Source organism: Streptomyces sp. NC-S4, assembly GCF_054353315.1.
Genome location: NZ_CM135937.1, coordinates 5,659,023 through 5,712,877 on the forward strand (window position 1 = coordinate 5,659,023; position 53,855 = coordinate 5,712,877).

General features: G+C 71.4%; 57 protein-coding genes, 1 tRNA gene and 1 riboswitch (2 of these 59 cut by a window edge). Of the genes, 31 read left to right on the plus strand and 27 right to left on the minus strand.

From position 1 onward, the window contains the following. A protein-coding gene (locus ACXNSR_RS25625; protein WP_458637790.1) for an FAD-dependent monooxygenase crosses the window boundary here: on the minus strand, positions 1–289 show its start. 788 nt of this gene lie to the left of the window's left edge; only the first 289 of its 1,077 coding nucleotides appear in the window; its start codon is at positions 287–289; the stop codon falls past the left edge of the window. An 89-nt stretch (positions 290–378) separates the two neighbouring features. On the opposite strand from ACXNSR_RS25625, the gene ACXNSR_RS25630 reads away from it, so the two are divergent. Next, complete coding sequence (locus ACXNSR_RS25630; RefSeq protein WP_458637791.1) at positions 379–993, plus strand: TetR/AcrR family transcriptional regulator; 615 nt, start codon at positions 379–381, stop codon at positions 991–993. A gap of 47 nt (positions 994–1,040) precedes the next feature. After that, positions 1,041–1,114, plus strand: a tRNA-Met gene (locus ACXNSR_RS25635). Positions 1,115–1,243: 129 nt separating this feature from the next. Here the strand turns inward: ACXNSR_RS25635 and ACXNSR_RS25640 are convergent. After that, positions 1,244–1,660: a Fur family transcriptional regulator gene (locus tag ACXNSR_RS25640; RefSeq protein WP_458637792.1), complete on the minus strand. Its 417-nt coding sequence runs from the start codon at positions 1,658–1,660 to the stop codon at positions 1,244–1,246. A gap of 130 nt (positions 1,661–1,790) precedes the next feature. Between ACXNSR_RS25640 and ACXNSR_RS25645 the strand changes: the two genes are divergently transcribed. Then, a complete protein-coding gene (locus tag ACXNSR_RS25645) occupies positions 1,791–3,260 on the plus strand; it encodes a catalase (protein ID WP_458637793.1) in 1,470 nt (489 codons plus the stop codon). Between the two features lie 69 nt (positions 3,261–3,329). Here ACXNSR_RS25645 and ACXNSR_RS25650 read toward each other — a convergent pair whose 3' ends face one another. Both ACXNSR_RS25650 and hisN read right to left on the minus strand, forming a co-directional pair. Then, positions 3,330–3,722, minus strand: a complete 393-nt coding sequence (locus ACXNSR_RS25650) for a CBS domain-containing protein (RefSeq protein WP_458637794.1) — start codon at positions 3,720–3,722, stop codon at positions 3,330–3,332. A gap of 171 nt (positions 3,723–3,893) precedes the next feature. Further along, positions 3,894–4,697, minus strand: coding sequence for a histidinol-phosphatase (gene hisN / locus ACXNSR_RS25655; RefSeq protein WP_458637795.1), 804 nt, complete (start codon positions 4,695–4,697; stop codon positions 3,894–3,896). 125 nt (positions 4,698–4,822) lie between these two features. Between hisN and ACXNSR_RS25660 the strand changes: the two genes are divergently transcribed. After that, positions 4,823–5,365: a TetR/AcrR family transcriptional regulator gene (locus ACXNSR_RS25660; RefSeq protein ID WP_458637796.1), complete on the plus strand. Its 543-nt coding sequence runs from the start codon at positions 4,823–4,825 to the stop codon at positions 5,363–5,365. On the opposite strand, the gene ACXNSR_RS25665 is transcribed toward ACXNSR_RS25660, so the two are convergent. The 4 genes from ACXNSR_RS25665 to ACXNSR_RS25680 all read right to left on the minus strand — a co-directional run bounded on the left by ACXNSR_RS25665 (position 5,331) and on the right by ACXNSR_RS25680 (position 8,937). Continuing rightward, positions 5,331–5,654 (minus strand): DMT family transporter, encoded by a 324-nt coding sequence (locus tag ACXNSR_RS25665; RefSeq protein ID WP_030011402.1) that lies wholly within the window; start codon positions 5,652–5,654, stop codon positions 5,331–5,333. The two genes, ACXNSR_RS25660 and ACXNSR_RS25665, sit on opposite strands and share 35 nt — an antisense overlap. A 103-nt stretch (positions 5,655–5,757) precedes the next feature. Next, on the minus strand, positions 5,758–6,768 hold the full coding sequence (gene rsgA, locus ACXNSR_RS25670; RefSeq protein ID WP_458637797.1) for a ribosome small subunit-dependent GTPase A: 1,011 nt from the start codon (positions 6,766–6,768) through the stop codon (positions 5,758–5,760). An 8-nt stretch (positions 6,769–6,776) separates the two neighbouring features. Beyond that, positions 6,777–8,159 carry a 3-phosphoshikimate 1-carboxyvinyltransferase gene (gene aroA / locus ACXNSR_RS25675; protein WP_458637798.1) on the minus strand — a complete coding sequence of 461 codons (1,383 nt, stop codon included), beginning with the start codon at positions 8,157–8,159 and terminating at the stop codon, positions 6,777–6,779. Between the two features lie 64 nt (positions 8,160–8,223). After that, entirely contained in the window at positions 8,224–8,937 is a 714-nt protein-coding gene (locus tag ACXNSR_RS25680; protein ID WP_458637799.1) for a M50 family metallopeptidase, read from the minus strand. 53 nt (positions 8,938–8,990) lie between these two features. On the opposite strand from ACXNSR_RS25680, the gene ACXNSR_RS25685 reads away from it, so the two are divergent. The 8 genes from ACXNSR_RS25685 (at position 8,991) to def (ending at position 16,518) form a co-directional block, all read left to right on the plus strand. Further along, on the plus strand, positions 8,991–9,809 hold the full coding sequence (locus ACXNSR_RS25685) for an SOS response-associated peptidase (RefSeq protein ID WP_458637800.1): 819 nt from the start codon (positions 8,991–8,993) through the stop codon (positions 9,807–9,809). Between the two features lie 19 nt (positions 9,810–9,828). Beyond that, positions 9,829–10,479: an alpha/beta hydrolase family protein gene (locus ACXNSR_RS25690; RefSeq protein ID WP_458637801.1), complete on the plus strand. Its 651-nt coding sequence runs from the start codon at positions 9,829–9,831 to the stop codon at positions 10,477–10,479. Between the two features lie 288 nt (positions 10,480–10,767). Then, entirely contained in the window at positions 10,768–11,412 is a 645-nt protein-coding gene (locus tag ACXNSR_RS25695; protein WP_030012983.1) for a sigma-70 family RNA polymerase sigma factor, read from the plus strand. After that, a complete protein-coding gene (gene rsrA, locus ACXNSR_RS25700) occupies positions 11,409–11,714 on the plus strand; it encodes a mycothiol system anti-sigma-R factor (protein WP_030012982.1) in 306 nt (101 codons plus the stop codon). The genes ACXNSR_RS25695 and rsrA overlap by 4 nt, the downstream gene beginning before the upstream one ends. Positions 11,715–11,926: 212 nt before the next feature. Then, complete coding sequence (locus tag ACXNSR_RS25705) at positions 11,927–13,423, plus strand: HD-GYP domain-containing protein (RefSeq protein WP_458637802.1); 1,497 nt, start codon at positions 11,927–11,929, stop codon at positions 13,421–13,423. Beyond that, positions 13,420–14,679 (plus strand): HD-GYP domain-containing protein, encoded by a 1,260-nt coding sequence (locus tag ACXNSR_RS25710; protein ID WP_458637803.1) that lies wholly within the window; start codon positions 13,420–13,422, stop codon positions 14,677–14,679. The genes ACXNSR_RS25705 and ACXNSR_RS25710 overlap by 4 nt, the downstream gene beginning before the upstream one ends. Before the next feature lie 131 nt (positions 14,680–14,810). Further along, entirely contained in the window at positions 14,811–15,800 is a 990-nt protein-coding gene (locus ACXNSR_RS25715; RefSeq protein WP_327737307.1) for a tetratricopeptide repeat protein, read from the plus strand. 82 nt (positions 15,801–15,882) lie between these two features. Next, the gene (gene def / locus ACXNSR_RS25720) at positions 15,883–16,518 is read left to right on the plus strand and encodes a peptide deformylase (RefSeq protein ID WP_266604740.1); all 636 of its coding nucleotides are present in this window, start codon (positions 15,883–15,885) and stop codon (positions 16,516–16,518) included. Positions 16,519–16,531: 13 nt separating this feature from the next. Here the strand turns inward: def and ACXNSR_RS25725 are convergent, their stop codons facing one another. Then, complete coding sequence (locus ACXNSR_RS25725; RefSeq protein ID WP_458637804.1) at positions 16,532–17,497, minus strand: helix-turn-helix domain-containing protein; 966 nt, start codon at positions 17,495–17,497, stop codon at positions 16,532–16,534. Positions 17,498–17,578: 81 nt separating this feature from the next. Between ACXNSR_RS25725 and ACXNSR_RS25730 the strand changes: the two genes are divergently transcribed. Then, complete coding sequence (locus ACXNSR_RS25730; RefSeq protein ID WP_458637805.1) at positions 17,579–17,806, plus strand: hypothetical protein; 228 nt, start codon at positions 17,579–17,581, stop codon at positions 17,804–17,806. 83 nt (positions 17,807–17,889) lie between these two features. Here the strand turns inward: ACXNSR_RS25730 and ACXNSR_RS25735 are convergent, their stop codons facing one another. The 3 genes from ACXNSR_RS25735 to ACXNSR_RS25745 form a co-directional block, all read right to left on the minus strand. Beyond that, entirely contained in the window at positions 17,890–18,906 is a 1,017-nt protein-coding gene (locus ACXNSR_RS25735) for a ribonucleotide-diphosphate reductase subunit beta (protein ID WP_031151615.1), read from the minus strand. Beyond that, entirely contained in the window at positions 18,906–21,293 is a 2,388-nt protein-coding gene (locus tag ACXNSR_RS25740) for a ribonucleoside-diphosphate reductase subunit alpha (RefSeq protein ID WP_458637806.1), read from the minus strand. The genes ACXNSR_RS25735 and ACXNSR_RS25740 overlap by 1 nt, the downstream gene beginning before the upstream one ends. A 143-nt stretch (positions 21,294–21,436) precedes the next feature. After that, positions 21,437–21,558, minus strand: a riboswitch (cobalamin riboswitch). A gap of 51 nt (positions 21,559–21,609) precedes the next feature. After that, entirely contained in the window at positions 21,610–22,107 is a 498-nt protein-coding gene (locus tag ACXNSR_RS25745) for a GNAT family N-acetyltransferase (RefSeq protein WP_458637807.1), read from the minus strand. A 77-nt stretch (positions 22,108–22,184) separates the two neighbouring features. Here ACXNSR_RS25745 and ACXNSR_RS25750 point away from each other — a divergent pair, with 77 nt between their 5' ends. Further along, on the plus strand, positions 22,185–22,769 hold the full coding sequence (locus ACXNSR_RS25750; protein WP_458637808.1) for a Uma2 family endonuclease: 585 nt from the start codon (positions 22,185–22,187) through the stop codon (positions 22,767–22,769). Positions 22,770–22,820: 51 nt separating this feature from the next. Here the strand turns inward: ACXNSR_RS25750 and ACXNSR_RS25755 are convergent, their stop codons facing one another. The 3 genes from ACXNSR_RS25755 to ACXNSR_RS25765 form a co-directional block, all read right to left on the minus strand. Next, entirely contained in the window at positions 22,821–23,018 is a 198-nt protein-coding gene (locus ACXNSR_RS25755) for a YbdD/YjiX family protein (protein ID WP_030764507.1), read from the minus strand. Then, positions 23,015–25,237 (minus strand): carbon starvation CstA family protein, encoded by a 2,223-nt coding sequence (locus ACXNSR_RS25760; RefSeq protein ID WP_458637809.1) that lies wholly within the window; start codon positions 25,235–25,237, stop codon positions 23,015–23,017. The genes ACXNSR_RS25755 and ACXNSR_RS25760 overlap by 4 nt, the downstream gene beginning before the upstream one ends. Before the next feature lie 124 nt (positions 25,238–25,361). Then, complete coding sequence (locus ACXNSR_RS25765; protein ID WP_030016685.1) at positions 25,362–26,126, minus strand: GntR family transcriptional regulator; 765 nt, start codon at positions 26,124–26,126, stop codon at positions 25,362–25,364. A 289-nt stretch (positions 26,127–26,415) separates the two neighbouring features. Here ACXNSR_RS25765 and ACXNSR_RS25770 point away from each other — a divergent pair, with 289 nt between their 5' ends. The 4 genes from ACXNSR_RS25770 to ACXNSR_RS25785 all read left to right on the plus strand — a co-directional run bounded on the left by ACXNSR_RS25770 (position 26,416) and on the right by ACXNSR_RS25785 (position 31,219). Beyond that, positions 26,416–27,696: an extracellular solute-binding protein gene (locus ACXNSR_RS25770; RefSeq protein ID WP_458637810.1), complete on the plus strand. Its 1,281-nt coding sequence runs from the start codon at positions 26,416–26,418 to the stop codon at positions 27,694–27,696. Between the two features lie 127 nt (positions 27,697–27,823). Next, positions 27,824–28,843 carry a carbohydrate ABC transporter permease gene (locus ACXNSR_RS25775; RefSeq protein ID WP_458637811.1) on the plus strand — a complete coding sequence of 340 codons (1,020 nt, stop codon included), beginning with the start codon at positions 27,824–27,826 and terminating at the stop codon, positions 28,841–28,843. Next, positions 28,840–29,730 carry a carbohydrate ABC transporter permease gene (locus tag ACXNSR_RS25780; protein ID WP_458637812.1) on the plus strand — a complete coding sequence of 297 codons (891 nt, stop codon included), beginning with the start codon at positions 28,840–28,842 and terminating at the stop codon, positions 29,728–29,730. The genes ACXNSR_RS25775 and ACXNSR_RS25780 overlap by 4 nt, the downstream gene beginning before the upstream one ends. 7 nt (positions 29,731–29,737) lie before the next feature. Then, entirely contained in the window at positions 29,738–31,219 is a 1,482-nt protein-coding gene (locus ACXNSR_RS25785; protein WP_458637813.1) for a glycoside hydrolase family 3 protein, read from the plus strand. Positions 31,220–31,381: 162 nt separating this feature from the next. On the opposite strand, the gene nagB is transcribed toward ACXNSR_RS25785, so the two are convergent. Then, entirely contained in the window at positions 31,382–32,167 is a 786-nt protein-coding gene (nagB, locus tag ACXNSR_RS25790) for a glucosamine-6-phosphate deaminase (RefSeq protein ID WP_458637814.1), read from the minus strand. Positions 32,168–32,393: 226 nt separating this feature from the next. Here nagB and ACXNSR_RS25795 point away from each other — a divergent pair, with 226 nt between their 5' ends. Continuing rightward, positions 32,394–33,260, plus strand: a complete 867-nt coding sequence (locus ACXNSR_RS25795) for a leishmanolysin-related zinc metalloendopeptidase (protein WP_458637815.1) — start codon at positions 32,394–32,396, stop codon at positions 33,258–33,260. 28 nt (positions 33,261–33,288) lie between these two features. On the opposite strand, the gene ACXNSR_RS25800 is transcribed toward ACXNSR_RS25795, so the two are convergent. Beyond that, positions 33,289–34,050 carry an SDR family oxidoreductase gene (locus tag ACXNSR_RS25800; protein WP_458637816.1) on the minus strand — a complete coding sequence of 254 codons (762 nt, stop codon included), beginning with the start codon at positions 34,048–34,050 and terminating at the stop codon, positions 33,289–33,291. Between the two features lie 84 nt (positions 34,051–34,134). Between ACXNSR_RS25800 and ACXNSR_RS25805 the strand changes: the two genes are divergently transcribed. Together ACXNSR_RS25805 and ACXNSR_RS25810 are read left to right on the plus strand one after the other, a co-directional pair. Then, positions 34,135–34,731: a TetR/AcrR family transcriptional regulator gene (locus ACXNSR_RS25805; RefSeq protein WP_458637817.1), complete on the plus strand. Its 597-nt coding sequence runs from the start codon at positions 34,135–34,137 to the stop codon at positions 34,729–34,731. A gap of 369 nt (positions 34,732–35,100) precedes the next feature. Beyond that, positions 35,101–36,570, plus strand: coding sequence for a sensor histidine kinase (locus ACXNSR_RS25810; protein ID WP_458643390.1), 1,470 nt, complete (start codon positions 35,101–35,103; stop codon positions 36,568–36,570). A 170-nt stretch (positions 36,571–36,740) separates the two neighbouring features. Here the strand turns inward: ACXNSR_RS25810 and ACXNSR_RS25815 are convergent, their stop codons facing one another. Together ACXNSR_RS25815 and ACXNSR_RS25820 are read right to left on the minus strand one after the other, a co-directional pair. Then, positions 36,741–36,998 carry a WhiB family transcriptional regulator gene (locus tag ACXNSR_RS25815; RefSeq protein WP_003953983.1) on the minus strand — a complete coding sequence of 86 codons (258 nt, stop codon included), beginning with the start codon at positions 36,996–36,998 and terminating at the stop codon, positions 36,741–36,743. Between the two features lie 324 nt (positions 36,999–37,322). Further along, positions 37,323–38,288: a diacylglycerol/lipid kinase family protein gene (locus ACXNSR_RS25820; protein WP_458637818.1), complete on the minus strand. Its 966-nt coding sequence runs from the start codon at positions 38,286–38,288 to the stop codon at positions 37,323–37,325. 84 nt (positions 38,289–38,372) lie between these two features. Here ACXNSR_RS25820 and ACXNSR_RS25825 point away from each other — a divergent pair, with 84 nt between their 5' ends. Beyond that, a complete protein-coding gene (locus ACXNSR_RS25825; protein ID WP_458637819.1) occupies positions 38,373–38,822 on the plus strand; it encodes a hypothetical protein in 450 nt (149 codons plus the stop codon). 28 nt (positions 38,823–38,850) lie between these two features. Here ACXNSR_RS25825 and ACXNSR_RS25830 read toward each other — a convergent pair whose 3' ends face one another. The 3 genes from ACXNSR_RS25830 to ACXNSR_RS25840 all read right to left on the minus strand — a co-directional run bounded on the left by ACXNSR_RS25830 (position 38,851) and on the right by ACXNSR_RS25840 (position 40,771). Beyond that, entirely contained in the window at positions 38,851–39,879 is a 1,029-nt protein-coding gene (locus ACXNSR_RS25830; protein ID WP_458637820.1) for an RNA polymerase sigma factor SigF, read from the minus strand. 17 nt (positions 39,880–39,896) lie between these two features. After that, the gene (locus ACXNSR_RS25835; RefSeq protein WP_266842211.1) at positions 39,897–40,310 is read right to left on the minus strand and encodes an ATP-binding protein; all 414 of its coding nucleotides are present in this window, start codon (positions 40,308–40,310) and stop codon (positions 39,897–39,899) included. A gap of 200 nt (positions 40,311–40,510) precedes the next feature. Next, entirely contained in the window at positions 40,511–40,771 is a 261-nt protein-coding gene (locus tag ACXNSR_RS25840) for a UBP-type zinc finger domain-containing protein (RefSeq protein ID WP_458637821.1), read from the minus strand. Between the two features lie 212 nt (positions 40,772–40,983). Here ACXNSR_RS25840 and ACXNSR_RS25845 point away from each other — a divergent pair, with 212 nt between their 5' ends. Beyond that, complete coding sequence (locus ACXNSR_RS25845) at positions 40,984–42,564, plus strand: Na+/H+ antiporter (RefSeq protein WP_458637822.1); 1,581 nt, start codon at positions 40,984–40,986, stop codon at positions 42,562–42,564. A gap of 10 nt (positions 42,565–42,574) precedes the next feature. On the opposite strand, the gene ACXNSR_RS25850 is transcribed toward ACXNSR_RS25845, so the two are convergent. From ACXNSR_RS25850 to ACXNSR_RS25865, 4 genes are all read right to left on the minus strand, one after another. Beyond that, positions 42,575–43,483, minus strand: coding sequence for a 1-aminocyclopropane-1-carboxylate deaminase/D-cysteine desulfhydrase (locus ACXNSR_RS25850; RefSeq protein ID WP_458637823.1), 909 nt, complete (start codon positions 43,481–43,483; stop codon positions 42,575–42,577). Between the two features lie 121 nt (positions 43,484–43,604). Beyond that, positions 43,605–44,195 carry an N-acetylmuramoyl-L-alanine amidase gene (locus ACXNSR_RS25855; RefSeq protein WP_458637824.1) on the minus strand — a complete coding sequence of 197 codons (591 nt, stop codon included), beginning with the start codon at positions 44,193–44,195 and terminating at the stop codon, positions 43,605–43,607. Between the two features lie 125 nt (positions 44,196–44,320). Further along, a complete protein-coding gene (locus tag ACXNSR_RS25860; RefSeq protein WP_458637825.1) occupies positions 44,321–45,517 on the minus strand; it encodes a globin domain-containing protein in 1,197 nt (398 codons plus the stop codon). Between the two features lie 153 nt (positions 45,518–45,670). Further along, positions 45,671–46,126, minus strand: a complete 456-nt coding sequence (locus tag ACXNSR_RS25865; RefSeq protein WP_458637826.1) for an RrF2 family transcriptional regulator — start codon at positions 46,124–46,126, stop codon at positions 45,671–45,673. A 206-nt stretch (positions 46,127–46,332) separates the two neighbouring features. Between ACXNSR_RS25865 and ACXNSR_RS25870 the strand changes: the two genes are divergently transcribed. The 5 genes from ACXNSR_RS25870 (at position 46,333) to ACXNSR_RS25890 (ending at position 50,523) form a co-directional block, all read left to right on the plus strand. Next, on the plus strand, positions 46,333–47,739 hold the full coding sequence (locus ACXNSR_RS25870) for a family 2B encapsulin nanocompartment shell protein (protein WP_458637827.1): 1,407 nt from the start codon (positions 46,333–46,335) through the stop codon (positions 47,737–47,739). Beyond that, positions 47,736–48,788, plus strand: coding sequence for a family 2 encapsulin nanocompartment cargo protein polyprenyl transferase (locus tag ACXNSR_RS25875; RefSeq protein ID WP_458643391.1), 1,053 nt, complete (start codon positions 47,736–47,738; stop codon positions 48,786–48,788). The genes ACXNSR_RS25870 and ACXNSR_RS25875 overlap by 4 nt, the downstream gene beginning before the upstream one ends. 171 nt (positions 48,789–48,959) lie before the next feature. Beyond that, positions 48,960–49,562, plus strand: coding sequence for a GNAT family N-acetyltransferase (locus ACXNSR_RS25880; protein ID WP_458637828.1), 603 nt, complete (start codon positions 48,960–48,962; stop codon positions 49,560–49,562). 133 nt (positions 49,563–49,695) lie between these two features. Then, positions 49,696–50,283, plus strand: coding sequence for a dihydrofolate reductase family protein (locus ACXNSR_RS25885; protein WP_458637829.1), 588 nt, complete (start codon positions 49,696–49,698; stop codon positions 50,281–50,283). Positions 50,284–50,319: 36 nt separating this feature from the next. Next, positions 50,320–50,523 (plus strand): hypothetical protein, encoded by a 204-nt coding sequence (locus ACXNSR_RS25890; protein WP_458637830.1) that lies wholly within the window; start codon positions 50,320–50,322, stop codon positions 50,521–50,523. A 2-nt stretch (positions 50,524–50,525) separates the two neighbouring features. Here ACXNSR_RS25890 and snpA read toward each other — a convergent pair whose 3' ends face one another. Next, entirely contained in the window at positions 50,526–51,194 is a 669-nt protein-coding gene (gene snpA / locus ACXNSR_RS25895) for a snapalysin (RefSeq protein ID WP_458637831.1), read from the minus strand. Positions 51,195–51,403: 209 nt separating this feature from the next. On the opposite strand from snpA, the gene ACXNSR_RS25900 reads away from it, so the two are divergent. The 3 genes from ACXNSR_RS25900 to ACXNSR_RS25910 all read left to right on the plus strand — a co-directional run. After that, entirely contained in the window at positions 51,404–52,339 is a 936-nt protein-coding gene (locus ACXNSR_RS25900) for a LysR family transcriptional regulator (RefSeq protein WP_458637832.1), read from the plus strand. A 108-nt stretch (positions 52,340–52,447) separates the two neighbouring features. Next, complete coding sequence (locus ACXNSR_RS25905) at positions 52,448–53,077, plus strand: RNA polymerase sigma factor (RefSeq protein ID WP_458637833.1); 630 nt, start codon at positions 52,448–52,450, stop codon at positions 53,075–53,077. Beyond that, positions 53,074–53,855, plus strand: partial view of a CU044_5270 family protein gene (locus ACXNSR_RS25910; RefSeq protein WP_458637834.1) — the 5' portion only. 340 nt of this gene lie beyond the right edge of the window; 782 of the gene's 1,122 nt are visible here — the first part of the coding sequence; it begins with the start codon at positions 53,074–53,076; the stop codon falls past the right edge of the window. The genes ACXNSR_RS25905 and ACXNSR_RS25910 overlap by 4 nt, the downstream gene beginning before the upstream one ends.

The window sequence follows — 53,855 nt, forward strand, 5'->3', positions numbered from 1 at the left end:
GCAGGTCGTCCGAGGCGAGCCGGCCGCGCGGCACCTCCCCGAGGAGCTTGCCCGAGGAGGACCACATCCGCTGGAGGGCGACCGGGAACCCGGCGGCCTGCACCTGCGGGAGGCAGCCCAGGGTCTCCAGTCCCCGCAGGCCGTTGACGGCGAGGCTGAGGAACGAGCCCACCTGCCCGGCCGGATCCTCGTACGCCTCGTGGACCGTGACCTCCGCGCCGGTGGCCCGGCGCAGGGCGATCGCGCTCGCCGTTCCGGCGACTCCGCCCCCGATGACTGACACACGCATGCCCGACCCCTTTCGCTGAATCCACATTCACTGAACTTTGATTCAGTGAAACTCGGTTCAGTATGATGAGGCCGAGAAGACGGCGTCAAGTGGGAGCGGGGATCGCGGTGGGAGTGCGCAAGGAGCGGGCGGCCGGCACGGAGGTGGCACTCAAGGAGGCGGCAAGGGCGCTCTTCCTGGAGCGCGGCTACGCGCAGACGAAGATCACCGACATCACCAAGGCCGCCGGCCGGTCCACCGGGTCCTTCTACGAGCACTTCGCGGGCAAGGACGAGCTGCTGGACGCGCTGCTCGCGGACATGGGGGCCCAGGTGGACCTGGAGGTCGGTGCCCACGACCACCCCCGCGAGCACGACCTCGCCGACCGGGCGCAGCTGCGGACGCACGTAGCGGTCGCCTGGGGCGCCTTCCGGGACCACCTGCCCGTCGTGGTCGCCCTCTTCCAGAAGTCCATGGCCGAACCGCCCGGCTCGGGGCAGGCCTGGGGGCGTCTCCTCGGGGACACCGCGCCGCTGCGCGAGCACCTCGCGTACATGCGCGAACAGGGCCGTGAGCTGCCCGGCGACCCCGCACTGGTCGCCGCGGCGATGGGGGCGATGATCTCGATGCTGGGGTACGCCGCGATGACCGGCGGGGCCGGACTCGACGACGACGAGGTGGTGGAGACGCTGACCGCGCTCCTGCACCGGGGGCTGGCCGGTTAACCGATTTGCATCTGCCGCGGGCCTTCACGTAACGTTGGGTTCACCGACGCGGGGTGGAGCAGCTCGGTAGCTCGCTGGGCTCATAACCCAGAGGTCGCAGGTTCAAATCCTGTCCCCGCTACTGAAGGCTCAGGGCCCGGATCCAATGGATCCGGGCCCTGAGTCGTTCCCGGCTCGTTTTCGCCCGCAAGAAGGCGAACGCGAAGGGCTCGGACCCCCGAGGGGTCCGAGCCCTTTCGTGTGCGTGCGCTCAGGCGGCCGCGCAGTTCGGGCAGATGCCGCGGTACGTCACTTCGACCGCCGACACGACGAAGCCGAAGCGTTCCGCGTCGGGCAGGTCGGCCAGCGGGTTCCCGGCCGGGTGCACGTCGCGGATCGCGCCGCACTGGGCGCAGACCAGGTGCTGGTGGGGCCGGTGGGCGTTCGGGTCGTACCGCTTGGCGCGGCGGTCCGTGGAGACCTCCAGCACCTCGCCGAGGGTGACGAGTTCACCCAGGGTGTTGTAGACGGTCGCACGCGAGATCTCGGGCAGCCGGGCCACCGCGAGTGCGTGCACCTCGTCGGCCGTCAGGTGCACGTGGTCACCGTCGAGCACCTCGGCCACGACACGCCGCTGCGCCGTCATGCGCCAGCCGCGTCCGCGAAGTCGATCCAGCAGGTCACTCATAGACATCAGCCTAACAGTGAGGGGATTCGGTGTAACTCCCGAACCGGTGCGGACTTGGATGCTTACTTGACTTAGACAAAGTCCATCGTAGGATCGGTTACGGCAAACGCCAAGGACAGGACACTCGGGCATGACGCAGGAGGCGCACGTGACGCAGGGACCGCTCACCACGGAGGCCGGAGCGCCGGTCGCCGACAACCAGAACAGCGAGACCGCCGGCGTCGGTGGCCCGGTTCTGGTCCAGGACCAGCTGCTGCTCGAGAAGCTCGCGCACTTCAACCGCGAGCGCATCCCGGAGCGCGTGGTGCACGCCCGCGGCGCGGGTGCGTACGGCACCTTCACGCTGACCCGTGACGTCTCGCAGTGGACCCGGGCCAAGTTCCTGTCCGAGGTCGGCAAGGAGACCGAGACCTTCCTGCGCTTCTCCACCGTCGCCGGCAACCTCGGCAGCGCCGACGCCGTGCGCGACCCCCGCGGCTGGGCGCTGAAGTTCTACACCGAAGAGGGCAACTACGACCTCGTCGGCAACAACACGCCGGTGTTCTTCATCAAGGACGCCATCAAGTTCCCCGACTTCATCCACACCCAGAAGCGCGACCCGTACACGGGCTCGCAGGAGGCGGACAACGTCTGGGACTTCTGGGGTCTGTCCCCCGAGTCCACCCACCAGGTGACCTGGCTGTTCGGTGACCGCGGCATTCCGGCGTCCTACCGCCACATGAACGGCTACGGCTCGCACACGTTCCAGTGGAACAACGAGGCCGGCGAGGTCTTCTGGGTCAAGTACCACTTCAAGACCGACCAGGGCATCAAGAACCTCACCCAGGCCGAGGCCAACGTCCTCGCCGGTGAGGACCCCGACTCGCACCAGCGCGACCTGCGCGAGTCCATCGAGCGCGGCGACTTCCCGACCTGGACCGTGCAGGTCCAGATCATGCCCGCGGCCGAGGCGGCCCAGTACCGCTTCAACCCGTTCGACCTCACCAAGGTGTGGCCGCACGAGGACTACCCGCCGATCGAGATCGGCAAGCTGGAGCTCAACCGCAACCCGGAGAACGTCTTCGCCGAGGTCGAGCAGTCCATCTTCAGCCCGGCGCACTTCGTCCCCGGCATCGGCCCGTCCCCGGACAAGATGCTCCAGGGCCGCCTCTTCGGCTACGGCGACGCCCACCGCTACCGCGTCGGCATCAACGCCGACCACCTGCCGGTGAACCGCCCGCACGCCACCGAGGCGCGCACCAACTCCCGCGACGGCTACCTGTACGACGGCCGCCACAAGGGCGCGAAGAACTACGAGCCGAACAGCTTCGGCGGCCCGCACCAGACGGACCGCCCGCTGTGGCAGCCCATCGACGTGACCGGTGGCACGGGCAACCACGCCGCCGCCGTCCACAGCGAGGACAACGACTTCGTCCAGGCGGGCAACCTCTACCGCCTGTACTCGGAGGACGAGAAGTCCCGTCTGATCGAGAACCTGTCCGGCTTCATCGCCAAGGTCTCCCGCGACGACATCGTCGAGCGCGCGATCAACAACTTCCGCCAGGCGGACGGTGACTTCGGCAAGCGGCTCGAAGCCGCGGTCCAGGCCCTCCGCGGCTGACACGGAGCGCTTGCCGTAGCAGGACGCCGGGCCGCAGCCCTCCTCGGAGGGCTGCGGCCCGGCGTCGTCTCACGCGGCGACCGTGCGCCGCGCGGGAACCCAGCAGCGGATGACGTCGCGTACGGACACGATGCCGACGGGTCCGCCGTGCTCCAGCACGATCAGGTGCCGGAAGCCGCCGTGGGCCATGGCCTCGGCGGCTTCCAGCACGGTGGCCTCGGGGGTGCAGAACACGACGTTGTTGGTGGTGTGCGCGCCCACGGACTCCCGGTCCGGGTCGTGGCCCGCGCCGATCGAGTTGAGGATGTCGCGCTCGGTCAGGATGCCGATTCCGCTGTGGTCGGGGTCGAGGACGACGGCCGCGCCGACGCGCCGGCCGGACATCAGGCAGGCCGCCTGCCGGAGGGTGTGTGCGGGTCCGAGGGTGAGGATCACGGTGCTCATGGCGTCACGGACGAGCATGAAGAGAGCCACCTCCTGGGGTGAGTCCCCCCGCCCGGGTGGGTGCGTCCGAGGAGCCGCCTCAAGAGAAGCGGTTCACAAGCGCACAAGTGGGGGGAGTATCAGATTCCCATGGACCCGCGGGCCCGACAAGAAGGCGCGGGACGGAGCGTGAACAGCGCACGGCCGGGCTCAGGCGCGCGGGCGCAGCAGGCCCAGCATCTCCTCGTGGAGCAGTCCGTTCGAGGCCGCGGCGTTCCCGCCGTGCACCCCGTCCACGCCGTCCAGGCTGGTGAAGCGGCCGCCCGCCTCCTGGACCACGACCGCGATGGCCGCCATGTCCCAGAGGTTGAGTTCGGGCTCGGCGCACAGGTCCAGCGAGCCCTCGGCGACCATCATGTACGGCCAGAAGTCGCCGTAGCCGCGGGTGCGCCAGCACGCCCGGGTCAGGTCCAGGAACCCGGCCAGCCGGCCCTGCTCCTCCCAGCCGCTCAGCGAGGAGTAGGCGAACGAGGCGTCGCCCAGCCCGCCGACCTTGGACACGCCGATGGCGCCGGTCTCGCCGAGGGCGCCGCCCGCGTACGCGCCCCCGCCCCGGGTCGCCCACCAGCGGCGGCCCAGCGCCGGCGCCGACACCACACCGACCACCGGGCGGAACTCGCCGTCGGAGTCCTCGGCCATCAGGGAGATCAGGGTCGCCCAGACGGGGACCCCGCGCACGTAGTTCTTGGTGCCGTCGATCGGGTCCACGACCCAGCGGCGCGGGCCGCTGCCCTCGAGTCCGTACTCCTCGCCCAGGACGGCGTCGTCCGGCCGTGCGGCCGCGATGCCGGCCCGGATGGTCTCCTCGGCCGCCTTGTCCGCCTCGCTCACCGGGGTCATGTCCGGCTTCGTCTCGACCTGGAGGTCGAGGGCGCGGAAGCGCTCCATCGTGACGGCGTCCGCCGCGTCGGCGAGTTCGAGGGCAAGGCGCAGGTCATCGTCATACTCGGGCATGCCCGAACAGTATCGAGACTCCCGGAGCCCGACCAACGCTGTCCACAGTGCGGCCCCGGCGCGCCCTTGACAGGATCTGGCGGCCCGTCAACTCTGGCCGGGGAGAGCCGAACGGGGAGGCGCGGATGCCGGCAGCCCGGGAGTCCTTGCTGGAGGCGGCGGGAGCGGCGCTCTCGGCGCGTCCCTGGCCGGACGTGCGCATGGTCGACGTGGCCGCCGCGGCCGGGGTGTCCCGGCAGACCCTCTACAACGAGTTCGGCGGCAAGGCGGGCCTGGGCCGCGCCCTGGTCCGCCGCGAGGCCGACCGCTACCTCGACGGGGTGGACCGGGCCCTGTCCGCCCCGGACCGGGCCGCCGAGCGGCTCGCCGCCGTCGCGGAGTGGACCGTACGGGCGGCCCGCGCCCAGCCCCTCCTGCGGGCCCTGCTCACCGGCTCCTGGGACGCGGGCCTGCCCGCGGCGGGCGGCCGGGCACCCGACCCCGGCGAGCTGGCCCGGGCCGTTCGGGACCGGGCGGCCGCCGCGCTGACGCCGGGGGAGGGCCCGCAGCGCTGCGAGCTCGCCGTGCGCCTCGCCCTCTCCTACGTGATCGCCCCGGGGGAGGAGCCGGGCGCGGGCGAGCTGCGCAGGCTGCTCAGTGCGCAGACCCGGACAGCTGGAGCCCGATGACGCCCAGGATGACCAGCGAGATCGAGACGAGTTTGAGGGTGGAGACCAGGTCGCCGAGGAAGACCATGCCGTAGATCGCGGTCCCGGCGGCGCCGATGCCCGTCCACACCGCGTACGCCGGCCCCACGTCCAGCTTCTTGAGCGCCAGGGTCAGCAGGCCGAAGCTGCCGAGCGCGAAGCAGGCGAAGGCGACGGTCGGCCACAGCCGGGTGAATCCGTGGGAGAGCTTGAGGCAGACCGCGAAACCGGTCTCCAGGAGTCCCGCGACCACGACCAGCAGCCACGCCATGTCGAATGCCTCCCCGCGTCACGTGACAGCACGTCACTTGGTGCGATTATGCATTTATCCAGACAGGGCCCCCGACAAACGCGGCCGAACCTCCGCCGGACGGTCAGTCGCCCTCGCGCCGCTCGCGCGTCTCCAGCAGCCGGCGCAGCGAATACAGCCGGGCCGGGTCCGCGTGGCCGCCCTCCACCCACTTGTCGAGCGCGCAGTCCTGCTCGTCGTGGCTGCACGCGCGCGGGCACTCCTCGGTGCCCGGCACCAGGTCCGGGAAGGCCAGGATCACCCGGGACGGGTCCACGTGGTGCAGGCCGAAGGAACGCACGCCCGGGGTGTCGATGACCCAGCCGTCGCCGCTCGGCAGCGGCAGCGCGAGCGCCGAGGTGGTGGTGTGCCGGCCGCGCCCGGTCACCGCGTTGACGTGGCCGGTGGCGCGCTGGCGGCCCTCGGCGACCAGCGAGTTCACCAGGGTGGTCTTGCCGACGCCCGAGTGTCCGACGAAGGCCGTGATGCGGCCGTGGAGCCGCTCGCGCACCCGGTCGGCCGCGTCGCCCGTGGCCAGCTCCTCGCGGTTGGTCACCACGTAGTTCAGGCCGAAGGTGGAGTAGATCTCCAGGATCTTGTCCGGAGAGGTCAGGTCGGACTTGGTGAGCACCAGCAGCGGCTCCAGCCCGGCGTCGTACGCCGCCACCAGGCAGCGGTCGATCATCCGGGGCCGCGGCTCCGGGTCGGCCAGGGCCGTGACGATGGCCAGCTGGTCGGCGTTGGCGACGACCACCCGCTCGTAGGGGTCGTCGTCGTCGGCGGTGCGCCGCAGGACGGACTTGCGCTCCTCGATCCGCACGATGCGGGCCAGGGTGTCCTTCTTGCCGGAGAGGTCGCCGACGATCCAGACCCGGTCGCCCACCACCGCCGCCTTGCGGCCCAGCTCGCGGGCCTTCATCGCGGTGATCGAGCGGCCGTCCACCAGGCAGGTCAGCCGGCCGCGGTCCACGGTCAGGACGAAGCCCTCGGCCGCGTCCTCGTGCTTGGGCCGGATGCTGGTCCGCGGCCGGTTGCCCTTGGGGTTGGGCCGCTGGCGGATGTCGTCCTCGTCGGTGTGCTTGCCGTACCTGCGCATGACGGGCCCTACGCTCCCGCACCCGCTCCGGGCGCCCCGGAGCCACCGGCGTCCCCGGCGAGCATGTCGGTCCACATCTTCGGGAAGTCCGGCAGGGTCTTCGCGGTCGTCGCCACGTTCTCGATCTGCACGCCCTCGACCGCCAGACCGATCACCGCGCCCGCGGTGGCCATCCGGTGGTCGTCGTACGTGTGGAAGGTGCCGCCGTGCATCCGGCGCGGCCGGATGCGCAGGCCGTCGGCGGTCTCGGTGACATCGCCACCGAGCCCGTTGATCTCCGCGGTCAGCGCGGCCAGCCGGTCCGTCTCGTGCAGCCGCAGGTGCGCGACGCCGCGCAGCACCGAATCGGAGTCGGCCAGGGCGGCCACGGCCGCGATGCCCGGGGTGAGCTCGCCGACCTCGCTCAGGTCCACGTCGATGCCGTGGATCTTGCCGGTGCCGGTGAAGACCAGGCCCGCGTCGGTCAGCTCGCAGGAGCCGCCCATCTCGGTGAAGATCCGGCGCAGCGCGTCGCCCGGCTGGGTGGTGCGGCGCGGCCAGTCGGGAATGGTCACCGTGCCGCCGGTGATCAGGGCCGCGGCCAGGAAGGGCTGCGCGTTGGACAGGTCCGGCTCCACGACCATGTCGCGGCCCAGCAGCGCGCCGGGCGCGACCCGCCACACGTCCTTCTCGCCGCCGGCCTCGGGGGTGTCGACCTGGGCGCCCGCCGCGCGCAGCATCTCCACGGTCATCCGGATGTGCGGCATCGACGGCAGGTTCCCGCCCACGTGCCGGACCTCGACGCCCTGGTTGAAGCGCGGGGCGGAGAGCAGCAGCGCGGAGACGAACTGCGAGGAGTTGCTGGCGTCGATCTCGACCGCGCCGCCCTCCAGGGCCCCGCCGCCCATGACGGTCATGGGCAGCGCGCCTCGGCCGTCGTCGTCGATGCGGGCGCCGAGGGTGCGCAGGGCGCTGATGACCTGGCCCAGCGGGCGCTCGTAGGAGCGCGGGTCGCCGTCGAAGCGGATGTCGCCGTCGGCGAGGGTGGCGACGGGCGGCAGGAAGCGCATGACCGTGCCCGCGTTGCCGACGTCCACGGTCGTCGGGCCGTGCAGGGCCGCCGGGATGATCCGCCAGGCCTCGCCGCCCACCGTGCCGTCGGTGGCACCGGCGGAGCTGGACGAGACGGTCTCCTCGATCCCGACGCCCAGCGCACGCAGCGCGTCGGACATCAGCTGGGAGTCGCGCGAGCGCAGCGGGCGGCGCACCCAGCCGGGCTCGGCGGCGAGCGCGGCGAGCACGAGGGCCCGGTTGGTGACCGATTTGGAGCCCGGCACCGTGACGGTGGCGTGGACGGTCCCGTCGGCGAGCGGAGCGGGCCAGAGGGCAGGGAGCGCGGGGGTCTCGGTCATGGCCACCACTTTAGTGGCTTCCCCCGACCCCAGATCTTGATCCCGCTCCCGTCTCGGGGAGCGGTCACAGGGCGAGCAGCCAGCGGGCGCCGCCGATCAGCGAGCACAGCGCGACGACGTGGAAGAAGAGCAACCACACCACCGGGTGCAGGTGCGTGAGCCGGCCCAGCTGGTCGGCGTCCGAATCGGGTGCCCCGCCGCCCCGGCGCTTGGCCCCCAGCTCGAAGACCGGGCGGACCCCGCCGAACAGCAGGAACCACACCACCAGGTAGGCGAATCCGGCCTGCACCCCGGCCGGGGCGAGCCAGGACACCAGCAGGAAGGTTCCGCCGGTCAGTACCACCGTCAGCGCCCCGTACGCGTTCCGGATCATCACCAGCATCGCCACCAGCAGGGCGGTGGCCACCCACAGCAGCAGCGTGATCCGGTGCGCGGACAGCAGCGCCGCCCCGCCCAGCCCGAGCAGCGAGGGCGCCGTGTATCCGCCCGCGGCGGTCAGGATCATCCCCAGCCCGGTCGGCTTGCCCCGGCTGACGGTGACCCCGCTGGTGTCCGAGTGCAGCCGTATCCCGCTCAGGCGCCGCCCCGTCAGCAGTGCCAGCAGCCCGTGCCCGCCCTCGTGCGCGATGGTGATGGTGTTCCGCGAGAGCCGCCACAGCGGGCGGGGCGCCACCGCGGTCACCGCGACGAGCCCCGTCGCGATCACCAGCCACAGGTCGGGCGCGGCCTGTATGCCCGTGAGCCGGTCCCACAGACCGGCGGTCGTGCTGCTGTCCATAAGGTGGCGGACTCCTTGCGGTGAGGTGCGGGTGGCATGGCAGTGTGACAGCCATGTGCGGACGGTATGCGGCGAGTCGTAGGCCCGAGGACCTCGTGGAGGCATTCGGCATCGAGAAATGGGAGCCGGAGGAGACCCTGGCCCCCGATTTCAACGTGGCGCCGACGAAGGAGGTCCACGTGGTCCTCGACCGTCCCCTCAAAGACGCCTCGCACCCACGTCCGGTTCGCCAGCTGCGCGTCCTGAAATGGGGGCTGGTCCCCTCCTGGGCCCAGAACCCCGACGGCGCCGCCCGGATGATCAACGCCCGGTCGGAGACCCTCCACGAGAAGCCCTCCTTCCGCCGGCCCTTCGCGCAGCGCCGCTGCATCGTCCCCGCCGACGGCTACTACGAGTGGGTCACCGCCCACGACGAACGGCAGCTGGAGGTGGAGGGCAGGAAGAAGCGGGCCCGCAAGCAGCCCTACTTCGTGCTCCCCTCCGACGGCTCCGTCTTCGCCATGGCCGGGATATACGAGTTCTGGCGCGACCGGACCCTGCCCGACGAGCACCCGCTCTCCTGGTGGGTCACCTGCTCGGTGATCACCACGGAGGCCGAGACCGGCCCCCTGGGCGTGGCTCCCGCCGAGGGGCCGCGCTCGCTCGCCGACATCCACCCGCGGATGCCGCTGATGCTCACCCCGGACCGCTGGGACGCCTGGCTTGACCCGGCGAACACCGACACCGAGGGCTCGCTGCGCGAGCTGCTGGCCCCGCCGCCCGGCGGGCTGATGCGGGCCTACCCGGTGTCGACCGCCGTGAGCAACGTGCGCAACAACGGCCCGGAGCTGCTGACGGAGCTGGCCGCGCCGGAGGAGGGCACCCTCTTCTGACCCGGGCAGGATGGGACGCATGACCACGCGTACCGAGAGTGTCGACACCACGGCGGGCGAGGCCCGCATCACCTGGCACGGGGCGCCGCGGCCGAGGCTGGTGCTCGCCGTGAGCCACGGCGCCGGCGGCGGCATCGAGGCCCGGGACCTCCGGGCGCTGGCCGCCGCCCTGCCCGCCCGCGGGATCACGGTGGCGCTCGTCGAACAGCCCTGGCGGGTCGCCGGGAAGAAGGTCGCCGCCGCGCCCAAGGTGCTGGACGAGGGATGGCGCGGGCTGTGGCCGGCGCTCACGGAGCCCGGGCTGCCGGTGGTCGCGGGCGGGCGCAGCGCCGGGGCCCGCGTGGCCTGCCGGACCGCCGCCGGGCTCGGGGCCGCCGGGGTGCTGGCGCTGGCCTTCCCGCTCCACCCGCCGGGCCGGCCGGAGAAGTCCCGCGCCGGGGAGCTCACCGGGGCCGGCCGGCCCGCCCTCGTGGTCCAGGGCGCCCGGGACCCCTTCGGACGGCCCGCGGAATTCCCCCCGCCGGGCGGGCAGGACCCGTACGAGCTCGTGGAGGTGGCGTACGCCGACCACGGCTTCGCGGTGCCCAAGAAGGCCGCCACCACCCAGGAGGAGGCGCTCCGGACGATCACCGAAGCGGTCGGGGAGTGGCTGGAGCGGCTCCCCCTCTGAGGACCGGCCGCCGCGTCCCGGAGAAAGCCGGAAACCCGCCGTGCGCCCGGGAATGCGCCGCCCGCCCCTTCTGTTGTCCCGGATGTCGGAACGTAGGGGAACTCGTCGGAGGAGAGGGAGCGCATGACCCAGGTCATCAGCCAGAACCGTCGGCAGGCCGCTGACCTGGACTGGACCGTGCTGCCCGCGCCGAAGCGCGGCTCGCTTCGGGCGGCGGAGGGCCGGGAAGGTCGACTATTCTCCGATTCGAGCGGATCCGCTTTCGGAACCGCCACGCTGTCGGAGGAGGTGGGTCCTGTCGCTGGGACCGACGAAGGCCACGCGGAGGAGACGACCCTGGAGCGCAACGCGCGCTTCGAACGGGACGCCCTCGGCTACCTCGACCAGATGTACTCGGCCGCGCTGCGCATGACGCGCAATCCGGCCGACGCCGAGGACCTGGTCCAGGAGACGTACGCGAAGGCGTACGCGTCCTTCCACCAGTTCCGCGAGGGCACCAACCTGAAGGCGTGGCTCTACCGCATCCTGACGAACACCTTCATCAACTCCTACCGCAAGAAGCAGCGCGAGCCCCAGCGCAGCGCCGCGGAGGAGATCGAGGACTGGCAGCTGGCGCGCGCCGAGTCGCACATGTCGACCGGACTGCGTTCCGCCGAGTCGCAGGCGCTCGACCATCTGCCGGATTCGGACGTGAAGGAAGCCCTGCAGGCCATTCCGGAGGAGTTCCGCATCGCGGTCTACCTTGCCGACGTAGAGGGCTTTGCGTACAAGGAGATCGCGGACATCATGGGTACACCCATCGGTACGGTCATGTCGCGACTGCACCGTGGCCGCCGTCAACTCCGCGGAATGCTGGAGGACTATGCCCGTGAGCGCGGGCTGGTTCCCGCGGGCGCGGGAGAGTCGAACGACCGGAAAGGCTCGGACTCATGAGTTGCGGAGAGCCGCACGAGACAGAGTGCTCCGAGGTCCTGGATCACCTGTACGAGTTCCTCGACCAGGAGATGCCGGACAGTGACTGCACGAAGTTCGAGACGCATTTCGGCGAGTGCAATCCCTGCCTGGAGAAGTACGGCCTCGAACAGGCCGTGAAGAAGCTGGTGAAGCGCTGCTGCGGGTCGGACGACGTGCCGACCGACCTGCGGTCGAAGGTGATGGGCCGGATCGAACTGATCAGGTCCGGTCAGGCGGTGCCCGACCACGATGTCACCGCCGACAATCCCGCTCCCGGCTGATCCGCACCGGTGACCGGCCGACCGGCCGGACGATCGAACACCCGCCCCCGGAAGAGCACTTCCTTCACCCGAATGTGCTAATCCGGGGGCGTCCGCATGGCCCAATGCGGAAATGTGGCCCACCTCGCTCCGGGCCCCGCCTATTCTCCCCATTCGGTGCCGACTCGATTCGGTACCCGGTGTGCACGGCACAGGGGGGGGAGGAGAGCGCCATGCGGGCACTTCCGCCGGGGGCGCGCGCATTCATCCTGTGCGCCGTTCTCGCGGCCGTCGCGTGCGTCGCCCCCGCCCTCACGGATTCCGGTACGCCCTGGGCGGCCGTGGCCCTGCTCGCCGTCCTCTACCTCGGCTGCGAACTCGTCAAGGTCTGCCCGCCGCCGCACAGCCGGGTCCCCGAGGGCATCGGCTCCTTCTTCCCCGTGGTGTTCGCCGCCGTCTTCCTGCTGCCGCCCGCCGCCGCCGCGCTCGTCGCGCTGCCCGGGGCGCTCGCGGGCACCGTCGTCCAGCGGCCCGCCCGGGTGCGCCGCGTGTGGCACGGCGCGCAGCAGGCGGGCGCGAGCTGGGCCGCGGGGCAGGTCTACGGGCTGCTGCGGGGCCCGGCCACCCTCGGTGGCGGGTCCTCCGCCGGCTCCGGACCCCCCGCAGGGCCGGCCGACTTCCCCTCCGCTCTGCTTCCCGCGACGGCCGCGGCGATCGTCTTCTGCCTCGTGCTCACCGCCCTCGACGGTGCCATCCTGGCCACCGCCGAACGCCGCCCGGCCGCCACCGCCTGGCGAGGGCTCGTGCCCTCCTCCCTCGCCCCGCACTGCGTCCACGGCCTCGCCGGCCTGATGACGGCCGTCATGTGGCGCAGCCCCTACGGGCCCCCGGCCGCACTGCTCGTCCTGCTGCCGATGTACCTCTCCTGCTGGGTCTTCGCCCAGTACCACCGTGAGCGCACCGCCCACCAGGCGACCATCCGCGCCCTCGTCCAGGCCGTCGACATCAAGGACCGCTACACGCGCGGCCACAGCGAACGGGTCGGCCAGGCCTCGACGATGATCGCCCAGGAGCTCGGCATGACGGAGGACCGGCTGGAGACGGTGCGCATCGCCGGGATCCTGCACGACGTGGGCAAACTCGGCGTCCCCACCCGGCTGCTGCGCAAGGACGGGCCGCTCACCCCGCAGGAGCGCCGGATCATCGAGCTGCACCCCGAGTACGGGCACGAGATGGTGCGCGGCATCGGCTTCCTCGGCGAGGCCCGGGCCGCGATCCTGCACCACCACGAGCGGGTCGACGGCTCCGGCTATCCGTACGGGCTGACCGGCGAGCAGATCCCGGTACTGGCCCGGGTGGTGGCGGTGGCCGACGCCTTCGACGCGATGACCTCGACCCGCTCGTACAGCCGGGCCCGGCCGGTGCCCGTCGCCCTGGCGGAGCTGGAACGCTGCGCGGGGGCGCAGTTCGACCCGTCGATGGTGCGGGCGCTGGCCGACGCGATCGGCCGGGCCGGCTGGCACCCGGTGGTGACCTCGGACGAGGACCTCCAGGTGATCCCGGCGAGTGCCGCCGCGGCCGGGGCGGGGCGGCACTCGGCCCTGGCCGGGATGCCGGACCAGGGCTCCCGTCCGGCCGCGGCGCCCCCGCCGCCGGACCGGGTCCCCGCGGCTCCCGGCCCGGCCGGCGGGCCCGGGCCGGACGGGGACGGCGCCGGGGCGGGCGGATGAGGGCCCCTGCGGCGTGGACCGTACGGGGGGCCGCCGGGGTGCTCACCGGCGCCGCGCTCGGCCACACCCTGTGGAACGGCGTCGCCGAGCCCGGCGCCGCCCTGGCCTTCGCCACCCTGATCACCGTCGGGGAGCTCGCCCGCCGGGACCGCCAGGACGTCCTCGGCCGCCGCCCCGCGCCGCTCGGCTCCGCCGGAGCCCTCGCCTACGCCCTGCTCGGCCACAACGCCGGGCAGCCCACCCACCACGGGGTGTGCCAGACCGTCGCGGTCGTCGTCGCGGCCGTGCTCGCCGGAATCGTCCCGCACATCGCGCGGGGCTGCGGGCCCGCCCTCGACCACCTCTCCCGCCGCGTGCTCACGGTCGCCTTCGCCGCCGCCTGTTTCCAGCCGCTCCACAACTCGGGCCGGCTGGAGCGGTGGGTGGGCCAGGGCCCGTACCTCGTCGGCTACCTCCTCCTCCTGCTCGGTCTCACCGCCCTGTGCGACGCCGTGCTCGCCGCCGCGCTCGCGGGGGCCAGGACCGGACGGACGTACGGCCGGCTGCTCCACGACGAACTGCGCGCCCAGCTCGGCGTCGGCTCGGCGATCTGTGCCACCGGGGTCGTCATGGCGCTCGGCGCGGCCGTCGCGGGCCTGTGGGCCGTCACCGTCTTCAGCGTGCCCCTGCTGCTGGCCCAGCTGTCCTTCCACCGGATCGCCGCGATCCGCACCACCTACCGCCAGACCATCACCTCGCTCGCCCGCGCCACCGAGATCGCCGGCTGCACCCGGCCGGGCCACTCCCGCCGGGTGGCCGCCCTGAGCTGCGCCGTCGGCCGGGAGCTGGGCCTGTCGGAGCGGGAGCTCACGGTGCTGGAGTACGCGGCCCTGATGCACGACATCGGCCAGCTCTCCCTCGTCGACCCGGTCCCGGACGGGGCCACGGCCGGGCTGCCCGGCGCCGAGGCCCGCCGGATCGCCGAACTGGGCGGGGAGGTGGCCCGGCAGACCGGGGTGCCCGCCGAGGTCGCCGTGGTGGTGGAGCGGCAGGCGGATCCGTACCGGGAGCAGCCCACGGCGGCCCGGATCGTGCGTACGGTGAATGCGTACGACGATCTGGTCGGCGGGAGCCGTCACCCGGGCGGCTCACTGGCCGCCCTGGAGCGGCTCCGCCTGGGCACCGGGCATGACTACCAGCCGGAGGTCGTGGAGTGCCTGGCAAGGGTTCTGGCCAGGGGCGGACGTGGCAGAGTGGTCCCCGTCCCACCTGGGTAACCCATGGGTAATGAGCGGCCGTCCGAGTGGGCATGGTTGGATGCCAGTAAGAGGGACCGTAGGAGTGTCCGCAAGGCTGCACCGTTTTCCCCCAGCGACCGCTGGGAGGTGCCCCCAGGCAGGCGGGAATCGTGAGGATCTTCGGGAAGGTACGGCATCGGCCCTCCGCCTCGTGGCGGCAGGCCACCGACCGCGCGTTCACGCTGATCGGCGACGGGCGGTACGAGGACGCGGGCGCGCTCCTGACGAGAGCGGCGGACCTGGAGCCCTGGCTTTCGGAGTCCTGGTTCAATCTGGCCCTGCTGCACAAGTTCCGGCACGACTGGGAGCAGGCGCGGGCCGCCGGGCTGCGCGCCGTGGCCCTGCTGGACCGTGAGACGGGCGCCCCGGACTGGTGGAACGTGGGGATCGCCGCCACCGCGCTCCAGGACTGGCCGCTGGCCCGGCGGGCCTGGCAGGCGTACGGGCTGAAGGTGCCCGGGGAAGCGGCCGGAGCGGGCGAGCCGGTCGGGATGGAGCTCGGCAGCGCCGCCGTGCGGCTCTCGCCCGAGGGCGAGGCCGAGGTGGTCTGGGGCCGTCGGCTGGACCCGGCCCGGCTGGAGGTCCTGTCGATCCCGCTGCCCTCCTCGGGGCGGCGCTGGGGCGAGGTCGTGCTCCACGACGGCGTCCCGCACGGCGAGCGCGTGACCGCGGCCGGCCCTTCGTACCCCGTGTTCGACGAGATCGAGCTGTGGGCGCCGTCCCCGGTGCCGACCTGGGTGGTGCTGCTGGAGGCGGCCACCGAGGCGGACCGCGACGCGCTGGAGCAGCTGGCCTCGGACGCCGGATTCGCCGCCGAGGACTGGTCCTCGTCGGTGCGGCTGCTGTGCCGGACCTGCTCGGAGAGCGAGATGCCGAGCGACGAGGGCGACGGCGAACAGCACCTCGATCCGCACGACCACAGCGAGCCGGGCCACCCCGGACCGCTCGGGCACCGTACGGCCGGCTCGGGCTCCCTGTGGGTCCCCGAGCGCGAATGCGGCATCGCGGCACCGGCCGGTCTGGTGCGCGGACTGCTCGACGGATGGGTCGCGGACAGCCCGGGTACCCGCGAGTGGCGGGATCTCGAAGAAGTCTGCTGACCCGGGGCCGTACGCTGTACGGGCACATCGGTGGCCACCACGACCATCGGTGACCGGGACTTACGGAAGGCGTACGGCGGACATGGCGCAGCAGGAGAACGAGGTTGTCGAGAGCGTGAACGACGGGTACGTCGTGGACACCGAGGACTGTGAGGCGCGCGAGCTCGCCCACCGTCAGCGCGGTACGGCCCGTCCGATCACCGTGGTCGGCAACCCGGTCCTGCACCGTGAGTGCAAGGACGTCACCGAGTTCGGCGACGAGCTGGCGCAGCTCATCGACGACATGTTCGCCAGCCAGAAGGCCGCCGAGGGCGTGGGCCTGGCCGCGAACCAGATCGGCGTGGACGCGAAGGTCTTCGTCTACGACTGCCCGGACGACGACGGCAAGCGCCACACCGGCGTCGTGGTCAACCCGAAGCTGATCGAGCTGCCGGCCGGCGCGCGGGTGCTCGACGACTCGAACGAGGGCTGCCTGTCGGTCCCGACCGCGTACGCCTCGCTGGCCCGCCCGGACTACGCCGAGGTCGAGGGCCAGGACGCGCAGGGCAACCCGATCAAGGTGCGCGGCACCGGCTACTTCGCCCGCTGCCTGCAGCACGAGACCGACCACCTGTACGGCTACCTGTACATCGACCGCCTCTCGAAGCGGGACCGCAAGGACGCCCTGCGCCAGATGGAAGAGGGCACCCCGCGCTACGAGACCGTCCCCAACGCCTGATCCGGAAGACCTCCTAGGCGGCCTGCGGGCCCCGGAAGGCGCGCCGGAACGAGTTCGGCGTGGTGCCCAGGGTCCGCAGGAAGTGGTGGCGCAGGGCGGCCGCGTTGCCGAAGCCGCAGCGGCCGGCGATCGCGTCCACCGTCTCGCCGGTCGACTCCAGCAACTCCTGCGCCAGCAGGACCCGCTGGCGCAGCACCCACTGGTACGGGGTGGTGCCGGTCTCCTGGAGGAAGCGGCGGGCGAAGGTCCGGGGGGACATGTGCGCGCGCTCCGCGAGCTGCTCGACGGTGATCTCCTCGGCCAGGTGGCGGGCCATCCATTCGATCACCTCGCCCACCGTGTCACAGGCCGTGCGCGGCAGCGGCCGCTGGATGAACTGGGCCTGCCCGCCGTCCCGGTGCGGCGGTACGACCATCCTGCGCGCGATGATGTTGGCGACCTCGGCCCCGTGCTCCTGGCGGACCAGGTGCAGGCACGCGTCGATGCCCGAGGCCGTGCCCGCGGCGGTGATCACCGGGCCCTCGTCGACGTAGAGCACGTCCGGGTCGACGACGGCCCGCGGGAAGCGGCGGGTCAGGGCCGCGGCGTGCATCCAGTGCGTGGTGCACCGGCGGCCGTCCAGCAGTCCGGCCGCGCCGAGGATGTAGGCCCCGCTGCACACGCTGAGGACCCGCGCACCCCGCTCCACGGCCCGGCGCAGGGCCGCCAGCAGGGGCTCGGGGTAGATGCGCACACCGGCGTCGTTCGCGGCGGGCAGGCAGATCAGATCGGCCTCCTCCAGCCGCTCCAGCCCGTGCGCGGGGCTGATCCCGAAGGCGCCCCCGCCGACGGTCAGGGGCCCCTCCTCCGCCGCGCACACGGCGAAGTCGTACACCGGTACGCCCATGTCACTGCGATCGATTCCGAACACCTCGCAGAAGATCCCCAGCTCGAAGGGGGCGACTCCGTCGACGAGGGCCACGGCCACGTTGGTCAGCATGCCCCCAGTGTGGCAGTAATTCGGTCTTCCATGACAGTACTGCCACTGTCGATCATGGGCGATCAGGCGGACAGTAGAGCTATGACCACATTCGTGAGTTACCTCGCCGTCCTCGCCCTCGCCGCCCTCCTGCTCGGGCCCAGCCTGTACGGGATCCTGCGTGACCGCCGGATCGACCAGCAGATCCGGGCCGTCGCGACCCGCCTCGTGTGGCTGCCCCGCCAGCGTGCGGGCGGCCTCCCGCCCACCCCCCGTCGGCGCGCCTTCCGGCCCGCCGCCCGGCGGTACTGGGGCCCCATCGCCCACTGAACACCCGGGGAACGCGAGAAGCCGGGACACGGAAACATCCGCATCCCGGCTCCCCGGTCGAACCGTACGAGGTCCTGGAAGTCCTAGAAGTCCTCGTCCAGGTCGACCGTGCCCTCGACCGCGACCTGGTAGGCCGACGGGCGGCGCTCGAAGAAGTTCGTCAGCTCCTGAACGCCCTGCAGCTCCATGAAGGAGAACGGGTTCTGCGAGCCGTACACCGGCGGGAAGCCCAGCCGGACCAGGCGCTGGTCCGCGACGCACTCCAGGTACTCGCGCATCGACTCGGTGTTCATGCCCGGCAGGCCGTCACCGCACAGGTCGCGGCCGAACTGCAGCTCCGCCTCCACGGCCTCCTTGAGCATGTCGGTGACCTGCTGCTGGAGGGCGTCGTCGAAGAGCTCCGGCTCCTCCTTGCGGACCGTGTCCACGACCTCGAAGGCGAAGTTCATGTGCATGGTCTCGTCACGGAACACCCAGTTGGTGCCGGTGGCCAGGCCGTGCAGCAGACCGCGCGAGCGGAACCAGTACACGTACGCGAAGGCGCCGTAGAAGAACAGGCCCTCGATGCACGCCGCGAAGCAGATCAGGTTCAGCAGGAAGCGGCGGCGGTCGGCGGCCGTCTCCAGGCGCTCGATCTTCTCGACCGAGTCCATCCACTTGAAGCAGAACTGCGCCTTCTCGCGGATGGAGGGGATCTCCTCGACCGCGTCGAAGGCGGCCGCGCGGTCGTCCGGGTCGGGCAGGTAGGTGTCGAGCAGCGTCAGATAGAACTGGACGTGCACGGCCTCCTCGAACAGCTGGCGCGACAGGTACAGGCGCGCCTCCGGGGAGTTGATGTGCTTGTAGAGCGTCAGCACCAGGTTGTTCGAGACGATCGAGTCGCCGGTCGCGAAGAACGCGACCAGACGGCCGATCATGTGCTGCTCGGCGGGCGTCAGCTTCGCGAGGTCGGCGACGTCCGAGTGGAGGTCGACCTCCTCGACGGTCCAGGTGTTCTTGATCGCGTCCCGGTAGCGCTCGTAGAAGTCCGGGTAGCGCATCGGGCGGAGCGTGAGCTCGAAGCCCGGGTCCAGGAGGTTCTTGTTGTCGGTGGAGCTCATTACTGGCACGCCTCGCAGGACTCGGGGTTCTCAAGGGAGCAGGCCAGGGCATCGGCGTCGACGGCCTGCGGGAGCGCCACCGGAGCGGCGGTGGCGGCCTGCGCGGCGCGGGCGATCTTCGTCGCCGGGCGCGAGCGCAGGTAGTAGGTGGTCTTCAGACCCTGCTTCCAGGCGTACGCGTACATCGAGCTGAGCTTGCCGATGGTGGGCGTCTCCAGGAACAGGTTCAGCGACTGCGACTGGTCCAGGAACGGCGTACGGGCCGCCGCCATGTCGATCAGACCGCGCTGCGGGATCTCCCACGCCGTGCGGTACAGCTCACGGACCTCGGCCGGGATCCAGCCGAAGCCCTGGACCGAGCCGGAGGAGTCGCGCAGCGCCTCGCGGGTCTGGGCGTCCCACACGCCGAGCTGCTTGAGCTCCTCGACCAGGTAGCCGTTCACCTGGAGGAACTCGCCCGACAGGGTCTCGCGCTTGAACAGGTTGGAGACCTGCGGCTCGATGCACTCGTACACGCCGGCGATCGAGGCGATCGTCGCGGTCGGGGCGATGGCGAGGAGCAGGGAGTTGCGCATGCCGGTCTCGGCGACGCGGGCGCGCAGCGCCTCCCAGCGCTCCGGCCAGTTCAGCTCGACGTCGTAGTGGTCCGGGTGCAGGACACCGCGGGCGGTACGGGTCTGCTCCCAGGCCGGCAGCGGGCCGCTGCGCTCGGCGAGGTCGCAGGAGGCCTCGTACGCGGCCAGCATGATGCGCTCGGAGAGCTTGGTGGACAGCGCCTTCGCCTCGGGGGAGTCGAAGGGCAGCTTCAGCTTGAAGAAGACGTCCTGGAGGCCCATCGCGCCCAGGCCCACCGGGCGCCAGCGGGCGTTGGAGCGGCCGGCCTGCTCGGTCGGGTAGAAGTTGATGTCCACCACGCGGTCGAGGAAGGTGACGGCCGTGCGGACGGTCTCGTCGAGGCGCTCCCAGTCGATCTCGCCCGTCTCCGTGAGCACGAAGGCGCCCAGGTTGACCGAGCCGAGGTTGCAGACGGCCGTCTCGCCGTCGTTGGTGACCTCGATGATCTCGGTGCACAGGTTCGAGGAGTGGACGACGGTGCCCGGCTCGGCGGTCTGGTTCGCCGTGCGGTTGGAGGCGTCCTTGAAGGTCATCCAGCCCTGGCCGGTCTGCGCGAGGGTGCGCATCATCCGGCCGTACAGGTCACGGGCCGGCATGGTCTTGCGGGCCAGGCCGTCCGCCTCGGCCTTGCGGTAGGCGGCGTCGAACTCGTCGCCCCACAGGTCGACCAGCTCGGGCACGTCGGCCGGGGAGAACAGCGACCAGTCGCCGTCGGCGTTCACGCGGCGCATGAACTCGTCCGGCACCCAGTGGGCGAGGTTCAGGTTGTGGGTGCGGCGCTGGTCCTCACCGGTGTTGTCGCGGAGCTCCAGGAACTCCTCGATGTCCGCGTGCCAGGTCTCCAGGTAGACGGCGGCGGCGCCCTTGCGGCGGCCACCCTGGTTCACGGCGGCGACGGAGGCGTCGAGGGTCTTCAGGAACGGCACGATGCCGTTGGAGTGGCCGTTGGTGCCGCGGATCAGCGAACCGCGGGCGCGGATGCGGGAGTACGACAGGCCGATGCCGCCGGCGTGCTTGGACAGGCGCGCGACCTGGTGGTAGCGGTCGTAGATCGAGTCGAGCTCGTCCAGCGGGGAGTCCAGCAGGTAGCAGGAGGACATCTGCGGGTGCCGGGTGCCGGAGTTGAAGAGCGTGGGGGAGGACGGCAGGTAGTCCAGGCGGCTCATCAGCCGGTACAGCGAGGCCACTTCCTCCACGGCCTGGACGCTCTCGTCGGCGGCCAGACCGCAGGCCACGCGCAGCATGAAGTACTGCGGGGTCTCGATGACCTGACGGGTGATCGGGTGGCGCAGCAGGTAGCGGCTGTGCAGGGTGCGCAGGCCGAAGAAACCGAAGCGGTCGTCGGCGCCCTCGGCGAGGGTCAGCTCGACGAGCGAGTCGAGCCGGGCCGCGTGGGCGGCGACGAACTCGGCCGTGCGGTCGGCGATGAGGCCCTCGCGGTGACCGACCTCGACGGAGGCCGAGAAGGAGGTGGAGCCCTGGCTCGCGGCCTCGTCGCGCACGGCCAGCGTCAGCAGGCGGGCGGCGAGCCGGGAGTAGGCCGGGTCCTCGGAGATCAGACCGGCGGCGGCCTCCGTGGCCAGCCCGCGCAGTTCGGCGTCGTCGGCGGCGGAGCTGCGGCCGCGCAGGGCGGAGGCCGCGACCCGGCCGGGGTCGGTGTCGGGGAGGTCCGCCGTAAGTTCGGTGAGGGTACGCAGCAGCGTGGCCCCCGGGCCCTCGGTGTTGTCGCCAGAAGTGGACTCGGCGCGCGGTGCGGAAGGCGCGATGGTCACGGCGGGAGCTCTCCCTCGCTCGGCCCGGTCATCGGCGGAGCGGGGCGCGGGCGGGCGCACGCGGGCGCGACGAGAACGCGTACCCCGCATGGCGTCCACCGGCCCAACCGCGAGGCCCGGACGAATCGGCACCCGGTTCGGTCGAGCCGGGCGCGCTGTCGGCAGGTCATCGGACTTGGCGTCCGGTAGCCGGACACTTCATACCGTTGCGGGACAGTTCCGGATTCGCACCGGATTCCCCTGCGGCGACAGCAGGCATGAGCATACATGTGGGGGCGGCCCTGTGCGGTAACCCCCACATGTAGTGTCGGCGTGGCTACAGCTTGAGCCGGTAAGTGAGGAGTGTCAGGCCCTCGATCGGCGCCCAGTCCCGCTCCGGAGTGCGTACGAAGCCCAGCCGCGCGTAGATCCGGTGGGCTCCGGCCATGCTGCGCTGGGTGGAGAGGACCAGGCCGGTCACGCCCTCCCGGGCCCGCGCCCGCTCGACGCAGGCCCGCACCAGAGCCTCGCCGGCGCCCTGGCCGCGCGCCTCGTGGGCCACCGCGAGCATCCGGAACTCCGCCTCGTCGGGGCCCGCGACGTCGGCGAGCGGACTGCCCGGAGCGGCGAAGGTCACACCGCCGAGCAGCCGCCCGCCCCGCTCGGCGACGAGCACCTCGGCCAGGGCCGCCCGGCCGGCCACGTCGCGCAGCACGTTCAGGTAGGCGTCGTCCTCGTTGAAGTCCAGATGCCCGTCGGCGAGGTAGGCCCGCGCCGTGATCTCGCCCAGCTCCGCGTAGTCGGCGGGCAGCGCCGTTCTGATCACCATGTCCATGCGGTCGAGTGTGCGGGACGGTGTCGGCGGGCGGCGCTATCGTCGGAGACAGCACCGTCGAGGAAGGTGAGCGAGGCATGACCGTGATGGCCGACCGCCCCCACATGCTGACCGAGGAGTTCGAGACCCTCGCGCGTATAGGCGCCAGAGAGGTGGAGGGGCTGCGGTTGGAATTCATCGACGGGAAGCTGGGGGTCAAGGCGGTGCCTGATGGAGATCACGACCGAATCGTTGTGTGGCTGTCCCGCATCTGCATGCAGCACCGGCCCGAGGTCTGGCTCCACGTGGAACGTGGCTTGAAGGTCGAGCAGTACCGTTCGGGTCGGGCACGCCCGGATGCGTCCCTCGCCCCGGATGGCGCATTCGAAGGGCAAGGGGAGTGGGCTGACCCGGCTCCTGTCCTGATGGTCGTCGAGGTCACGTCGTACGACTCCGACACCGATGAACGCGACCGTAAGGCAAAGCCCCGCGCGTACGCGGCGACCGGCATCCCCGTCTACCTCCTCATCGACCGGGACAACTGCCTGGTGCATGTCCACAGCGATCCCAACGGGAAGCTGTACGAGACGGTGCGCACCATCCCCTTCGGAAAGGACGTCGAGTTGCCCGACCCCGTCGCCTTCTCCTTCCCGACCGAGCCCCTCAAGGACTGGGTGCGCTGAGGAGCGCCGAAGAGCCCCGCCGTTTTTGCACGGCGGGGCCCTGTGTCCCTGTCAGCAGCAGCGGAAGCCCTCGCGGGGGTCCGCCTCGCGGGCGTCCGTACGGGCGCGTTCGAAGGCGCGGCGGGTGAGGACCTCCGCGTCCGGGTCGTGGGAGCGGGTGTGGGCCACGTAGCGGTCGTACGCGGCCTCCCCGGAGAACTCCCGTACGTAGAACCGGGCCCTGGCCAGCACGCTCCGTACGGTGCTCACGCCACCGGCTCCTTGACGTGCTCGCCGCCGCCCGCCTCCGGGCCCGCCGCGGCGAGTTCCGCCCGCTCCTCGGCGGTCGCGATCAGCCCGGCCGGGGCGACGATCTCCGACTTGGTCCACGGGGTCTCGGAGAGGGTCGCCGACCCGGGGTCGCGGACGGCCTTGAGGCAGGTCCGGGCCGCGTCCGCGAGGACCACGATGATCAGCAGGGCGAAGAAGGCGCACAGCACGCCGTCGACCGTGGCATTGGTGACCACGGTGTGCATGTCGTCCATGTTCTTGGCGGGCGGCAGCACCTTGTCGGCGTCGATCCCGGCCTGGTACTTGTCGCGCTGGGCGAAGAAGCCGACCTTCACGTCCTCGGAGAAGATCTTCTGGTAGCTCGCGGTGAGGGTCACCGTGGCGTCCCAGACGAGCGGAACGCCCGTCACCCAGGCCCACTTGAGCCGGCCGGACTTGACCAGCAGCGTGGTGCAGACGGCCAGCGCGACCGCGGCGAGCAGCTGGTTCGCGATGCCGAAGAGCGGGAAGAGCTGGTTGATGCCGCCCAGCGGGTCCTTGATGCCGACCCACAGGAAGTAGCCCCAGCCGCCGACGACGATCGCGCTCGCGAACCACACGCCGGGCTTCCAGCTGACGTCCTTGAAGGACTTGTGCACGTTGCCGAGGGTGTCCTGCAGCATGAACCGGCCCACGCGGGTGCCCGCGTCCAGCGTCGTCAGGATGAAGAGCGCCTCGAACATGATCGCGAAGTGGTACCAGAAGGCCTTCATGCCGGCGCCGCCGACCACGGCGGAGAAGATCTCCGACATTCCGAGTGCGAAGGTCGGCGCACCGCCCGTCCGGGACAGCAGGCTGGCTTCCTCGACGTCCTTGGCGGCCTGGGCGAGCGCCTCGGGCGAGATGGCGAAGCCGAAGTTCGTCACCGCCTGGGAGGCGGACTCGACCGTGGTGCCGATGACCCCGCCGGGGGAGTTGACCGCGAAGAAGAGGCCGGGCTCGATGATGCAGGCCGCGATGATCGCCATCACGGCGACGAAGGACTCGGTCAGCATGGCGCCGTAGCCGATCATGCGGACCTGGGTCTCCTTCTGGATCATCTTCGGGGTGGTTCCCGAGGAGACCAGGGCGTGGAAGCCGGAGAGCGCGCCACAGGCGATCGTGATGAAGACGAAGGGGAACATCGACCCGGCGAAGACCGGTCCGTCGCCCCTCGCCGCGAAGTCGGTGACCGAGGGCATCTTCAGGGTGGGCATCGCGATGACCACGCCGAGCGCGAGGAGCGCGATCGTGCCGACCTTCATGAAGGTGGAGAGGTAGTCGCGGGGCGCGAGCAGCATCCACACCGGCAGCACCGATGCCAGGAAGCCGTACACCACCATCCAGATGACCAGGGTCTCCTTCTCCAGGGTGAAGGTGCCGGCGAAGGAGGACTCGGCGACCCAGCCGCCCGCGACGATGGCGAGCAGCAGCAGCGCGACACCGATCACGGAGACCTCGGTGACCCGGCCCGGCCGCAGCACGCGCAGGTAGAAGCCCATGAAGACGGCGATCGGGATGGTCATGCCGATGGAGAAGACGCCCCAGGGCGAGTGCGCCAGGGCGTTGACGATGACCAGGGCCAGCACCGCCAACAGGATGATCATGATGGCGAACACGGCGACCAGGGCGGCGGCCCCGCCGACGGGGCCGATCTCGTCCCGGGCCATCTGGCCGAGCGAACGTCCGTCGCGGCGGGTGGAGAAGAACAGCGTGACCATGTCCTGGACGGCCCCGGCGAAGATGACGCCTGCGACGATCCAGATGGTGCCCGGCAGATAGCCCATCTGCGCGGCGAGCACGGGTCCGACGAGCGGGCCGGCGCCCGCCACGGCCGCGAAGTGGTGGCCGAAGAGCACCCGGCGGTCGGTGGGGTGGAAGTCGACACCGTTGTCGAGGCGTTCGGCGGGGGTGGCCCGGGTGGCGTCCACCTTCAGTACGCGGTCCGCGATGAAGCGTGCGTAGAAGCGGTAGGCGATCGCGTACGAGCCCAGTGCCGCGGCGAGCAGCCAGGCGGCGGAGATCTCCTCGCCGCGCGAGAGCGCCAGCACGCCCCAGCCGATGGCGCCGACGAGTCCGACGAGCACCCACGCGGCGATGGACCTGGGGGAGGGCGAGCCGGGCGTGCCGCCCGGACTCGCCGCGTCCCGTTCTGTCCCTGTTGCTTCCCGTTCAGGCATGACCTCGTCCCCTCGTCGATCATCTGCGTAAGCAGGCGGAATCTACGGGGGATTGCCTGGTAAACGTAAGACCCCGTCCGCATTCCGGTCGAGGGATTCCGGTACGCGGAGCGGGGGACGGGTGTCAGACGGCGGGGCGCTTGAGCCGGGCGACGAACTTGTACCGGTCGCCGCGGTACACCGACCGCACCCACTCCACCGGTTCGCCGTCGGCGTCCAGGGAGTGCCGGGAGAGCATCAGCATCGGCAGCCCGACGTCGGTGCCGAGCAGGCCGGCCTCGCGCGGGGTGGCCAGTGAGGTCTCGATGGTCTCCTCGGCCTCGGCGAGGTGCACGTCGTAGACCTCGGCGAGCGCCGTGTAGAGGGAGGTGTACTTGGCGAGCGACCGGCGGAGCGCCGGGAAGCGCTTGGCCGAGAGGTGGGTGGTCTCGATGGCCATCGGCTCACCGCTGGCCAGGCGCAGCCGCTCGATGCGCAGCACCCGCCCACCGGTGGTGATCTTGAGCAGTCCGGCGAGGGTGTCGTCGGCCGTCACGTAGCCGATGTCGAGGAGCTGGGACGTCGGTTCCAGGCCCTGGGCCCGCATGTCCTCCGTGTACGAGGTCAGTTGCAGGGCCTGGGAGACCTTGGGCTTGGCGACGAAGGTGCCTTTGCCCTGGATCCGTTCCAGTCGTCCCTCTACGACCAGTTCCTGGAGGGCCTGCCGGACCGTGGTCCGCGAGGTGTCGAACTCGGCCGCGAGCGTGCGCTCGGGCGGCACCGGCGTGCCGGGCGGCAGCGTCTCGGTCATGTCGAGCAAGTGCCGCTTGAGTCGGTAGTACTTGGGCACACGCGCCGTGCGAGTGGCCGCCCCGCCTTCCGGCTCCGTGGTCGCCCCTTCGGTGGCCATCGCCGCCCGCCTTCCCGACTCCAGTTTCGCTGCCGTCACCGGCTCCTCCGATATGTGCGGTCACATCGTGACACGTAAGGGGGGACAGGCCTTCTCTCTCCCCAGGTGTCGGTCCGATAACGGACCGGGCACCCGCTCATTAGACCCTTGACACCCCTAAAGGTCTAGGCCAAGCTCCAGCTACTGGTCTACACCAATATGGATCAGATCCCGGCCCCACGGCAGTACTTCGCGTATGTCACCGCGGCGGGCAAGGGAAGTGCAGGCAGGCATCCCTGAGGAGGGTGGCGTGAAGCGCAAGCTCATCGCGGCGGTTGGAGTCGCGGGCATGGTTATCGGCCTCGCGGCTTGTGGCAACGGGGACGACGACAAGGCCAAGGCCGACGCGGGCCCCAAGGAGATCACCGTCTGGGTCATGGACGGCTCCGCGCCGAAGGCCTGGATCGACGAGGTCAACAAGGAGTTCTCGGCCAAGCACCCCGGTGTGACGGTCAAGGTCGAGGAGCAGAAGTGGACCGGCATCCAGGAGAAGGTCACCACGGCCCTCTCCGAGAGCAACCCTCCGGACGTTCTTGAGCTCGGCAACACCCAGACCGCCGGCTACGCGGTCACCGGCGGTCTCGCCGACCTGACGAAGGACAGGGCCCAGCTCGGCGCCGACGCCTGGCAGAAGAGCATGCTCGCCTCGGCCGAGGTCGACGGCAAGCTCTACTCGGCCCCGTGGTACGCCGCCAACCGCGTCGTCATCTACGACAAGAAGGCCTTCGCGAAGGCCGGCGTCACCCCGCCCACCACCCGCGACGAGTGGATCGCCGGCCTGGAGAAGCTGAAGGCGGCCGACCCGGCCTCGCAGGCGATCTACCTGCCCGGCCAGAGCTGGTACGTCCTCGCCGGCCTGATCTGGGACGAGGGCGGCGACCTCGCCGTCAAGGACGGCAGCAAGTGGAAGGGCGCACTGGCCACCCCGCAGGCCGCCTCCGCGATGGACTTCTACAAGAAGCTCCAGTCCTTCTCCACCGCCCCCAAGGACAAGGACGAGGCCACCCCGCAGCAGTCCACCGACATCGTTCCCAAGGGCGGCGTCGCCTCCTGGATCGGTCTCGGCTGGGAGGCCGGCGGCGCCGAGAAGGCCCTGAAGGAAGCGGGCAAGGAAGCCGACTTCGGCTACTTCCCGATCCCCGGCAAGACCGCCGACAAGTCCGGCACCGTCTTCCTCGGCGGCTCGAACCTCGCCGTCGCCGAGCGCTCCAAGAACAAGGAGCTCGCCAAGGAGTGGCTGGCGCTGGCCGCCGGCAAGGACCAGATGACCAAGTACGCCACCGAGACCAAGGGCGCGCTGCTCCCGAACCAGGCCGGTGCCAACTTCACGCCCGCCGCCGGCTCCTTCGCCGAGGCCATGGCCAAGGCCGGCGTCAACGGCAAGATCACCCCGGTCACCGCGGGCTGGGCGAACGTCGAGACCGAGCCGAACCCCATCAAGGAGTTCATGACCAAGGTCCTGAAGGGTGAGGACGCCGCCAAGGCGGGCGCGGACGCGGACGCGGAGATCGCGAAGCGCATCAACAAGTAGTCCCACCCCGCAGTTCCCGCACGACCCAGCCGTGTGAACGCACCGGAGGGTGCGGCAGGTGCCCGGACACCTGCCGCGCCCCCGGTCGCGCATTTGACTCCACAGTCAACCGCGAGGAAGCCAAGCCATGACCGTGCACTCCCAGGGAGCGGTGACCAGCGCTCCACAGGACGCACCACCGAAGTCCGCCGGACTGCCCGAGACGCCGGCCCCAGCAACCGGCGCCGGCCGTACGCCGCCTCGCGGAGGCAGAAAGCCGCTCCCCACCGGGTGGCTGCCCTACCTGTTGGTCGCGCCCGCGGTGCTCGCCCTCGCGACGCTCCTGCTGTACCCGCTGATCAAGAACGTGATCCTGTCCCTCCAGGACATCAACAAGATCGAGTTCATCCAGCGGAAGTACCCCTTCGCGGGACTCGACAACTACACCGAGCTGCTCGGTGACACGAACTTCTGGACCGTCGTCGTCCGCAGCTTCGGCTTCACCCTGGCCAACGTCGTACTGATCATGGTGCTGGGCAGCCTCATCGGCATCCTGCTGAACAAGCTCGGCAAGAAGATGCGGCTGGTCCTCTCGATGGCCCTGGTGATGGCCTGGGCCATGCCCATCGTCGCCTCGGTACAGGTCTTCCGCTGGCTGTTCGACGAACAGTTCGGCGTCATGAACTGGGTCATGCGCACCGCCGGCTTCTCCGGCTACGAGCAGCACAACTGGATGGAGACCGGCCTCTCCACCATGGTGATCGTCACGATCCTGGTGGTCTGGGGCTCCATCCCGTTCGTCGCCCTCAACATGTACGCCGGCCTCACCACGGTCGGAGCCGAGCTGTACGAAGCCGCCCGGATGGACGGGGCCAACGGCTGGCAGACCTTCTGGAAGATCGTCTTCCCGAACCTGAAGCCCTTCTTCCTCATCACCACCTTCCTCGAGGTGATCTGGGTGTTCAAGGCCTTCACCCAGGTCTACGCGATGAACAAGGGCGGCCCGGACCGCGCCTCCGAGATCCTCCCGGTCTTCGCCTACGTCGAGGGCCAGAGCCAGGCCCACTACGGCCTCGCCGCCGCGATCTCCGTCCTGACGATCGTGATCCTCGTGATCGTCATGTCCTTCTACTTCCGCCTGATCCTGAAGCAGGAGGAGGAGCAGTGAGCACCACCACCGCCCCGAAGCCCGCGGCTTCCGAGAGGCCCGCGCAGCAGCTCCGCACCCGCCGCCCGGTGCGCCCCGCAGCCGTGGCCACGAACCTCGGCGCGCTCCTGCTGGCCCTGGTCTTCGTCTTCCCCGTGTACTGGATGTTCTCGTCGGCCCTCAAGCCGGCCGACCAGATGCTCACGAAGGACCCCGTCTTCGTCTTCACGCCGACGACGGACAACTTCGCCAAGGCCACCGGGGTCGAGAACTTCTGGACGTACGTCACCAACAGCGTCCTGGTCACCGTGGGCGCCGTCCTGCTGGCCCTGCTCGTCGCCCTCGCCGCGAGCTTCGCCATCGCCCGTATGAGGTTCAAGGGCCGCAAGGGCCTGGTCCTCACCGTGATGATGGCCCAGATGGCCCCCTGGGAGGTCATGGTCATCGCGATGTACATGATCGCCCGCGACGGCGAGATGCTGAACAGCCTCCCGCTGCTCACCGCGATCTACTTCGTGATGATCCTCCCCTTCACCATCTGGACCCTGCGCGGCTTCATCGCCGCGGTCCCGGTGACCCTGGAGGAGGCGGCCCAGATCGACGGCTGCACCCGCGGCCAGGCCTTCCGCAAGGTGATCTTCCCGCTGCTGGCCCCCGGCCTGATGTCCACCTCGCTCTTCGGCTTCATCACCGCCTGGAACGAGTTCGCCATGGTCCTGATCCTCAACAAGGACAAGAGCGCGCAGACCCTGCCGCTGTGGCTGACCGAGTTCATGTCCGCCTTCGGCAACGACTGGGGCGCCACCATGGCCGCTTCCTCGCTCTTCGCGGTCCCGGTCCTGCTCATCTTCATCTTCCTCCAGCGCAAGGCCGTCGGCGGCATGACCGCCGGCGCCGTGAAGGGATGACGCCGTCATGACTGTCCTTGCGCAGCACACCGATACGGTCACCCGTGACGCCCTCGCCGTCCTCCAGCCCGGCTTCGAGGGCACCACCGCCCCCGCCTGGCTGCTCCGCCGGGTCGGCGAAGGCCTCACCGCCGTCGGTCTGTTCGGCCGCAACATCGCCTCGCCCGAGCAGCTCGCCGCGCTGACCGCGCAGCTGCGTACCGAGCGCGACGACGTCCTGGTCGCCATCGACGAGGAGGGCGGCGACGTCACCCGCCTGGAGGTCCGCGGCGGCTCGTCCTTCCCCGGAAACCTGGCCCTCGGCGCCGTCGACGACACCGGCCTCACCCGGGACGTCGCCCGCGAGCTGGGCCGGCGCCTCGCCGAGTGCGGGGTCAACCTCAACTGGGCCCCCTCCGCCGACGTCAACTCCAACCCGGGCAACCCGGTGATCGGCGTACGGTCCTTCGGCGCCGACACCCACCTCGCCGCCCGCCACACCGCCGCCTACGTCCAGGGCCTCCAGGCAGCCGGCGTGGCCGCGTGCACCAAGCACTTCCCGGGCCACGGCGACACCAACGTCGACTCGCACCACGCCCTGCCGCGCATCGACGTGGGCCTGGACACCCTCCAGGCCCGCGAACTCGTCCCCTTCAAGGCGGCGATCGAGGCCGGCACCAAGGCCGTGATGAGCGCGCACATCCTGGTGCCCGCCCTCGACACGACCCGCCCGGCCACGCTCAGCCCGCGGATCCTGACCGGTCTGCTGCGGGGGGAGCTCGGCTACGAGGGCCTCATCGTCACCGACGGCATGGAGATGAACGCCATCGCCGGGACGTACGGGATCGAACGCGGCTCGGTCCTGGCCATCGCGGCCGGCGCCGACGCCATCTGCGTCGGCGGCGGACTCGCCGACGAAGTCACCGTCCTGCGGCTGCGCGACGCGCTGGTCGCGGCCGTCCGCGAGGGGGCACTGCCCGAGGAGCGCCTCGCCGATGCCGCCGCCCGCGTCCGCGCGCTCGCCGCATGGACCCGCGGAGCCCGGCCGGACGCGCAGCCGGAGGGGAGCCGCGCGTCCGGCATCGGGCTGACGGCCGCCCGCCGCGCCGTGGTCGTCACCGGCTCCGCGAAGCCGCTCACGGCGTCCTACGTCGCCACGCTCGCGCCCGTCGCGAACATCGCGGTGGGGGACGAGACCCCGTGGGGCGTGGCGGCGGAACTCTCCGGGCTGCTCCCGGACACCGCGGCCGGCGTCTACCCGGAGGGCTCCTCCGCCGGGGACGTCCTGGCGGCGGCGGGGGACCGTACCGTCGTCGCGGTGGTCCGTGACGCGCACCGGCACCCCTGGATGACCGAGGTGCTGGACGCGCTGGTCGCGGCCCGGCCGGACACGGTCGTCGTCGAGATGGGCCTGCCGATGGCCGCTCCGCGCGGGGCCCTGCACATCGCCACGCACGGTGCCTCGCGCGTCTGCGGCCGTGCCGCCGCCGAGGTGATCGCGGGAGTCTGATCCCGCCAGGAACCCCTGACCAGGGCGACAGCCCCCGCCGCGGACACCGTCCGGGGCGGGGGCTGTCTGGTGCGGCCGGGGGCCGGACGGCGAAGGGCCCGACCCCCGTCGGAGGGGTCGGGCCCTTCGCCGTGCGCGAGCGGCCGGGCGCGAGCGCGGGTCCTACAGGCCCTGCCAGGCGGGCTTGTTGGCGTAGGTGTGGCGGAAGTAGTCGGCCAGCTTCAGCTTCGAGGCGGCGGCCTCGTCCACGATCACGGTGGCGTGCCGGTGCAGCTGCAGCGCGGAGGCCGGGACCAGCGCGGACAGCGGGCCCTCCACGGTCTGCGCGACGGCCTCGGCCTTGCCCTCGCCGGTGGCCAGGAGCACCAGGTGGCGGGCATCGAGGATGGTGCCGATGCCCTGGGTGATGACGTGGTGCGGCACCTGCTCCAGGTCGCCGTCGAAGAAGCGCGCGTTGTCCACGCGGGTCTGCTGCGTCAGCGTCTTGATCCGGGTGCGGGAAGCCAGGGACGAGCAGGGCTCGTTGAAGCCGATGTGGCCGTCCGTGCCGATGCCCAGCAGCTGGAGGTCGACGCCGCCGGCCTCGGCCAGGGCGCGGTCGTAGGCCTCGCACGCGCCGACGATGTCCTCGGCCGAACCGTCGGGGCCCATGAAGGAGGCCTCGGACAGGCCCAGGGGCTCGACGACCTCGCGGAGCACGACGGCACGGTAGGACTCGGGGTGCCCGGCCGGCAGGCCGACGTACTCGTCGAGCTGGCAGATCCGGACCCGGGAGGCGTCGACCTGGCCGGCCTCGACCTTGGCGGCCAGGGCCTCGTAGATGGGCAGCGGGGTAGAGCCGGTCGCCACGCCGAGCAGGGCGTCGGGCTTGCGCCGCACCAGGGCGGCCATGGCCTCCGCGATGAGCTCGCCGCCTGCCTTGGCGTCCGGGACGATGACAACTTCCACGCGGGGCCTGCCGATCTGGAGTGGGTAAGGTGGTATAGACCAATCTAGCAGAGGGTGCCGTCCGCGACAGGGTCTCGCCGTCATCCGTGCGATCCGGTTCCGCGGGCCCGGCCCCTGCCGGGTCGGGAGAACCTTCAACCTGTTGGTTGCCCTGTCTACAACTCCATTCTCATCTACGGTGGTTTATGTAGATAAATCATGGTATGTGCGATTGGAGTGTTTCGTCATGGGCAGGCACACCAGCTACGCCTTCGAGACCTACAGGGCTGTCGCGGATGCCGGTCGCGCCGAGCTGCTCGCCGCGACCACCTCGCCGTTCCAGATCGAGGTGCGGTTCATCGGAGGACTGACGAGTGGCCAGCGGGACGTCTTCGCCGAGGCCGCCGAACGCTGGGCCAGGGTCATCGTCGGTGACCTGGAGACCGCGATCCTCCGCGACTTCACCGGCGACGTCGTGATCGACGACCTCTTGATCGATGCCGAAGGCGTGGCCATCGACGGGGTCTTCGGCACGCTCGGACAGGCCGGGCCGACCCGCTTCCGGCGCGAGACGGCGGCCACCGGAGCGCGCCTCCCCGCCACCGGCATGATGCGCTTCGACAAGGCCGACCTCGGGCAGATGGAGGACGACGGATCGCTGCTCGACGTCATCACCCACGAGATGGGCCACGTGCTGGGGATCGGGACGATCTGGGACACCTTCGGCCTGCTGAAGGACTTCCCCGGCCCCAACCCCACCTTCGTCGGTCCCGGCGCCATGAAGGAGTTCGGCGCGCTCATCGGGGCCGGGCAGCCCACTCCCGTACCGGTCGCGAACGTCGGCGGCGAGGGAAGCGCGGGCGGCCACTGGCGGGAGCGGGTGTTCGGCAACGAGCTGATGTCGCCGACCATCGGCGGCCCCGGCAACCCCCTGAGCAAGCTGACCGTGGCGAGCCTCGGGGACCTCGGCTACCAGGTCGACCTCGACGCCGCGGAGCCCTATGAACTGCCCGACCCGTTCGTCATCGCGATGGCCGGCGGCGCGGAGCCCGTGGTCCGGCGGGGCGTCATGCTCCCGACCGTCCCCAGCAGCATCCCCGCCGACCGGCCCTGAAGGGCCCGACGGCGCGGGCCTGCGTCCCCTACGCCAGCGCGAGCTGCAGGCCGCCCGTCGCGTCCAGGTGCTGGCCCGTCACCCAGCGGGAGTCCGGCGAGGCCAGGAAGGCCACCACGTCGGCGACCTCCTGGGCCGTGCCCACCCGGTGGAAGACGGAGCGGGCGGCCAGGTGGGCCCGGGTCGCCGCGTCCGCGAGGAGGCCCGCGTTGAGGTCGGTCTCGGTGATGCCGGGGCCGACCGAGTTCACGGTGATCCCGCGCGGAGCCAGCTCGGCGGCCAGCGACCGGGTCAGCGCGTTCGTGGCGCCCTTGGCCATGACCGTGGCCAGGATGGCCGGCAGGGCGATGTCCGGGGTGCCGGTCACGTTCACGATCCGGCCCCCGTCGCGCAGCCGCTCCAGCCCGTGTTTGATCACGAAGAACGGCGCCTTGGCGTTCAGCGCGTGCGCCCGGTCGTACAGCTCCTCGTCGGTGTCCGCGATCCCCGCGAACTCCGCCGCCCCGGCGTTGTTGACCAGGACGTCCACGCCCTCGGTGTGGTCGGGATGGGCCGCGTAGGCGGCCCAGAGGGCCTCGGCGTCGCCGGGGACGCCGAGCTCGGCCCCGATGGCGAAGGCCCGTCCGCCGGCCGCCCCGATCGCCGCGACCGTCTCCTTCGCCGCCGCCGCGTCGCGTCCGTAGTGCACCGCGACGAGTGCCCCGTCCCGCGCCAGCCGCTCCGCCACGGCCCGTCCGATGCCCCGGCTGCCGCCGGTGACCAGTGCCGTCTTCCCCTCGAGCACGCCCATGACGCGCCCCCCTCCGATAATCGATAGTGGTCGCTACAGAAATGAACGTACCAGATTTCCTAGCGCCCGCTATAGAATGCGGGCATGGTGACCGGACAGCGCGGCAGGCCCCGTTCCTTCGACCGCGACGCCGCCCTCGACAAGGCGATGCTCGCCTTCTGGGAGCGCGGCTACGAGGCGACCTCCATCGCCGACCTCACCGCCTCGCTCGGCATCAGCGCGCCCAGCCTCTACGCGGCCTTCGGCGACAAGCGCAAGCTCTTCGACGAGGTCGTGGTGGTGTACGGCGGCCGGTACGGGGACTTCGCGAGCGTGGCGCTCGCCGAGGAGCCCACCGCCGGGGCGGCCGTCGCCCGCATCCTGCGCGAGGCCGCCGAGGTCTACACCGACCCGGCCCACCCGCCGGGCTGCATGGTGATCAGCGCCGCGATCAACACCACCTCGGACGAGGTCGCACAGGCGCTGCGCGAGCGCCGCAACGCCAACCTGGTGATGTTCGAGAGCCGGATCCGGGCCGACATGGCCACCGGCGCGCTGCCCGCGGACACGGACGCACGGGCACTGGCCCGGTACGCCGGAGCGGTGCTCCAGGGGATGTCCCAGCAGTCGCGCGACGGGGCGAGCCGGGAGGAGCTGGAGGCGGTGGCGGAGCGGGCCCTGCTGGCCTGGCCCGCGGCCTGACCGGCCGGGGCGCTCCGCGGAGGGGTTCCTCTGGGCCACGGTGCAGGACGGGACCCTCGACCCGCCCGGCACCGTAGCCCGGAGTACTTACGGCCGACAGGTGTGCGGTTCCCGACGGCCGGTGGAGGTGCCTGCGCGGTCAGGGCAGAGCGCGCCGCTTACCTCGATCCGTCCTCCTGTGCGGGGAGGGCGGAGGTTCTGAAATCAATTGTGGACTAGACCATTCTGTTCTGTCCATCCAATGACAGGGCCTGGAAACCCGTCACTTCCTCCAACAGTACGCGGCCCGCGCCCCCCTTGGATACTCCTGAGTACCGTCGTGGGGAAAGTCATGGCCCGTACCCGGGGTACGCTCGCAACGTGCCCTCCATGAACGACCTCGTACGCCAGCACACCGCTCTCGGTGAAACCGACCTGGAGTGGCTCCACCTGCTGGTTTCGGAGTGGCAGCTGCTCTCCGACCTGTCCTTCGCCGACCTCGTCCTGTGGGTGCCCACCCTCGACGGCACGCGGTACGTCTCGGTCGCCCAGATGCGCCCGAACACCGGTCCCACCTCATACCAGGACGACATGGTCGGCCACCTGGTGCCGCGCGGACGGCGCCCGCTGCTGGACGCCGCGCTCGACGAGGGCCGGATCGTGCGCGAGGGCGACCCCGAGTGGCGCGAGGAGGTGCCGGTCCGCGTCGAGTCGATCCCCGTCCGCCGCGAGGGGCGGGTGCTCGGCGTCATCGCGCGCAATACCAATCTGCTCACTGTGCGTACACCGAGCCGGCTGGAGCTGACCTACCTCCAGTCCGCCTCCGACCTCGCCCAGATGATCGCGGCGGGCTCCTTCCCGTTCCCCGGCCAGCAGGTCGACATGGACGCCTCCCCGCGGGTCGGGGACGGTCTGATCCGCCTGGACGCCGACGGGGTGGTCACCTACGCCTCCCCGAACGCGCTCTCCGCCTACCACCGGCTCGGCCTCGCCTCCGACCTCGTGGGCCAGCACCTGGGCAACATCACGGCCGAACTCGCCCCCTCCCGAGGACCGGTGGACGAGGCCCTGGTCAAGCTCGCCAGCGGCTGGGCCCCCCGGGAGACCGAGGTCGACGGCAACGGCGGGGTCATCCAGCTGCGCGCCATCCCGCTCAAGCCGAAGGGCACCCGGATCGGCTCCCTGGTGCTGTGCCGCGACGTGACGGAACTGCGCCGTCGCGAACGCGAATTGATCACCAAGGACGCGACCATCCGGGAGATCCACCACCGGGTGAAGAACAACCTCCAGACCGTGGCCGCACTGTTGCGGCTCCAGTCCCGCCGGATGGATTCACCGCAGGGCCGCGAGGCGCTGAACGAAGCCGTGCGCCGAGTCGGATCGATCGCGATCGTGCACGAGACGCTCTCTCAGAACCTCGACGAGCGGGTCGAGTTCGACGAGATCGCCGACCGCGTGATCGCGATGGTCTCGGAGATCTCACCGGGCAAGGTCGCCTGCCGGCGCACCGGCAGGTTCGGGATCCTGGACGCGGAGGTCGCCACTCCGCTGTCGATGGTGCTGACCGAGATCCTGCAGAACGCCCTGGAGCACGCCTTCACCCAGGGGGAGGGGGGCACCGTGGAGGTGTCCGCGATCCGCACCGGAACCGGCCGCACCGATGGCCGACTGCTGATCACCGTGCTCGACGACGGCAGCGGTCTGCCCGAGGGGTTCGACCCCCAGCGGGCCGGCAATCTCGGGCTGCAGATCGTACGGACCCTCGTGGAGGGGGAGCTCGGCGGCACGTTCGACATGCTCCGGGCCGAGCCGCGAGGCACCAAGGTCGTCCTCGACATCCCGTCCAGCCCCCAGAAGTAGCAGCGGTTCGGTGACTCGCTGTGACGGTCCGGCCCTCACCCGGCGGGCCGCGACCGGGTCCCGAACAGCACTGAGCCCCGGACCGAATGATTCGGTCCGGGGCTCAAGAGCACGGTGCTGAGCGCTTGTTCGGTTACTACGCGCTGCGCGTCGAGGCTCGAAAGTCGTTGTCAGGCGCTGGCGTTGCGCGCCCGGTTGCGAGCGGCGCGGCGCTTCATGGCGCGGCGCTCGTCCTCGCTGAGACCGCCCCAGACACCGGAGTCCTGACCGGACTCGAGCGCCCACTGCAGGCACTGCTCCATGACGGGGCAACGGCGGCAGACGGCCTTGGCTTCCTCGATCTGCAGCAGCGCAGGACCGGTGTTGCCGATGGGGAAGAAGAGTTCCGGGTCTTCCTCACGACAAACGGCGTTGTGACGCCAGTCCATGGCTGCTCCATCTCCTTGTATTGCGGGCAAGTTGCTTGTGAATGTGAACGCTTTCACGAATCCCCCCGTGAGGGAAGCGCGACCGCCCGGTTTCACGCGGGTGATCAGTCAGAGATTCGTGGAGGGGTTCTGGCGGTCTGTGTGGGTGCCGGGTGTTGCGGGCTGTCCCGATCGCCATGAAGAGATTCGCAAACCTCGGACGGGGATACAACCCCTTCCGGAAAGTTTTTTTTGATTCGTCGGTGTCTACTAGGTCACAGCCCTACATCTTGAGGGTGGACCGACGTGTAAACGTTCGACTGAAAGGCCTCCGGGCCCTTCTACTCACACAATCACACGCAGTGCACGGCGTACGCCTGTGAACCGAACGCTGGTCCGCAGTCCGAGGTGATCGCCGTCCATCTGGAAGGGAAGCGGAACCTTCGAATACAAGGTGAAGTCGGTCAGATCGTGCAGAGACACCGCGTGCTTGCCGTGTGGACCCCGCTCAGGAGTGGAGGTCAGGAGCTGTGTCGCGTACCGCGCGACCGCCGGAGTTGACAAACGGTCCAGGGCCAATACGTCAAGCGCAGTATCGAACGAGGCTTCGGGAGAGGCGTAAAGCGGACGATTCCCCAGATATGTCCACGGTGACGTATTGCACACTATCGACAGCACCAGATCGGTCACCGGGTCCGCTCCGGGACGCTCCAGCGTGACCGTGCCGTGACGCCGGTTCGGCTCTTCCCAGAACTGGCGCATCAGCTGTCGCACGTACAGGGCGTGCGTCGAACGCTTGCCGCGCTCGCGCTGCTGCTCCACCCGGCCCACCACACCCGCGTCGAAGCCGAAGCCCGCGCAGAAGGTGAACCAGCGGGCCGGGACCGACTCGTCCTCCGTGCCCGGGGTGCCGGCCGCCAGGCCCAGGCCCACGGTCCGCTCGCGCTGCTCCCGCAGCGCGTCCAGCAGGGCGCCGGTCGCCTCGACCGCGTCGTTGGGCAGACCCAGGGCGCGCGCGAACACATTGGTGGAACCGCCGGGAACCACCGCCAGCCGCGGCAGCCGCTCCGGATCGGGCCCGTTGTGCAGGAGCCCGTTCACCACCTCGTTGACCGTGCCGTCGCCACCGAGGGCGACGACGAGGTCGAGTCCCTCGTGCGCGGCCTTGCGCCCCAGGTCCCGGGCGTGCCCGCGGTACTCGGTGGTGACCGCCTCCAGCTTCATCTCGCTGGCCAGGGCATGGGTCAGGACGTCGCGCGTGCGCGCACTGGTGGTCGTCGCTGCTGGGTTGGCCACGAGAAGTGCACGCATGAGCGCCAGACTACCCACCCCGTCGGACGCCGACCCTACTGCCCGTCCCCTCCGGGGTCCGGGGTACGCCGTTACCCTGCTGGAGTGAGTAAGAAGCAGCCCGCGAACGCACCCGCCCCCGCCGCCGTCCCGACCGCCGCGCTGCCCGGCCGGCTGACCGCGGCCGCCGCGCTCACCGCCCTGGAGGGCCTGGCGCTGGCAGGCCTCGGGATCTACATGCTGTTCGTGGGGATCGCCGGCGACCCCGATTCCCCGCAGCAGGCCGAGACCGGCGGCGTCACCCTGCTCGCGCTCGCCGCACTGCCGCTGGTCGCGGCCCGCGGACTGCGCCTGGGCCGCCGCTGGAGCCGCGGCCCGGCCCTGATCACCCAGCTGATGGCGCTGCCGGTGGCCTGGACCCTCTACAGCACCGGCGGTGCGATGATCGCCGCCGCCGTGGCGCTGGCCGCGGCCGCGGTGGCCGTCGTCGCGCTCCTGGTCAATCCGACGGCGACCGAGGCTCTCGGTATCGGGCCCGGGGAACAGGCCCGATAACCGGTCGTCCGGTTCTTCCCGCGCCCGGCTACTCCTCGACGAGGAGCTTCTCGCGGAGCTGGGCCAGCGTGCGGGCCAGCAGCCTGGAGACGTGCATCTGGGAGATGCCGACCTCCTGGGCGATCTGCGACTGGGTCATGTTGCCGAAGAAGCGAAGCAGCAGGATCCGCTTCTCCCGCGGGGGCAGGCCCTCCAGCAGCGGCTTGAGGGACTCGCGGTACTCGACCCCTTCCAGGGCCTCGTCCTCCGCGCCCAGGGTGTCCGCGACCGCCGGCGACTCGTCGTCGGTGTCCGGGACGTCGAGGGAGAGCGTGCTGTAGGCATTGGCCGATTCCAGCCCCTCCAGCACCTCCTCCTCGGAGATCCCCAGCCGCTCGGCCAGTTCGTGCACCGTCGGGGAGCGGCCGTGCTGCTGGGACAGTTCGGCCGTGGCCGTCGTCAGCGAGAGCCGCAGCTCCTGCAGCCGACGCGGTACCCGCACCGCCCAGCCCTTGTCACGGAAGTGGCGCTTGATCTCGCCGACCACCGTGGGCGTGGCGTACGTGGAGAACTCGACCCCGCGGTCCGGGTCGAACCGGTCCACCGACTTGATCAGGCCGATCGTCGCGACCTGGGTCAGGTCGTCGAGCGGCTCACCGCGGTTGCGGAAGCGCCGCGCCAGGTGTTCGACCAGCGGCAGGTGCATCCGTACCAGCCGGTTGCGCAGCTCGGCCTTCTCCGCCGACCCGTCGGGCAGCGCCCGCAGCTCGATGAACAGGGCCCGCGCGCCGCTGCGGTCGCGCGGATCCGGCAGCGCCGGGGACGCCGGGAACACCGGCCCCGGCGGTACCGGGGGCACCACCGGGGCCGGGGCCTCGGCCCCGGCGCCCGTCCCGGCCGGCCGGTCTGGTTGTGGCTGTTCCTGCTGGTTCTCGCTCATAGGGCCCGCCCGTCGCTCCGCCGAGTCCAAAAAGCCGTCTTCCGCATCCGCGTCAGCCGGGTGCGGCCGGGCGTGGTGCTGCTCCGGGATGCCGCCGTCGACCTCGTGCCGTACTCGGGGCCGATCCCCGCCCCGCACCGGGATCTCCCCGCCGCTCACACCGGGCCTGGCCCCGCGCCGCGCTGTTTGTAGAGACTGATGCTCACCGTCCGGTTCTCCTCGACCGTGGCCTCGACCTTGCCGGCCAGCGCCGACAGGACCGTCCACGCGAACGTGTCGCGCTCCGGTGCGCGCCCGTCGGTGGTCGGCGCCGAGACGGTCACTTCCAGCGAATCGTCGATCAGCCGGAACACGCAACTGAGGACGGAGCCCGGCACGGCCTGCTGGAGCAGGATCGCGCAGGCCTCGTCCACCGCGATGCGGAGGTCCTCGATCTCGTCGAGGGTGAAGTCCAAACGTGCCGCGAGACCGGCCGTGGCCGTCCGCAGCACCGACAGGTAGGCACCCGCAGCGGGCAGCCGGACTTCCACGAAGTCCTGAGTCCCGGGCTCGCCTGCGATCTGGGACACCCTCACCTCCAAGGTGGTACGAGCTCTGTTCGCCGGTGACGCTATCGCGATCCGGGCGATCGTGTCGCGGCACCCCTCTGGGTGCCCGAGCGCCCCGCCTGCGAGCCAGTGACTGATGGTAAGCCCATGGGTACGCACAGTGGCTAGGGGTCTGCGGGGCCCAAATCAGGGGAACCGGCGGAGGGTTGAACTACCCCGCTTCAGACGATCGAACCGTCGACAAAACACCAGCGCCAGGTCTCACCCGGTTCGTAGCTCCGCATCACCGTATGGCCGGTCTCCTGGTAGTGCGCGCTGGCGTGCCGGTGGGGCGAGGAATCACAGCAGGCCACGTGCCCGCACACCAGGCACATCCGCAGCTGGACGGGGTGGCTGCCGAGGGCCAGGCATTCGGGGCAGGTGTGGTGGGAGGGCACCGGTTCGGGACGCGGCAGTTCGGCAACGTGGGTGCACTCGCTCATCGCATTCTCCTTGTACCGCAACCCCGGCCATCAGTCTCGGGGTGAACCGTGCGCACGGGCCGGAGCCGCGATGCAGCGGAGTGTCGTTGCGTCACGCTTTGACCGGAGCTTGATCTCGTACAGAATACGTTCCCGCCGTGCGAGTCATGGGGATCTCCTCGGCCAAGCCCGCGCGTTCGGGGCGAGCGGCCGACGATTGAGGTGGATCTTCGATGGAGGTATTGCCGCTGGTGGCGCTCGTCGCCGGCAGTGCGGCCGTGGCGGGGCTGGCGCGCCGGACCCCGGTGCCCGCGCCGCTGCTGCTGGTCGCCGCCGGTCTGCTGGCCGCGTACGTCCCGGGGGTTCCCGACTACGCCCTCGACCCGCACATCGTGCTGCCGTTGCTGCTCCCGCCGCTGCTGTACACGGCCGCCGTGGACAGCTCGTACCTGGACCTGCGAGCGAACGTACGGCCGATCGCCATGCTGTCGGTGGGCTACGTGCTCTTCGCGACGGTCGCCGTCGGGTACGCGGCGTACCTGCTGGTGCCGGGGCTCTCCCTGCCGGTGGCGCTGGTGCTGGGCGCGGTGATCGCGCCTCCCGACGCCGTCGCAGCCACCGCCATCGCCCGCAAGCTGCGGCTGCCGAACCGGATCACGACCATCCTGCAGGGCGAGTCCCTGGTCAACGACGCCACCGCGATCACCGCCTACAAGGTGGCGCTGGCGGCGGCGGTCGGGGTGAGCGCCGGCTGGGCGGGCGGGATCGCGGAGTTCCTGCTGGCCTCGGTCGGCGGCATCGGCGTGGGCCTGCTCCTGATGGTGCCGATCCACCACCTGCGCACGCGGCTGAGGGAACCCCTGCTGCAGAACACCCTGTCGCTGCTGATCCCCTTCGTGGCGTACGCGGCCGCCGAGCGCGTGCACGCCTCCGGGGTGCTCGCGGTGGTCGTGGTCGCGCTCTACCTCGGGCACCGGAACTGGCAGGTCGACTTCGCCACCCGGCTCCAGGAGGAGGCCGTGTGGAAGGTGGTCGCCTTCGTGCTGGAGTCGGTGGTCTTCGCGCTGATCGGGCTCCAGCTGCCGGTGGTCCTCAAGGGGCTGGTCGAGTACGACGGCCTGCACGCGGCCTGGTACGCGATCGCCGTGTTCCTCGCGGTGGTGGTGGCCCGGTTCCTGTGGGTGTTCCCGGCGACCTTCGTGCCCCGCTGGATGTCGCCGAGGATCCGGGACCGGGAGCCGGAGACCGACTGGAAGGCCCCGGTGATCGTGGGGTGGGCCGGGATGCGGGGCGTGGTCTCGCTGGCCATCGCCTTCTCCGTGCCGATGTCGGTGCCCCACCGGAACCTGATCCTCTTCCTGACCTTCACCACGGTCATCGGGACGCTGGTGGTGCAGGGGCTGACGCTGCCGCCGCTGATCCGGGCGCTGAAGCTGCCGCCGAAGGACGCTCAGGCCGAGACCCTGGCGGAGGCGCAGGCGCAGAGCGAGGCCTCGCGGGCGGCCGAGGAGCGGCTGGCGGAGCTGCTGGAGGAGCCGGAGAACAGCACGCTGCCGCCGCCGCTGGCCGACCGGCTGCGGACGGTCATGGAACGCCGGCGCAACGCGGTGTGGGAGCGGCTGGGCGAGGTCAACCCGGAGACGGGCGAGTCGGCGGACGACGTGTACCGGCGGCTCGCGCGCGAGATGATCGCGGCCGAACGGGAGGTCTTCGTGACGCTGCGGGACGACCGGCGGATCGACGACGAGATGCTGCGGGCGCTCCTGCGCAGGCTGGACCTGGAGGAGGCGGCGGCCTACCGGGAGGAGGGCTGAGCGCGGCCGGTCAGGGCCGGCCCGTGACGACGGCGGCGAGGACCGTGCCGTGCGGGAAGGCGCCGGCCGCGGTGAGCTCGGTCAGGGCCCAGAGCAGTTTGGCCACGTAGATCCGCTCCACCGGGAGGTCGTGGCGGGTCCCGAAGTCGGCGGCGAAGGCCTCCAGCTCGGCCGGGACCCGGGCGTAGCCGCCGTGGTGGAAGTCCTCGGCCAGGGTCCACGCGCCGGCCGGACCTCCGAAGGCGGCGGCCTGGAGGGAACGTATCTCCGCGGCCAGGAAACCGCCCGCCAGGACGGGAACCCCGAGCGCCCGCTGCCCGGGATCCAGCCCGGCCGCGAGGCCCGCCAGCGTCCCGCCGGTACCGCAGGCCACCGCCACCACGTCGGCGGTGCCGCGCAGTTCACGGCCGAGCTCGGCGCAGCCGCGCAGGGCGAGGGCGTTGCTGCCGCCCTCGGGGACCACGTACGCGCCGCCCGCGCCCGCCGAGTCCACCAGCCGGGCCAGCTCCCGCGGCTCGGCCTTGCGGCGGTACTCCGACCGGGACACGAAGTGCAGCCGCATCCCGTCGGCGGCGCACCGGGCGAGCGAGTCGTTCAGGGGGCGGCCGGCCAGCTCGTCCCCGCGCACGATGCCGACCGTGCGCAGCCCGAGCAGCCGCCCGGCGGCGGCGGTGGCCCGCAGGTGGTTGGAGTACGCCCCGCCGAAGGTGACCAGGCCGTCGTGGCCGGCGTCCACGGCCGCGCGCAGGTTGGGCGCGAGCTTGCGCCACTTGTTGCCGGGCAGCTCCGGATGCACGAGGTCGTCGCGCTTGAGCAGGAGCCGCACGCCGTGCCGCTCGAACCGCTCGTCACGGATCTCCCGCACCGGGGACGGCGGGCGGGGCTGCAGGAGCGCGTCAACGTTCGCGGGGCGGTTCACCCTTCCATTGTGGGGCGCCGCGTCCCCCGGCACCGCATGCCGGAGCCGGAGCGCGAGGGCCACGTCGGACGGGGGCGCGGGACTGCGTTCCGTGCCCCCGTCCGGCCGCGGTGCGCCGGTGCTACTTCAGGCGCTCGGCGATGCGGTTGCGCATGGAATCCATCGTGAAGCCCCGCGGGTCGACCTTGCCCGGCTGCCACTCGCGGTGGCCGATCACCGAGCGGGCCGTCCAGCGGTGTATCCGGCACACGGCCGCCGCGGCGCGGGCGATGGCGTCGAGCTGGACCGCCGGCCAGGGGTCCTCGCCGTCGCCGAGGTTCTCGCACTCGAAGCCGTAGAAGTGGCGGTTGCCGTCGGTGTCCGCCTCGTTGTCCGGCGGCAGCCGCTTCTCGGCGATCACCGCCGCCAGGACGTCGGAATCGCCGGCGCCCGCGTGGTTGGCGCGGCCGTAGCCCACGAGGTGGACGCGGCCGTCCTTGGCGATCACTCCGTGGCAGAGCGGGCCGGGCAGGTCGCCGTGACCGTTGCGGCAGAGCTCGACCGTGTAAGGGGTGCCGCGGGTGACGGTGTGGTGGATCATCACCCCGTGCACGGGCCCCCAAGGGCCCCTGTGGTTGCGGTTGTGGGTGCGCCAGGCGCCGACTTCGACCACGGTCAGGCCCTCGTTGCGCAGTGCGTTGATGAAACGGTCCGCGGACATGGGTGCGGACATGGCCGCCTCCTTCGTTGCGGTGCGGGACGGGCACCCTCTGTGCCCGTCCCGTCACCCTCCGGTTTAGTGGAGGCGACCCTTCCGCGGCTAGTGCGTTCGTACGGTGAGCGATCCGATCCGGCCAATCAGGCCGATGCGAGCCACAGGTCCGGGCCGAAGACCTCGTAGTGGATGTCGGCGGCCGGCAGCCCCTTGGCGATCAGCTGCTCGCGCACGGCCCGCATGAAGGGGAGCGGCCCGCACAGGTAGGCCCTGGTGCCCGGGGCGAGGGGGACGGCCGAGAGGTCCATGAGGCCCTCGCCGTCGCCCGGCTCCGCGGACTCCTCGTACCAGAACCGGGCCGAGGCGTCGGCCAGTTTGTGCGTCAGCGCCCGGTGGTCGCCCCGGTGCGGGTGGTCGGCGGGGGAGCGGTCGGCATGCAGCACGGTCACCGGGGCGGTGTGCCCGGTGTCGGCCAGGTGCTCCAGCATCGAGAGCATCGGGGTGCAGCCGATGCCGGCCGACGCGAGCAGCAGCGGGGCGGCCGGGTCCGCCAGGACCAGGTCGCCGTACGGGGCCGAGACCCGCAGGGTGTCCCCGGCGCGGACCCGGGTGTGCAGGTGGTGGGAGACCTCGCCGTCGGGGCCCGCGGCGGCCGGGCCGTGGACCCGCTTGACGGTGATCGCGCGGACCGCGGAGCCCGGGGAGGTGATGAGGCTGTACTGGCGGATCTGGCGGGCGCCGTCCGGGAGTTCCACCTGGACCGAGACGTACTGGCCGGGCCGGTGGGCGGGCGCCGGGGCGCCGTCCGCGGGGGCGATCCGGAAGGTGGTGCAGTCCGCGGTCTCGGCCACCCGCTCGGTGACGGTCCACTCGCGCCACACGTCACCCGCCACGACCCGCTGCTCGGCGTAGAGGCGCTCCTCCAGGGCGATCAGGGCGTTCGCCATCAGCCAGTAGACCTCGTCCCAGGCCCGGGCCACCTCGGGGGTGACGGCCTCGCCGAGGACCTCGCCGATGGCCTCGAAGAGGTGCTGGTGGACGACCGCGTACTGCTCGCGGGTGACGCCGAGGCTGGCGTGCTTGTGGGCGATGCGGCCGAGCATCACGTCGGGCCGGGTGTCCGGGTGGGCGAGGAGGTGGGTGGCGAAGGCGGCGATGGAGCCCGCGAGGGCCTGCTGCTGGAGGCCGGACCGCTGGTTGCCCCGGTTGAACAGGTCGCGGATCAGTGCCGGGTGGGCCGCGAAGAGCTTGGTGTAGAAGAGCTCGGCTATGTCGCCGATCGCCGCCCCGACGGCGGGCAGGGTGGCTCGTACGGTCGCGCTCGACTTCTCGGACAGCATGCGGAACTCCTCGCGTGATGCGTGATGCGTGATGGACGTGACTGTATGAATTTGCATCTGAGATGCGTATTTTTGATCGCAGAAGGACCGCTGTCGTGCGGACTTCTGTTCGGGCCCGTGTCCGGACTTCTGTCGTCGTCCGGCCCGGACGGGTCAGGGGCCCCCGGATCCGGTCGGCGCCCTGCTCGAAATGCCCAGCAGGAGCGGTCCGGTCGGGGACGCCACCAGGTCGTTCACCGTGAGCGGGTCCAGTGCGGCGAAGAAGGCCTCCTGGGCCCGGCGCAGCGCACCGCGCAGTACGCAGGCGCCGCGCAGCGGGCAGGGGGTGGTGCCCTCGCACTCCACGACGTCGCCCTCGCCCTCCAGTTCGCGCACCACCGCGCCGACCGGCGCGGCGCGCCCGGCGGCGGTCAGGGCGAGCCCCCCGCCGCGCCCGCGCCGGGCCTCGACCAGGCCGAGATGCTGCAGCCTGGCGACCACCTTGGCGGTGTGCGTGTAGGGGACCTCCATGGTCGCCGCCACGTCACGGGTGGTCGGGAGGTCCGTTTCCTCGATGGCCAGGCGCATCAGCACGCGCAGCGCCAGGTCGGTGAATCGGGTCAGCCGCATGGGGTCACCGTAGGCAAACTTGCATCTTCGATGCAAGTTAGGTCCGGGGTTGAAGGGACTGGAGGGGCTCATGGGGGAGATGGGGAACCCCAAAGGGTGCCCCGCACCCGGACGGAGTAGTCCCACCCTTTTGTGTAATGGTCCCACCACGTTCCGTGCTGAAAGGCTGCTCCCGCAGATCCATGGAGTGATCGAAAGGGAAAGACATGTCGGTCCAGGCGGGTTCCGAGTCCGATACCCAGGCGCCGCAGCGCAGTCTTGGGACCACGGCCGCACGGAACTTGGCAACCACGACCAAGTCCGCGCCGCAGATGCAGGAGATCACCTCGCGGTGGCTGCTGAAGATGCTGCCGTGGGTGTCCGTGCAGGGCGGCACGTACCGCGTCAACCGCAGGCTGAGCTACTCGGTCGGCAACGGCGTCGTGGAGTTCGTCAAGACCGGCACCCGGGTCCAGGTGATCCCGGCCGAGCTCGGCGAGCTCCCGCTGCTGCGCGACTACGAGGACCTCGACGTCCTCGGTGAACTCGCCCAGCGGTGCCGGCAGCTCGACTTCGAGGCCGGCCAGGAGCTGACCTCCTTCGGCAGCCCCGCCGACCAGGTCTTCCTGCTCGCCCACGGCCGCATCGAGCAGATCGGCCCCGGCCCCTACGGCGAGGACGCCGTCCTCCGGACCGTCGCCGACGGCGCGTACTTCGGCGACGACTCCCTCGTCGATGAAGAATCGATTTGGGAGTACACCGCCCGCGCCGCCACATCCGGCACCGCGCTCACCCTGTCCCGGCAGGACTTCCAGCTCCTCGCCGACCGGGTCGAGTCCCTGCGCGCGCACGTGGAGGACGTACGGACCCGGCCCGGCCGGGAGACCAACAAGTACGGCGAGGCCGCGATCGAGCTCTCCGCCGGCCACCGGGGCGAGGCCGTCCTCCCCGGCACCTTCGTGGACTACGAGGCCCGGCCGCGCGAGTACGAACTCTCCATTGCACAAACGGTCCTGCGGGTGCACAGCCGCGTCGCCGACCTCTACAACCACCCGATGAACCAGACCGAGCAGCAGCTGCGGCTCACGGTCGAGGCGCTGCGCGAGCGCCAGGAGCACGAGATGCTCAACAACCGCGACTTCGGCCTGCTCCACAACGCCGACTACGACCAGCGCATCCAGCCGCACGACGGCGCGCCCAGCCCCGACGACATGGACCAGCTCCTCAGCATGCGGCGCGGCTCCAAGCTGTTCCTGGCCCACCCCAAGGCGATCGCCGCCTTCGGCCGCGAGTGCAACAAGCGCGGCATCTACCCGGAGTCGGTGGACGTCGGCGGCAACCGGGTGCCCGCCTGGCGCGGGGTGCCGATCTTCCCGAGCAACAAGATCCCGATCAGCGACGCCCGCACCACCTCCATCCTGTGCATGCGCACCGGCGAGGACGAGCAGGGCGTGATCGGGCTCCACCAGCCGGGCATCCCGGACGAGATCGAGCCGAGCCTGTCGGTCCGCTTCATGGGGATCAGCGAGCAGGCGATCATCTCCTACCTGGTCACCGCCTACTTCTCGGCCGCGGTGCTGGTGCCGGACGCGCTCGGCGTACTGGAGAACGTCGAGATCGGCCGCTGGCGCTGACCGCCGTGAACGCCATCGCGACCGGTGAGGGCCAGGATGCCGCGGCCCTGCTGGAACGGACGAGAGAAGCGGTCGACCCGCAGCTGCGCCGCACGGTCGAGAGCCTGCCGGGCTCGATGCGGCGCGTGGCGATGTACCACTTCGGCTGGGAGCACGAGGACGGCAGCCCCGCCGACGGCGGGGCCGGGAAGGCCATCCGGCCGGCCCTGGTGCTGGCCGCCGCCCGGGCCCTGCGCGGTCCCGGGGCCGGTCCGGCCGAGGAGGCCGTACGGGCGGCGGCGGCCGTGGAGCTGGCGCACAACTTCACGCTGCTGCACGACGACATCATCGACAACGACGTCCGGCGGCGGGGTCGGCCCACGGCCTGGACCGTCTTCGGGACGCCGGACGCCCTCATCACGGGCGACGCGATGATGGCGCTCGCGCTGCGGCTGCTCGCGGAGGACCCGCATCCGGCCGCCGCGGCGGCCTCGGCCCGGCTCGCGGGCTGTGTCATCGAGCTGTGCGCGGGCCAGCAGGCGGACTGCGCCTTCGAGCGGCGGCCGGAGGTCTCGCTCGACGAATGCCTGGCCATGGCCACGGCCAAGACCGGGGCGCTCCTGGGCTGCGCGTGCGCGCTCGGCGCCCTGTACGCGGGGGCCGGGCCGGACGAGGTCGACGCCATGGACGCCTTCGGGCGGGAGGCCGGGCTGGCCTTCCAGCTGATCGACGACCTGATCGGCATCTGGGGGGATCCGGGGCACACCGGCAAGCCCGCAGGGGCCGACCTGATCGCCCGCAAGAAGTCCCTCCCGGTGGTCGCCGCCCTCACCTCGGGCACGGCGGCCGGGAAGGAGCTGGCCGAGCTCTACGCCGGCCCCATGACCGGGGACGACGTACGCCGCGCGGCCGACGCGGTGGACCGGGCCGGCGGGCGCGACTGGGCGCAGGCCGAGGCCGCGGACCGGATGGGGCGGGCCGTCCAGCAGCTGTCCCGGGCCGTTCCGGACCTCGGGGCGGCGGGCGGGCTGCTGGCGCTCGCGGAGTTCGTGACGCGCCGTACGCGCTGAGCGGTCGGGACGCGGGGGCGCGGGGGAGCGGGGCGCGGGCCCGGCAAGATCCGAAAGAGACGGCCAGGACCCGTGCCGGTACCGCACGGTGCCGGAACGGGTCTTACCGCGTGTCCGCGCCAACTCTAGGATCACTCACGGTTGTTGACACGTGAGTGAAGGGTGTGGCCAGTGGCACTGGAGATACGTCAGGCGGATCAGTCGGACCGGGACGCGGTGGCGCGGCTGCTCGACGAGGCCTTCCGCACCGACCCGGTGAGCAGCTGGGTCTTCCCCGACCCGGAGCACCGGGCCGCGGTGCACGGGAAGTTCCTGGGCGTCTTCGTGGACGTGGCGCTGGAGGAGGGCCGGATCGACTACGCCGTGGACGGCTCGGCGGCCGCGCTGTGGCTGCGGGTCCCGGCGGCCGACCCGGAGGCGGAGGCCGTCGAGGACGAGGTCCCGGCGCGGATGCGGGCCGTGGCGGACCCGGACAACGAGCGGTGCGAGCTGGTCGGGCGCCTCACGGGCGCGGTGCACCCCATGGCGGAGGAGCACGAGTACCTGCTGATGATCGCGGTCGCCCCGGGTCGGCAGGGGCAGGGGCTGGGGAGCGAGCTGATCCGGCCGGTGCTGGAGCGCTGCGACCGCGAGGGCGTGCCGGCGTACCTGGAGGCGAGCAGCGACCGCAGCAAGGGGCTGTACGAACGGCTCGGCTGGGAGTTCACGGGAGAGGCGGTACGGCTTCCGGACGGGCCGCTGATGTGGCCGATGTGGCGCAAGCCGCGCGGCTGAGGGCGGCGCCCCCACGCCGGGGGCCCTGGGGACCCCGAGGGCCCGGGCGATATCCGTTGCGTGACCACTGCAGTCGAAGTACTTTGTGTGACGTGCCCCGGCGCGGTGGCACTGCCCAGTGGAAGAGAATCGCTTGCGCAAGCTCACGTACTTCATCGCCACGTCCGTCGACGGGTTCATCGGTGCCCCGAACGGCGACGGCGATTTCTTCTACAGCCACCTCGACGCCGAGTTCGTCGGGCATCTGGTGGCCGAATACCCCGAGACCATCTCGGCCCAGGGACGCGCCCGGCTCGGGATCGCCGACGCCGCGCCCAAGCGGTTCGACGCGGTGATCATGGGGCGCAACACCTACGAGCCGGGCCTCGCGGCGGGCATGACCAGCCCCTACGGCCACCTGCCCGAGCAGTACGTCGTCTCGCGCTCCCTCGCCGCCCCGCCGGACCCCCGGGTCCGGCTGATCAGCGGAGACCTGGCGGCCGAGGTCCGCGAGCTCAAGGCGCGGGACGGTCTCGGCATCTGGCTCTGCGGCGGGGCGGACCTCGCCACCCAGCTGATCGACGAGATCGACGAGATCATCGTCAAGACCTACCCGGTCTTCGCGGGCACCGGCATGCCGATGTCCCGCGCCGGCTTCGACGTGCGCCACCTTGAGCTCACCGGGGTCCGGGCCTTCGGCGGCGGCCAGATCATCAGCGCCTACGCCGTCGCCCGGAGCTGACCCGCCGAACGCACGGAACCGGCCTACCGTGGAGGTATGGCCGGTGAACAGCAGCACCACGCGCACGAGACGGTGGCCCCGCAGGCCGGGCACGAACAGCAGGCGTGCCCGGCGTGCGGGCGCCGCGTCGACACGGTGGTCAGGCGGCGCAAGTCCCTCGGGATCTTCATCCCGGTGTGGGGCCGGGGTCCCTGCCGGAACCCCGACTGCCCCGATCACGCGGATCCCGAGGAGCGGTGACCTCAGCCCTTGGCGGCGAGTTCCTTCGCACCCAGCCCGGAGGCGAAGCCGTTGGCCCAGAGCTGGTTGACCCGTGCCCGCTCGGCGGAGTTCGGGTTGGCGTTCGTGCACGAGGTGCCCGGGCCGCCACCCGACATCAGCTCACTGCACGGCCCCGAGTAGTGGTCCGGCAGACCCAGCACGTGGCCGGTCTCGTGCGCCGTCACCCGGGTGGAGTTGTACTGCTGGTTCTGCCGGTAGTCCAGGAAGATGTAACCCCGGCCGTGCCCGTCCGTGCTCGCGTACGAGCCACGTGAGTCGTTGCCCTCGCGGTACGAGAAGTTCCCGCCCGAGGACACCTCCTGCAGCTTCACGTTGGACACCGAGCTGTTCCAGATCTGCGTGGAGCGGGCTATCTGGCTGCGGAAGCTCGGGGCACTGCGGGTGTTGTACGTGACGGTCACGGCCAGGGCGCCCGGGTTCGCGGCGCGCTGCTCGGCGACCGAACGCTGCACGGCCTCGAAGAAGGCGCGGTTCGCGGCCTCGTTCTCCGGCGAACGCTCGTACGCGGCGTAGCTCACGGCGTTGCCGACGGGAGCGGGCGCGGCGGTGGCGGTGGGGACGACACCAAGGGCTGCGGCGAGGCCGAGGCCGACGGTCGTGGCCAGCATGGCCTTACGGGAGTGGCGCATGTGGGGGAGCTCCTACTCGTCCGGTGCGGTGGGGGGTGGTCTTTCGAACCGGAGTCTGCGGGAGCACGAGTGCCCGGCGGATGATGTCACTCCCCGATAGCGCGGACCTATCAGGGAGATTTCGGCAGCCCAACTAGAGTGAGAATGGCGGGATTCGGGGGGCTATCGGTGGCTGGTGCGGTCAGCGGTGACCGGCCTACCCTCTGGTCATGGAGCTTGAGGTCAGGCACCTGCGCGCGCTGTGCGCCATCGCCGACGCCGGAAGCCTGCACAAGGCCGCCCGGCAACTCGGCGTGAGCCAGCCCTCCCTGACGACCCAGCTGCGCCGCATCGAACGGGCCCTCGACGGCGAGCTGTTCCTGCGCGAGCGGACCGGATGCCGGCCCACCCCCTTCGGCCGGACCGTGCTGGGCCGGGCCCGCCCGCTGCTCGCCGAGATGGCCGCGCTGGTGGCGGAGGCCCGCGAACTGGCCCATGCCTCGCGGCTGCGCATCGGCTCCACCGCCAGCAGCGCGCTGCCGGGCTGGCTGCGGCGGATCCACCGGCGGCTTCCGGACACCGAGACCTCGCTCGTCGTCGACGTCTCCGCGAACGCGCTGCTCAGGATGGTCGCCGCGGGACAACTGGACGTGGCGTTCGTGCACGAGGTGGAGGGCAGCCCGCTGCGGGTGCCGCCCGGGCTGCAGATGCACGTACTGATGGAACGCGAACCGCAGTTCGTGTCGATGTCCCGGGACCATCCGGCCGCCGGGCAGGCGGTGGTCTCCTTACGGGACCTGGCCGCCGACCGCTGGATGGTCGACCCCTCGGTCGACGGCGAGTGGGACGGCCTGCGGCGGGTTTTCGCCGGTGCCGGACTGGACCCGCCGGTGCTGCACGCCGACTACCACACGGCCACCTCGCTGATCATCTCCGGCGAGGCGGTCGCCCCGTGCCAGCCGACCTCCGGGCCGCGCGAGGACATGGCGATCCGGCCGCTGTGCGGGGACCCCCTCGCCGTACGCCTGCTGCTGGCCACCAGACCCGGCGCGCACGCGGAGGTGTACGAGGACCTGCGCGCCGCCTACCGCGAGGCCGCCCTGCGGACGCCCCCGTACCGGGCCTGGCTGCACCACCACGCGAGCCCGCTGCTGGACGTGGCCTGATCCGGCGCCCCGGGCCGCCGGCCCCGGCGCCCGCTCCGCGGTGGACGTGACGCAGGTCACGGGAACTGCGCCCCGGGTGCCGGACAGCCGACAGGAGTGACAACAGAGATGCGTACCCGGGTGCGGTCCGGGGATCCGGACGCCTATGCGGAGCTGTTCGACAGCTACGCCCGCACCCTCTACAACCATGCCTTCCGGATGACCGGCGACTGGGCCGCCGCGGAGGACGTCATGTCGGCCGCCTTCCTGGAGGCGTGGCGGCTGCGCGCCGCGGTCGACCCCGAGGGCGGCTCGCTGCGCCCCTGGCTGCTGGGCATCGCCACCAACCTCGCCCGCAACCACTGCCGCAGCAACCGGCGCTACCGGGCCGCCGCAGCCGCCGCCACGGCGGCGGCCGGCGCCGCGTCCGTGCCCGACCACGCCGAGGAGGTGGCCGGCCGGCTGGACGACCGGCGGCAGATCGCGGCCACGCTGGGGCAGTTGAGCGCGCTGCGCGGACCCGAGCGCGAAGTCCTCCTGCTGTGCCTGGGCGAGGGCCTGGAGTACGCGGAGGCCGCCCGGGTCCTCGGCATCCCGGTCGGAACCGTCCGTTCCAGGCTCTCCCGGGCCCGTACGAAGCTACGCAAACTCGCTGAAACAGAGATGAAGAAGAAAAAGCGGGAACTCGCGGCTCGCCCCCGACAGGCATATGGCGACCGCACGAACACGGTCCGGTCCGCACAGGAAGGAACCCGATGAACCCCGACCTCTCCCGGCCCCGCCCGGCCGGCCAGGAGGAGCACCCGCTCCTCGCGCCGTTCGCCGAACGGGAACTGCCCGCGGGCCGCCACCAGTTCCACAAGGAGCGCCTGATGGCCCAGATCCACGAAGACCTCCGAGCCGCCGACGTCACCACTCCGGCCGCCCCGGCCGCCCCCGCCCGTGTCACCGGGGCGCGCAACCCGTTCCTGCGCCGGGCGGTCCTCGTGCCCGCGGCGGCCTTCGCGCTGGCCGGGGCGCTGGCCGTCGGCTTCCTCTCCTACGTGGACCGGGGCGCCGCGGACGGGCCCGGTTCCACCGTCGCCGCGGGTCCGGCGCTGACCACCCGGATCGGCGCCGCCGACCCCAAGGGGGCGCCGCAGCTCCTGGACCGGATCTCGCTGGCATCCGCCTCCGTCTCCGGCCCGGCCGTGCGCGCGGACCAGTTCATCTACATCGGCAGCAAGGCGGCCAACACCTACGTGCGGACCGTCGGCAACAAGAGCACCCTGGTCAGCCTGCCGCTGCACATGCGCCACCAGTGGAACTCCCCGGACGGCACCAAGGGCTGGCTGATCGAGCCCGGCAACACCGGACCGGAGGGCGTGACCCTGGCGGGCCCCGACGAGAAGGGCAACGCCCCGACGCCGCACCTGAACGCGCCCACGCACGACTACCTCACCACCCTGCCCACCGACCCCGACGTGCTGCTCCGGCGGATCTACGAGGAGACCAAGGGCAAGGGCAACGGCCCCGACCAGGAGGCCTTCACCACGAT

Bases quoted from the DNA above. Each gene is read 5' to 3' on its own strand.
- ACXNSR_RS25845 (WP_458637822.1), top strand. From the start codon at position 40,984: ATGGAGGTATTGCCGCTGGTGGCGCTCGTCGCCGGCAGTGCGGCCGTG.
- ACXNSR_RS25710 (WP_458637803.1), top strand. From the start codon at position 13,420: ATGAGGGCCCCTGCGGCGTGGACCGTACGGGGGGCCGCCGGGGTGCTC.
- ACXNSR_RS25645 (WP_458637793.1), top strand. From the start codon at position 1,791: ATGACGCAGGAGGCGCACGTGACGCAGGGACCGCTCACCACGGAGGCC.
- def (WP_266604740.1), top strand. From the start codon at position 15,883: ATGGCGCAGCAGGAGAACGAGGTTGTCGAGAGCGTGAACGACGGGTAC.
- ACXNSR_RS25840 (WP_458637821.1), bottom strand. From the start codon at position 40,771: ATGAGCGAGTGCACCCACGTTGCCGAACTGCCGCGTCCCGAACCGGTG.
- ACXNSR_RS25640 (WP_458637792.1), bottom strand. From the start codon at position 1,660: ATGAGTGACCTGCTGGATCGACTTCGCGGACGCGGCTGGCGCATGACG.
- ACXNSR_RS25665 (WP_030011402.1), bottom strand. From the start codon at position 5,654: ATGGCGTGGCTGCTGGTCGTGGTCGCGGGACTCCTGGAGACCGGTTTC.
- rsgA (WP_458637797.1), bottom strand. From the start codon at position 6,768: ATGCGCAGGTACGGCAAGCACACCGACGAGGACGACATCCGCCAGCGG.
- ACXNSR_RS25785 (WP_458637813.1), top strand. From the start codon at position 29,738: ATGACTGTCCTTGCGCAGCACACCGATACGGTCACCCGTGACGCCCTC.
- snpA (WP_458637831.1), bottom strand. From the start codon at position 51,194: ATGCGCCACTCCCGTAAGGCCATGCTGGCCACGACCGTCGGCCTCGGC.
- ACXNSR_RS25855 (WP_458637824.1), bottom strand. From the start codon at position 44,195: ATGTCCGCACCCATGTCCGCGGACCGTTTCATCAACGCACTGCGCAAC.
- ACXNSR_RS25730 (WP_458637805.1), top strand. From the start codon at position 17,579: ATGACCACATTCGTGAGTTACCTCGCCGTCCTCGCCCTCGCCGCCCTC.
- ACXNSR_RS25725 (WP_458637804.1), bottom strand. From the start codon at position 17,497: ATGCTGACCAACGTGGCCGTGGCCCTCGTCGACGGAGTCGCCCCCTTC.
- ACXNSR_RS25690 (WP_458637801.1), top strand. From the start codon at position 9,829: ATGACCACGCGTACCGAGAGTGTCGACACCACGGCGGGCGAGGCCCGC.
- ACXNSR_RS25765 (WP_030016685.1), bottom strand. From the start codon at position 26,126: ATGGCCACCGAAGGGGCGACCACGGAGCCGGAAGGCGGGGCGGCCACT.
- ACXNSR_RS25685 (WP_458637800.1), top strand. From the start codon at position 8,991: ATGTGCGGACGGTATGCGGCGAGTCGTAGGCCCGAGGACCTCGTGGAG.
- ACXNSR_RS25735 (WP_031151615.1), bottom strand. From the start codon at position 18,906: ATGAGCTCCACCGACAACAAGAACCTCCTGGACCCGGGCTTCGAGCTC.
- ACXNSR_RS25660 (WP_458637796.1), top strand. From the start codon at position 4,823: ATGCCGGCAGCCCGGGAGTCCTTGCTGGAGGCGGCGGGAGCGGCGCTC.
- ACXNSR_RS25795 (WP_458637815.1), top strand. From the start codon at position 32,394: ATGGGCAGGCACACCAGCTACGCCTTCGAGACCTACAGGGCTGTCGCG.
- ACXNSR_RS25820 (WP_458637818.1), bottom strand. From the start codon at position 38,288: ATGCGTGCACTTCTCGTGGCCAACCCAGCAGCGACGACCACCAGTGCG.
- ACXNSR_RS25650 (WP_458637794.1), bottom strand. From the start codon at position 3,722: ATGCTCGTCCGTGACGCCATGAGCACCGTGATCCTCACCCTCGGACCC.
- ACXNSR_RS25745 (WP_458637807.1), bottom strand. From the start codon at position 22,107: ATGGACATGGTGATCAGAACGGCGCTGCCCGCCGACTACGCGGAGCTG.
- rsrA (WP_030012982.1), top strand. From the start codon at position 11,409: ATGAGTTGCGGAGAGCCGCACGAGACAGAGTGCTCCGAGGTCCTGGAT.
- ACXNSR_RS25890 (WP_458637830.1), top strand. From the start codon at position 50,320: ATGGCCGGTGAACAGCAGCACCACGCGCACGAGACGGTGGCCCCGCAG.
- ACXNSR_RS25860 (WP_458637825.1), bottom strand. From the start codon at position 45,517: ATGCTGTCCGAGAAGTCGAGCGCGACCGTACGAGCCACCCTGCCCGCC.
- ACXNSR_RS25905 (WP_458637833.1), top strand. From the start codon at position 52,448: ATGCGTACCCGGGTGCGGTCCGGGGATCCGGACGCCTATGCGGAGCTG.
- ACXNSR_RS25775 (WP_458637811.1), top strand. From the start codon at position 27,824: ATGACCGTGCACTCCCAGGGAGCGGTGACCAGCGCTCCACAGGACGCA.
- hisN (WP_458637795.1), bottom strand. From the start codon at position 4,697: ATGCCCGAGTATGACGATGACCTGCGCCTTGCCCTCGAACTCGCCGAC.
- ACXNSR_RS25810 (WP_458643390.1), top strand. From the start codon at position 35,101: ATGAACGACCTCGTACGCCAGCACACCGCTCTCGGTGAAACCGACCTG.
- ACXNSR_RS25760 (WP_458637809.1), bottom strand. From the start codon at position 25,237: ATGCCTGAACGGGAAGCAACAGGGACAGAACGGGACGCGGCGAGTCCG.
- ACXNSR_RS25705 (WP_458637802.1), top strand. From the start codon at position 11,927: ATGCGGGCACTTCCGCCGGGGGCGCGCGCATTCATCCTGTGCGCCGTT.
- ACXNSR_RS25865 (WP_458637826.1), bottom strand. From the start codon at position 46,126: ATGCGGCTGACCCGATTCACCGACCTGGCGCTGCGCGTGCTGATGCGC.
- ACXNSR_RS25870 (WP_458637827.1), top strand. From the start codon at position 46,333: ATGTCGGTCCAGGCGGGTTCCGAGTCCGATACCCAGGCGCCGCAGCGC.
- ACXNSR_RS25900 (WP_458637832.1), top strand. From the start codon at position 51,404: ATGGAGCTTGAGGTCAGGCACCTGCGCGCGCTGTGCGCCATCGCCGAC.
- ACXNSR_RS25680 (WP_458637799.1), bottom strand. From the start codon at position 8,937: ATGGACAGCAGCACGACCGCCGGTCTGTGGGACCGGCTCACGGGCATA.
- ACXNSR_RS25750 (WP_458637808.1), top strand. From the start codon at position 22,185: ATGACCGTGATGGCCGACCGCCCCCACATGCTGACCGAGGAGTTCGAG.
- ACXNSR_RS25815 (WP_003953983.1), bottom strand. From the start codon at position 36,998: ATGGACTGGCGTCACAACGCCGTTTGTCGTGAGGAAGACCCGGAACTC.
- ACXNSR_RS25805 (WP_458637817.1), top strand. From the start codon at position 34,135: ATGGTGACCGGACAGCGCGGCAGGCCCCGTTCCTTCGACCGCGACGCC.
- aroA (WP_458637798.1), bottom strand. From the start codon at position 8,159: ATGACCGAGACCCCCGCGCTCCCTGCCCTCTGGCCCGCTCCGCTCGCC.
- ACXNSR_RS25800 (WP_458637816.1), bottom strand. From the start codon at position 34,050: ATGGGCGTGCTCGAGGGGAAGACGGCACTGGTCACCGGCGGCAGCCGG.